General features: G+C 59.2%; 55 protein-coding genes and 1 tRNA gene (2 of these 56 running past the window's edge). 23 read left to right on the top strand and 33 right to left on the bottom strand.

Annotated features, from left to right (window positions below; translation table 11 throughout):
- Nucleotides 1-448, bottom strand: partial view of an endonuclease/exonuclease/phosphatase family protein gene (locus tag GGD50_RS04585; RefSeq protein WP_181316040.1) — the 5' portion only. It extends 362 nt beyond the left edge of the window; only the first 448 of its 810 coding nucleotides appear in the window; its start codon is at nt 446-448; its stop codon lies off the left edge, out of view.
- A 172-nt stretch (nt 449-620) separates the two neighbouring features.
- Between GGD50_RS04585 and GGD50_RS04580 the strand changes: the two genes are divergently transcribed.
- Together GGD50_RS04580 and GGD50_RS04575 are read left to right on the top strand one after the other, a co-directional pair.
- Nucleotides 621-980, top strand: a complete 360-nt coding sequence (locus GGD50_RS04580; protein ID WP_107107855.1) for a PilZ domain-containing protein — start codon at nt 621-623, stop codon at nt 978-980.
- 137 nt (nt 981-1,117) lie between these two features.
- Entirely contained in the window at nt 1,118-3,106 is a 1,989-nt protein-coding gene (locus GGD50_RS04575) for a bifunctional 2',3'-cyclic-nucleotide 2'-phosphodiesterase/3'-nucleotidase (protein ID WP_107107854.1), read from the top strand.
- Between the two features lie 57 nt (nt 3,107-3,163).
- Here GGD50_RS04575 and GGD50_RS04570 read toward each other — a convergent pair whose 3' ends face one another.
- Nucleotides 3,164-4,132, bottom strand: a complete 969-nt coding sequence (locus GGD50_RS04570) for a LysR family transcriptional regulator (RefSeq protein ID WP_107107853.1) — start codon at nt 4,130-4,132, stop codon at nt 3,164-3,166.
- A 140-nt stretch (nt 4,133-4,272) separates the two neighbouring features.
- Here GGD50_RS04570 and GGD50_RS04565 point away from each other — a divergent pair, with 140 nt between their 5' ends.
- Nucleotides 4,273-4,887, top strand: coding sequence for an FMN-dependent NADH-azoreductase (locus GGD50_RS04565; protein WP_107107852.1), 615 nt, complete (start codon nt 4,273-4,275; stop codon nt 4,885-4,887).
- Nucleotides 4,888-4,940: 53 nt separating this feature from the next.
- Here the strand turns inward: GGD50_RS04565 and GGD50_RS04560 are convergent, their stop codons facing one another.
- Nucleotides 4,941-5,528 (bottom strand): TetR/AcrR family transcriptional regulator, encoded by a 588-nt coding sequence (locus tag GGD50_RS04560; protein ID WP_107107851.1) that lies wholly within the window; start codon nt 5,526-5,528, stop codon nt 4,941-4,943.
- 106 nt (nt 5,529-5,634) lie between these two features.
- Between GGD50_RS04560 and GGD50_RS04555 the strand changes: the two genes are divergently transcribed.
- Nucleotides 5,635-6,411, top strand: a complete 777-nt coding sequence (locus tag GGD50_RS04555; protein ID WP_107107850.1) for an SDR family NAD(P)-dependent oxidoreductase — start codon at nt 5,635-5,637, stop codon at nt 6,409-6,411.
- A 75-nt stretch (nt 6,412-6,486) separates the two neighbouring features.
- Here the strand turns inward: GGD50_RS04555 and GGD50_RS04550 are convergent, their stop codons facing one another.
- From GGD50_RS04550 to GGD50_RS04540, 3 genes are all read right to left on the bottom strand, one after another.
- Nucleotides 6,487-6,828 (bottom strand): HlyU family transcriptional regulator, encoded by a 342-nt coding sequence (locus GGD50_RS04550; protein WP_107107849.1) that lies wholly within the window; start codon nt 6,826-6,828, stop codon nt 6,487-6,489.
- A gap of 37 nt (nt 6,829-6,865) precedes the next feature.
- Nucleotides 6,866-8,116 carry a threonine ammonia-lyase gene (ilvA, locus tag GGD50_RS04545; protein WP_107107848.1) on the bottom strand — a complete coding sequence of 417 codons (1,251 nt, stop codon included), beginning with the start codon at nt 8,114-8,116 and terminating at the stop codon, nt 6,866-6,868.
- Between the two features lie 433 nt (nt 8,117-8,549).
- Nucleotides 8,550-9,056, bottom strand: coding sequence for a hypothetical protein (locus GGD50_RS04540; RefSeq protein ID WP_107107847.1), 507 nt, complete (start codon nt 9,054-9,056; stop codon nt 8,550-8,552).
- A gap of 295 nt (nt 9,057-9,351) precedes the next feature.
- Here GGD50_RS04540 and GGD50_RS04535 point away from each other — a divergent pair.
- Nucleotides 9,352-9,437 (top strand) — tRNA-Leu (locus tag GGD50_RS04535).
- 80 nt (nt 9,438-9,517) lie between these two features.
- Here the strand turns inward: GGD50_RS04535 and wrbA are convergent.
- Entirely contained in the window at nt 9,518-10,117 is a 600-nt protein-coding gene (wrbA, locus tag GGD50_RS04530; protein ID WP_107107846.1) for an NAD(P)H:quinone oxidoreductase type IV, read from the bottom strand.
- Nucleotides 10,118-10,358: 241 nt separating this feature from the next.
- Here wrbA and GGD50_RS04525 point away from each other — a divergent pair, with 241 nt between their 5' ends.
- The 6 genes from GGD50_RS04525 (at nt 10,359) to GGD50_RS04500 (ending at nt 17,868) form a co-directional block, all read left to right on the top strand.
- The gene (locus GGD50_RS04525; protein ID WP_107107845.1) at nt 10,359-11,132 is read left to right on the top strand and encodes a competence/damage-inducible protein A; all 774 of its coding nucleotides are present in this window, start codon (nt 10,359-10,361) and stop codon (nt 11,130-11,132) included.
- 116 nt (nt 11,133-11,248) lie between these two features.
- Nucleotides 11,249-12,091, top strand: coding sequence for a universal stress protein (locus tag GGD50_RS04520; RefSeq protein WP_107107844.1), 843 nt, complete (start codon nt 11,249-11,251; stop codon nt 12,089-12,091).
- Between the two features lie 279 nt (nt 12,092-12,370).
- The gene (gene gpt, locus GGD50_RS04515; RefSeq protein WP_107107843.1) at nt 12,371-12,868 is read left to right on the top strand and encodes a xanthine phosphoribosyltransferase; all 498 of its coding nucleotides are present in this window, start codon (nt 12,371-12,373) and stop codon (nt 12,866-12,868) included.
- A gap of 505 nt (nt 12,869-13,373) precedes the next feature.
- A complete protein-coding gene (locus GGD50_RS04510) occupies nt 13,374-13,523 on the top strand; it encodes a hypothetical protein (protein ID WP_181316039.1) in 150 nt (49 codons plus the stop codon).
- A gap of 114 nt (nt 13,524-13,637) precedes the next feature.
- On the top strand, nt 13,638-17,447 hold the full coding sequence (locus GGD50_RS04505; protein WP_107107842.1) for a vitamin B12-dependent ribonucleotide reductase: 3,810 nt from the start codon (nt 13,638-13,640) through the stop codon (nt 17,445-17,447).
- 163 nt (nt 17,448-17,610) lie between these two features.
- A complete protein-coding gene (locus tag GGD50_RS04500; RefSeq protein ID WP_245407465.1) occupies nt 17,611-17,868 on the top strand; it encodes a caspase family protein in 258 nt (85 codons plus the stop codon).
- A gap of 989 nt (nt 17,869-18,857) precedes the next feature.
- Here GGD50_RS04500 and GGD50_RS04495 read toward each other — a convergent pair.
- The 6 genes from GGD50_RS04495 to GGD50_RS04470 all read right to left on the bottom strand — a co-directional run bounded on the left by GGD50_RS04495 (nt 18,858) and on the right by GGD50_RS04470 (nt 26,932).
- A complete protein-coding gene (locus tag GGD50_RS04495; protein WP_107107840.1) occupies nt 18,858-19,136 on the bottom strand; it encodes a hypothetical protein in 279 nt (92 codons plus the stop codon).
- Between the two features lie 12 nt (nt 19,137-19,148).
- Nucleotides 19,149-20,030 (bottom strand): alpha/beta fold hydrolase, encoded by an 882-nt coding sequence (locus GGD50_RS04490; protein WP_107107839.1) that lies wholly within the window; start codon nt 20,028-20,030, stop codon nt 19,149-19,151.
- 121 nt (nt 20,031-20,151) lie between these two features.
- Nucleotides 20,152-21,657 (bottom strand): bifunctional AfsR/SARP family transcriptional regulator/alpha/beta hydrolase, encoded by a 1,506-nt coding sequence (locus tag GGD50_RS32675; RefSeq protein ID WP_245407453.1) that lies wholly within the window; start codon nt 21,655-21,657, stop codon nt 20,152-20,154.
- Nucleotides 21,658-21,766: 109 nt separating this feature from the next.
- On the bottom strand, nt 21,767-23,959 hold the full coding sequence (locus GGD50_RS04480) for a S8/S53 family peptidase (protein WP_146143989.1): 2,193 nt from the start codon (nt 23,957-23,959) through the stop codon (nt 21,767-21,769).
- 39 nt (nt 23,960-23,998) lie between these two features.
- Nucleotides 23,999-25,141, bottom strand: coding sequence for a phosphatase PAP2 family protein (locus tag GGD50_RS04475; protein ID WP_107107836.1), 1,143 nt, complete (start codon nt 25,139-25,141; stop codon nt 23,999-24,001).
- A gap of 27 nt (nt 25,142-25,168) precedes the next feature.
- Nucleotides 25,169-26,932, bottom strand: coding sequence for an adenylate/guanylate cyclase domain-containing protein (locus GGD50_RS04470; protein WP_107107835.1), 1,764 nt, complete (start codon nt 26,930-26,932; stop codon nt 25,169-25,171).
- Between the two features lie 439 nt (nt 26,933-27,371).
- On the opposite strand from GGD50_RS04470, the gene GGD50_RS04465 reads away from it, so the two are divergent.
- Nucleotides 27,372-28,370 carry an acyltransferase family protein gene (locus tag GGD50_RS04465; RefSeq protein ID WP_245407452.1) on the top strand — a complete coding sequence of 333 codons (999 nt, stop codon included), beginning with the start codon at nt 27,372-27,374 and terminating at the stop codon, nt 28,368-28,370.
- Between the two features lie 63 nt (nt 28,371-28,433).
- Here GGD50_RS04465 and GGD50_RS04460 read toward each other — a convergent pair whose 3' ends face one another.
- On the bottom strand, nt 28,434-29,030 hold the full coding sequence (locus GGD50_RS04460) for a cation efflux transmembrane domain-containing protein (RefSeq protein ID WP_245407451.1): 597 nt from the start codon (nt 29,028-29,030) through the stop codon (nt 28,434-28,436).
- 198 nt (nt 29,031-29,228) lie between these two features.
- Between GGD50_RS04460 and GGD50_RS04455 the strand changes: the two genes are divergently transcribed.
- Nucleotides 29,229-30,851, top strand: a complete 1,623-nt coding sequence (locus tag GGD50_RS04455; protein ID WP_107107834.1) for an ABC-F family ATP-binding cassette domain-containing protein — start codon at nt 29,229-29,231, stop codon at nt 30,849-30,851.
- 3 nt (nt 30,852-30,854) lie between these two features.
- On the opposite strand, the gene GGD50_RS04450 is transcribed toward GGD50_RS04455, so the two are convergent.
- Genes GGD50_RS04450 through GGD50_RS04435 form a run of 4 tightly spaced genes read right to left on the bottom strand, consistent with a single transcriptional unit; the run spans nt 30,855 to nt 35,095 of the window.
- On the bottom strand, nt 30,855-31,868 hold the full coding sequence (locus tag GGD50_RS04450) for an OmpA family protein (protein WP_107107833.1): 1,014 nt from the start codon (nt 31,866-31,868) through the stop codon (nt 30,855-30,857).
- Nucleotides 31,862-32,851: a hypothetical protein gene (locus GGD50_RS04445; RefSeq protein WP_245407450.1), complete on the bottom strand. Its 990-nt coding sequence runs from the start codon at nt 32,849-32,851 to the stop codon at nt 31,862-31,864. The genes GGD50_RS04450 and GGD50_RS04445 overlap by 7 nt, the downstream gene beginning before the upstream one ends.
- Nucleotides 32,851-33,669, bottom strand: coding sequence for a hypothetical protein (locus GGD50_RS04440; protein ID WP_107107832.1), 819 nt, complete (start codon nt 33,667-33,669; stop codon nt 32,851-32,853). Before GGD50_RS04440 ends, GGD50_RS04445 begins: the two co-directional genes overlap by 1 nt.
- The gene (locus GGD50_RS04435; protein ID WP_107107831.1) at nt 33,647-35,095 is read right to left on the bottom strand and encodes a hypothetical protein; all 1,449 of its coding nucleotides are present in this window, start codon (nt 35,093-35,095) and stop codon (nt 33,647-33,649) included. The genes GGD50_RS04440 and GGD50_RS04435 overlap by 23 nt, the downstream gene beginning before the upstream one ends.
- 261 nt (nt 35,096-35,356) lie before the next feature.
- Here GGD50_RS04435 and GGD50_RS04430 point away from each other — a divergent pair, with 261 nt between their 5' ends.
- The 6 genes from GGD50_RS04430 (at nt 35,357) to GGD50_RS04405 (ending at nt 38,777) form a co-directional block, all read left to right on the top strand.
- Nucleotides 35,357-36,373 (top strand): ketopantoate reductase family protein, encoded by a 1,017-nt coding sequence (locus GGD50_RS04430; protein ID WP_107107830.1) that lies wholly within the window; start codon nt 35,357-35,359, stop codon nt 36,371-36,373.
- A 150-nt stretch (nt 36,374-36,523) separates the two neighbouring features.
- A complete protein-coding gene (locus GGD50_RS04425; RefSeq protein ID WP_146143988.1) occupies nt 36,524-36,751 on the top strand; it encodes a hypothetical protein in 228 nt (75 codons plus the stop codon).
- Nucleotides 36,752-36,765: 14 nt separating this feature from the next.
- Entirely contained in the window at nt 36,766-37,701 is a 936-nt protein-coding gene (gene dapA, locus GGD50_RS04420; protein WP_107107828.1) for a 4-hydroxy-tetrahydrodipicolinate synthase, read from the top strand.
- A 142-nt stretch (nt 37,702-37,843) separates the two neighbouring features.
- The gene (locus GGD50_RS04415; RefSeq protein WP_107108127.1) at nt 37,844-38,038 is read left to right on the top strand and encodes a hypothetical protein; all 195 of its coding nucleotides are present in this window, start codon (nt 37,844-37,846) and stop codon (nt 38,036-38,038) included.
- A gap of 31 nt (nt 38,039-38,069) precedes the next feature.
- Nucleotides 38,070-38,339, top strand: coding sequence for a hypothetical protein (locus tag GGD50_RS04410; protein WP_107107827.1), 270 nt, complete (start codon nt 38,070-38,072; stop codon nt 38,337-38,339).
- A gap of 108 nt (nt 38,340-38,447) precedes the next feature.
- Nucleotides 38,448-38,777: a DUF1883 domain-containing protein gene (locus tag GGD50_RS04405; protein WP_107107826.1), complete on the top strand. Its 330-nt coding sequence runs from the start codon at nt 38,448-38,450 to the stop codon at nt 38,775-38,777.
- An 8-nt stretch (nt 38,778-38,785) separates the two neighbouring features.
- On the opposite strand, the gene GGD50_RS04400 is transcribed toward GGD50_RS04405, so the two are convergent.
- Nucleotides 38,786-40,102 carry a replication-associated recombination protein A gene (locus GGD50_RS04400; protein ID WP_107107825.1) on the bottom strand — a complete coding sequence of 439 codons (1,317 nt, stop codon included), beginning with the start codon at nt 40,100-40,102 and terminating at the stop codon, nt 38,786-38,788.
- A complete protein-coding gene (locus tag GGD50_RS04395; protein ID WP_107107824.1) occupies nt 40,099-41,502 on the bottom strand; it encodes a DegQ family serine endoprotease in 1,404 nt (467 codons plus the stop codon). Before GGD50_RS04395 ends, GGD50_RS04400 begins: the two co-directional genes overlap by 4 nt.
- Nucleotides 41,503-41,677: 175 nt before the next feature.
- Between GGD50_RS04395 and GGD50_RS04390 the strand changes: the two genes are divergently transcribed.
- Nucleotides 41,678-42,025, top strand: a complete 348-nt coding sequence (locus GGD50_RS04390) for a lysozyme inhibitor LprI family protein (RefSeq protein WP_107108126.1) — start codon at nt 41,678-41,680, stop codon at nt 42,023-42,025.
- A 210-nt stretch (nt 42,026-42,235) separates the two neighbouring features.
- On the opposite strand, the gene ilvD is transcribed toward GGD50_RS04390, so the two are convergent.
- Nucleotides 42,236-44,074 carry a dihydroxy-acid dehydratase gene (gene ilvD / locus GGD50_RS04385; RefSeq protein ID WP_107107823.1) on the bottom strand — a complete coding sequence of 613 codons (1,839 nt, stop codon included), beginning with the start codon at nt 44,072-44,074 and terminating at the stop codon, nt 42,236-42,238.
- Nucleotides 44,075-44,418: 344 nt separating this feature from the next.
- Between ilvD and msrP the strand changes: the two genes are divergently transcribed.
- A complete protein-coding gene (gene msrP / locus GGD50_RS04380; RefSeq protein WP_107107822.1) occupies nt 44,419-45,366 on the top strand; it encodes a protein-methionine-sulfoxide reductase catalytic subunit MsrP in 948 nt (315 codons plus the stop codon).
- Nucleotides 45,366-46,019, top strand: coding sequence for a protein-methionine-sulfoxide reductase heme-binding subunit MsrQ (gene msrQ / locus GGD50_RS04375; protein ID WP_414124010.1), 654 nt, complete (start codon nt 45,366-45,368; stop codon nt 46,017-46,019). The genes msrP and msrQ overlap by 1 nt, the downstream gene beginning before the upstream one ends.
- A 39-nt stretch (nt 46,020-46,058) precedes the next feature.
- Here the strand turns inward: msrQ and GGD50_RS04370 are convergent, their stop codons facing one another.
- The 5 genes from GGD50_RS04370 to GGD50_RS04350 all read right to left on the bottom strand — a co-directional run bounded on the left by GGD50_RS04370 (nt 46,059) and on the right by GGD50_RS04350 (nt 50,397).
- Nucleotides 46,059-46,940: an efflux RND transporter periplasmic adaptor subunit gene (locus GGD50_RS04370; protein ID WP_107107821.1), complete on the bottom strand. Its 882-nt coding sequence runs from the start codon at nt 46,938-46,940 to the stop codon at nt 46,059-46,061.
- Entirely contained in the window at nt 46,937-47,146 is a 210-nt protein-coding gene (locus GGD50_RS04365; RefSeq protein ID WP_107107820.1) for a DUF1656 domain-containing protein, read from the bottom strand. The genes GGD50_RS04370 and GGD50_RS04365 overlap by 4 nt, the downstream gene beginning before the upstream one ends.
- A gap of 4 nt (nt 47,147-47,150) precedes the next feature.
- The gene (locus GGD50_RS04360) at nt 47,151-49,220 is read right to left on the bottom strand and encodes an FUSC family protein (RefSeq protein ID WP_107107819.1); all 2,070 of its coding nucleotides are present in this window, start codon (nt 49,218-49,220) and stop codon (nt 47,151-47,153) included.
- A complete protein-coding gene (locus tag GGD50_RS04355; RefSeq protein WP_183937665.1) occupies nt 49,217-49,693 on the bottom strand; it encodes a MarR family winged helix-turn-helix transcriptional regulator in 477 nt (158 codons plus the stop codon). The genes GGD50_RS04360 and GGD50_RS04355 overlap by 4 nt, the downstream gene beginning before the upstream one ends.
- A gap of 203 nt (nt 49,694-49,896) precedes the next feature.
- Nucleotides 49,897-50,397, bottom strand: coding sequence for a TetR/AcrR family transcriptional regulator (locus tag GGD50_RS04350; protein ID WP_343069875.1), 501 nt, complete (start codon nt 50,395-50,397; stop codon nt 49,897-49,899).
- Between the two features lie 143 nt (nt 50,398-50,540).
- On the opposite strand from GGD50_RS04350, the gene GGD50_RS04345 reads away from it, so the two are divergent.
- Nucleotides 50,541-51,059: a DinB family protein gene (locus tag GGD50_RS04345; protein ID WP_107107817.1), complete on the top strand. Its 519-nt coding sequence runs from the start codon at nt 50,541-50,543 to the stop codon at nt 51,057-51,059.
- Nucleotides 51,060-51,072: 13 nt separating this feature from the next.
- Here the strand turns inward: GGD50_RS04345 and GGD50_RS04340 are convergent, their stop codons facing one another.
- From GGD50_RS04340 to secY, 7 genes are all read right to left on the bottom strand, one after another.
- Nucleotides 51,073-51,483 (bottom strand): ribosomal maturation YjgA family protein, encoded by a 411-nt coding sequence (locus GGD50_RS04340; RefSeq protein ID WP_181316038.1) that lies wholly within the window; start codon nt 51,481-51,483, stop codon nt 51,073-51,075.
- A 175-nt stretch (nt 51,484-51,658) separates the two neighbouring features.
- Nucleotides 51,659-52,081 carry a 50S ribosomal protein L17 gene (rplQ, locus tag GGD50_RS04335; RefSeq protein WP_107107815.1) on the bottom strand — a complete coding sequence of 141 codons (423 nt, stop codon included), beginning with the start codon at nt 52,079-52,081 and terminating at the stop codon, nt 51,659-51,661.
- A 45-nt stretch (nt 52,082-52,126) separates the two neighbouring features.
- The gene (locus GGD50_RS04330) at nt 52,127-53,137 is read right to left on the bottom strand and encodes a DNA-directed RNA polymerase subunit alpha (protein ID WP_028753958.1); all 1,011 of its coding nucleotides are present in this window, start codon (nt 53,135-53,137) and stop codon (nt 52,127-52,129) included.
- Nucleotides 53,138-53,240: 103 nt separating this feature from the next.
- Nucleotides 53,241-53,630: a 30S ribosomal protein S11 gene (gene rpsK / locus GGD50_RS04325; RefSeq protein ID WP_004118426.1), complete on the bottom strand. Its 390-nt coding sequence runs from the start codon at nt 53,628-53,630 to the stop codon at nt 53,241-53,243.
- A 133-nt stretch (nt 53,631-53,763) separates the two neighbouring features.
- Complete coding sequence (gene rpsM, locus GGD50_RS04320) at nt 53,764-54,132, bottom strand: 30S ribosomal protein S13 (RefSeq protein ID WP_004118424.1); 369 nt, start codon at nt 54,130-54,132, stop codon at nt 53,764-53,766.
- 218 nt (nt 54,133-54,350) lie between these two features.
- Entirely contained in the window at nt 54,351-55,001 is a 651-nt protein-coding gene (locus tag GGD50_RS04315) for an adenylate kinase (protein WP_107107814.1), read from the bottom strand.
- Nucleotides 54,998-56,279 carry the 3' portion of a preprotein translocase subunit SecY gene (gene secY / locus GGD50_RS04310; RefSeq protein WP_107107813.1) on the bottom strand. 59 nt of this gene lie beyond the right edge of the window, so the window shows 1,282 of its 1,341 coding nt (coding positions 60-1,341); its start codon lies beyond the right edge, outside the window; its stop codon occupies nt 54,998-55,000. Before secY ends, GGD50_RS04315 begins: the two co-directional genes overlap by 4 nt.

Raw genomic sequence — 56,279 nt, 5'->3', positions numbered from 1 at the left:
TGGTGACGGGGAAACCACCTTCGTAATCGAAGATGCGAATGCAATGGGCATTGCGCGACCGCGGATGCGAACCCCAGCCGTCGGCCGAGAATTCCCCATGTACGAAACCCGAGGCTTGGCCGATGACCGGATAGGATTTGCGCACGAAGGTTGCGAGGCCGAATTCGGACGGGATCAGCCGATCGCCATCGAAGAGATCGCCCCGCGCCGTCGGGCTGAAGAAGGCATCATATGCTGGAAGGGCTGCGCTGATCTCATCGAAGAGATTAGCCCGCTGCGGAAGCTCGACGCCATGATCACGGTAAACCAGCCATTCGGATTGTGCATCTGCAGTGCGCCCGACTTCCTGCAGGCACAGGACATCCGCGTCGATATCGACGAGATATCGCATCAGCGGCTCATGCAGCAGTCCGCCCCAAACATTCAGCGAAACGATGCGCAACGTCATTTCCTCTTTCCCCAAACTCCCGCTCGTCCAGCATGAGAATGCCCGGAATTGCAACATTAAAAGCTGCCGGTCCCGATTCGGAACGGATCGCGTCAATTTTAGCGATCGTTCTAAACACCTTTCAACGCCTGCCTGCTATCGGTGTCATCAGATACAGGCATCGAGGTCAGTTATGCAGCCGATTTCAAAACCGCTCACGGAGAACAATCTGAAAATCAAAGCGAGGCGTTCGCCGCGCAAGCATGCCCGCCTGATGGGTCGGGTCCGATATTTCGCCAAGGCGGTGACCGGCCGCGTCGTCAATATTTCCACCGGCGGCATTGCGCTCGACCTGCAATCACCGATCCATGCCGCCGCCGGCAGCAAGGTCCGTGTCGAATGCGATGAGATCGGCATCCTGGACGGCATCGTGCGCTGGATCCATGGAGGCCGGATCGGCATCGAGTTCGATCCCTCCTCCAACGCGTCGGCTCAGGTTGCTTCCTATTTCCGCTTTTTCCACAAGGAGATACAGCCGGTTCTCAAACGCTGAGGGCTTCTTCGCTCTTTGGCGCCGGCACCACAATAAGCCTGTCATATTCGTGGTGCACACCTTCAAAATTCGTCTTAATCTCCCTCACCCCGAGAGGTGATCGAGGGCTGATAGATTCATTGTTGAAGGAGTGTTTCATGTCTTCCATTCTGGAATTGCCCAGCATGTCGCGCCGTTCGTTGCTGCAGGGCCTTAGCGCCACGGCCGCGCTCATTGTGCTGCATCCTTTTGCGGCCCGCGCCGCCAGCAATCAGGCGCACCTGCGCCTCATGGAAACGACAGACATTCACGTCAACGTCTTCCCTTACGACTACTATGCCGACAAGCCGAACGACACGATGGGCCTGTCGCGCACGGCAACGATCATAGACAACATCCGTGCCGAGGCCACCAACTCGCTGCTGATCGACAACGGCGACGTGCTGCAGGGCAATCCGATGGGCGACTACATGGCCTATCAGCACGGCATGAAGGACGGCGACGTCCATCCGGTGATCAAGGCGATGAATACGCTCGGCTATGAGGTCGGCACGCTCGGAAATCATGAGTTCAACTATGGCCTCGACTTCATGTTCAAGGTGCTCGGCGGGGCGAACTTCCCCTTCGTCTGCGCCAACCTGACCAAGGGTCAGCTCGCTTCCGACCCGAAGAAGGACGATCTGTTCTTCAAGCCGTATCTGATCCTCGAAAAGAAGATCAAGGACGGCGCCGGCAATGAGAATACGATCAAGATCGGCTTCATCGGCTTCGTGCCGCCGCAGATCATGCTCTGGGACATCAAGAATCTCGAAGGCAAGGCACAGACCCGCGACATCGTCGAGGCTGCCAAGGCCTGGGTTCCGGTGATGAAGGAAGAAGGCGCCGACATCGTGATTGCGCTTTCCCACTCCGGCATCGACGGCAGCGGCCCGTCCGACAAGATGGAAAACGCCTCGCTCTACGTCGCCGCCGTTCCCGGCATCGACGCGATCTTCACCGGTCACCAGCATCTCGTCTTCCCTGGTCCGAAGACCTGGGACGGCATCAAGGATGCCGATCCGGTCAAGGGCACACTGCATGGCAAGCCCGCCGTCATGGCCGGCTTCTGGGGTTCGCATCTCGGCCTGATCGACCTGCTACTGGAAAAAGACGGCAAGAGCTGGAAGATCGTAGACTTCACCTCCGAGGCTCGGCCGATCTATCACCGCGACGACAAGAAGAAGGTCATCGCGGATGTTGCCGACAAGAAGGAAGTCGTGGAAGCGGCCAAGGCCGAGCATGAGGCGACGCTGACCTATGTCCGCACGCCCGTCGGCAAGACCTCCGCGCCGCTCTACTCCTATTTCGCACTGGTCGCCGACGATCCGTCGGTGCAGGTCGTGAGCCAGGCGCAGCTCTGGTACATCAAGAATATGCTGAAGGAGACGCAGTATAAGGATCTGTCGGTGCTTTCGGCAGCAGCTCCCTTCAAATGCGGTGGCCGCAACGGCGCCGACTATTATACCGACGTTCCTGCGGGCGACATCGCCATCAAGAATGTTGCCGACCTCTATCTCTATCCGAACACGGTGCAGGCGGTCGTCATCAACGGCGCGCAGGTCAAGAACTGGCTGGAAATGTCGGCGGCGATGTTCAATCAGGTCCAGCCGGGCGCGAAGGATGCGGATCTGATTAACAACAGCTTCCCGTCCTATAACTTCGACGTTATCGACGGCGTCACCTATCAGATCGACCTCTCGCAGCCGCGCCGCTTCGGCGATGACGGCAAGGTTCTGAATGCCGATGCCAACCGCATCCAGAACCTGCAGTTCAACGGCAAGCCGATCGATGCGACTCAGAAGTTCGTGGTCGTCAGCAACAACTACCGCGCCGGCGGCGGCGGCAACTTCCCGGAAATCGCCTCGGATAAGGTCGTCTACCAGGCTCCGGATACTAACCGCGACGTCATCGTCCGCTATGTCCACGATCAGGGCACAATCAATCCGACCGCCGACGGCAACTGGACGTTCAAGCCGCTGCCGGGCACGACGGTCCTGTTCCAAAGCTCACCCAAGGCCAAGGATTTCCTGGCCCAGGTGAAGAGCGTGAAGATCGAAGACGCTGGCGAAGGTACCGACGGCTTCCATAACTTCCGGCTGGTTCTTTAGTCCCGGTCGTTCCCTCTCCCCGCCCCTTCGGCAAGCTCAGGAGCGGGGAGAGGGTTTTCACTCCGCCGCCAACTGCTTTTCGTCCAGATGAAACATGTCGACGGCAGCCTTGAAATCCGCCTGGTTCGGGCATTTTGAAAGGCGCTCGCTGAAGGCTTCGATCATCCAGGCAGCGGCGGGACCGGGAGGATTGTCGAGCTTGTGGACCGCGTAGATCGGATATTCGCTCTGATCGTAGGCATCGAGGGCCAGACGCACCAATCGTCCCTTCTGCAGGTCTTCCACGATGAGCGAAGCCGGCAGCCCACCCCAGCCGAGGCCACCACGCATCAATTGATGCTTGGTCGCGATGTCGCTGACATGCCAGATCTTGTACGACAGGACGTTGAAATCCTTCCCATTCGTGAGACCTGAGGCATCGGTCACGACCAATTGCACCTCGTCTCGCACATCGGCAAGCGTCAACGGCCTTTCGATCTGGGCGAGCGGATGATTGGGCGATGCTACCGGAAGCATGAAGGAGTGACCGATACGCTCGATCACCAGCGAATCGTCCTGATTCGGCACCGCACCACCAATGCCGATCGTCGACTTACCGCTGGCGACGAGTTCCATCATCGTGCCGAGTTCGCCGGTGTCGAGCCGTAGCGAGACGAGCGGGAAGCGATCGCGAAACTCGCTCAGCACGTCGACCGTCGCATTCGTCGGCACCATCACGCTGATGGCCACCGCCACTTCCGCTTCAAGTCCCGCCTTCAAACCTTTGACACGAGCACGCATCACTCCGAGATCGGAGAGAATACGGCGCGCATCCTCCAGCATGGCTCTGCCCGCATCCGTCAGCGTCGGCTGGCGGGAGCCGGAGCGCTCGAACAGCGGCATCTCAAGCTGGGCCTCAAGATTGGCGATCGTGTAGCTGATGACCGATTGCGCGCGATTGAGCGTGCGCGATGCAGCGGAAAAGCTGCCGGATTCGGCAACGGTCAAAAAGACCTGCAACTGGTCGAGGGTCGGATTGGGAAGCATTGGGTGGCCATCCATTCTATCGATAATTCCAATCCATATTATCACAGTTTTTTCGATGGCACTGCAGTCTTATTTCTCTTCTCGAACGATGGTCAGTCTCCCAGCCTGGCTCTCACAACCCTTTGAAAAGGAATAGAATCATGTCCTCCATTCTGCTTCTGACGTCCAGCCCGCGCTCCGACTCGCTTTCCACCAAGATCGCCAGCGAGCTTGCCGACAAGATCAAGGCCCAGAACCCGGGCAAGACGATCGTCCATCGCGACCTCGCCGCCACTGCCCTGCCGCATATCGACGAGCCCTTCACTGCCGCCATCCGCACGCCGGCCGACGCCCGCACGCCCGAGCAGCAGGAACTGATCAAGGTTTCCGACGCGCTCGTCGACGAGCTGCTCGCAGCCGACACGCTGGTCATCGGCACCGGCCTCATCAACTTCAACATCTATTCCTCGCTGAAGACCTGGATCGACAATATCGCCCGCGCCGGCCGCACCTTCACCTACACGGAAACCGGCCCGAAGGGTCTGGTGACCGGCAAGAAGGCTTATATCGTGCTCGCTTCCGGCGGCGTCTATTCCGAAGGCCCGGCCGCTCCGCTCAACCACGCCGTTCCCTACCTGAAGTCGGTTCTCGGCTTCATCGGCATCACCGACGTGGAAACCGTCTATATCGAAGGCGTCGCCTTCGGTCCGGAAGCCGCTGAAAAGGCAATCGGCGCTGCCCAGGCCCGCGCAACCGAGCTGGCGCTGGCCGCCTAAGCCTCCAGCACGATCAATTCTTTGTGAGCGGCCGGTCCCCACCGGCCGCTTTTTTATGTCTCGTTGCCTGCTGCCAGCTCTTTCACGAAGCTCCGCGCAGCCTCCAGAATTTCGCGGGAAAATTCGTCGTCGTTTGCAATACGCGCGAGGCCGACAGCGCCGGTCATCAGGCATGAGGCGATGATGGCGTTGCGCCGCGCTTCCGCTGTATCCGGCTGCGGCATGCGCGCCGTCATCGATGCGATGTTTCTCCGTATTCCTTCCGTCGCGATTGTGCGAACGGCTTCGCCGCTGCGCGCGATATCGGCCGTCAGCGCGGCATAGGCACAGCCTTCACCGCGTTGGTCGCGATGCCGCGTGCTGAGATAATCGTCGGCATAGCTCTCCAGAGAAATATCCGCCGGATCGATCCCCTTCTCTTCCAATTGCCGCCGCCATGACTCCACCGCCACCTGAACGGCTTCGGCCACGAGCTCGTCTCGGGAGGCAAAATGTTTATAGAAGCCGCCGACCGTCAGGCCCGCTTCCTTCATCAGATCGGCAACGCCGATACCCTCCAGCCCCTCCTCCCGCAGGCGCTTGGCGGCAAGCGTCACGATCCGCTCATGCGTCTTCTGCTTCTCCAACTGAGAATGGCCCATCGAAAAATCTCCTCAATCCGTCTTGACGAATTTGGATTATGATCATAATCCTTATAGCGAACGATCGTAATCCAGATCGCCATCAAAGCCAATAGGAGCTACGAACATGCGTCTCAAGAACAAGGTTGCCATCATCACCGGCGGAAACAGCGGCATTGGCCTCGCCACCGCCCGCCTCTTCCTCGCCGAGGGCGCCAAGGTCGCCATCACCGGCCGCAATCCAAAGACCCTTGCCGCTGCCGTTGAAGAGCTTGGCGGCGATGTCCTGGCATTGCAGGTCGACGTCACCGACGTTGCAGCAACTGAGAAAGCTTTCGCCGAAGCGGCTGAAAAGCTTGGTAATTTCGACATCGTCTTCGCCAATGCCGGGATTGCCGGCGAAACCGCCGTCGGAAAGACCACGCTGGAGCAGTTCGAGACGGTGGTGCGCACAAACTTCACCGCCGTCTTCTTCACGGTGCAGGCTGCGTTGCCGTATCTGAACGACGGTGGATCGGTGATCCTGAACGGCTCCGTGCACGCTGTTCTCGGTATCCCCGGCTATTCCGCCTATGCCGGCACCAAGGGCGCCGTCCGTGCCATGACCCGCAACCTGGCATCCGAACTCGCTCCGCGCGGCATCCGCGTCAACCAGGTCACGCCCGGCGCCACCAAGACGCCGATCTGGAATACGAGAGCAATGACGGAAGAGGCTAAGGACGCCCTGGAAGCACGCTTCGGCAGCCTGAGCCCCCTTGGCCGCATGAGCGAAGCCGAAGAGATCGCCAGGGCCGCCCTCTACTTCGCATCGGACGACTCCCGGAACGTCACGGCGATCGAAATCACCGTCGACGGCGGCGCGACCAGCGCTCCGTCAGGTGCCAAGCTTTTCCGTGCGGCGTAACCGCTCTTGGTGAACAGAAAAAGAGAAGGCCGCCATTCGGCGGCCGTTATCGTTCCGGGTTACTGGCCGTTCAGCTCAGACCTGGCGCACCTTTTCGCCATCTCCGAACAGAGACGGGCCGTTCTGATCGATGATCTGCTGCGCCTTGCGGAAGGCCGATTCCACAGCATCGTCCGATGAGGTAAAGACATCGGCGCGGATGAAATTGCGCACCAGCACCTCGCCGTTCACTTCCTTCTCGATCCGGCCCATCAGGCGGAACTGATTGCCTTCGCGCTGCGGCGTCGCGTAGATCGTGCAGCCGTTATGCACCTGCGGCTCAGCGGTGACAGAGGGGCCGCCGGTCTTTTCGGCGCTCGCTGTCGATGCGCTGCCGCCGGTGAAGATCGAGAGAATATTTGACAAGATCGAAGCCATGAATCGCCTTTAGCATGAAGGGCGTGAGGTGGCAAAGTTAAATGATCAGGCTAGCCAGAATGTCGTTCTCGGTGATGTCCTCGTAGCCCATTCCAGCACGTTCGAAATTCTCAACCAGTTTCTTGAAGTTGTCGGGATTCTTGGTCTCGATGCCGATCAGGATGGAGCCGAAATTGCGGGCGCTCTTCTTCAGATATTCGAAGCGGGCGATATCGTCATCCGGACCCAGCAAGTTGAGGAAATCGCGCAGCGCGCCGGGGCGCTGAGCCAGCCGCAGGATGAAGTATTTCTTCAGGCCGGCATAGCGCATGGCACGCTCCTTAACGTCGGGCAGACGCTCGAAATCAAAATTGCCGCCGGAGACGACGGCAACGATCGTCTTGCCGCGAATGCTCTCACGATCCATCGCCTCCAGCGCGGTGATCGCGAGCGCGCCGGCGGGTTCGAGCACGACGCCTTCGACATTCAGCATATCGGTGATCGTCACGCAGATCGCATTTTCCGCGATCAGCATGACCTGCTCGGCCGCAAAATCTTTCAGGGCGGCGAAATTCAGGTCACCGATGCGGCCGACCGCTGCGCCGTCGACGAAATTGTCGACCTTCGCCAGTGTCACCACCTGCCCCGCTTCCATGCTGCGCCTGAGGCTGGGCGCTCCCGCCGGCTCGGCAAAGAGGAATGCCTCCTTGGCGAGGCGATCGGCAAAATAACCGGTGATGCCGGCCGCCAATCCACCGCCGCCGACGGGCAGGATGATACGATCGGGCATGACTCCATCCGGCAGTTGCTCGGCGATTTCGGCCGCGACCGTCGCCTGCCCCTCGATGATATCGGCGTGATCGAAAGGCGGCACCATGACGCCGTCAATATGCTGCACATGTTCGCGCGCCGCCTGGTAGCACTGGTCGAAGAAATCGCCGAACAGCTTAATGGTGATGAACTCCCCGCCGAACATGCGGGTTTTGTCGATCTTCTGCTGTGGCGTCGTGACCGGCATGTAGACCACGCCCGGCACCCCGAAATGACGGCAGACGAAAGCGAAGCCCTGCGCATGATTGCCGGCCGAAGCGCAGACGAATGTCTTGCCGGTACCGCCCGCGGCAATCACCTTGCGGAAGAAATTGAAGGCGCCGCGGATCTTGTAGGAGCGCACCGGCGTCAGGTCCTCGCGCTTCAGCCAAATATCCGCACCGTAGCGAGCGGAAAGATGCTCGTTCAGTTGCAGAGGCGTTGCGAAAAAAAGGCCACGCATGGCCTCGGTGGCATCGAGAACATCCTGCTTGTCCACGGTCTTGGTCCGTTCTTGTTCAATCCGTCTTCGCTATGACACAGGAAAGATGAGTAAAGAAAGCCTGTTTAGCGCGGTTTCTGACCTGTCTGAACGATATTCCAGCAATCGCGGGATTGCGGCACCTGATCGCACATCCCCCAATTCTGCGAATTGACAGCGCCGCCTTGCCTGCCTCCAATGGAGACAGCCATCATGATGATGGTTAGAGGCCCGCTCTAGCCCCGTTCACCCGGTGCCAGCGGGCTTCGCCTGATTATACGGACCCCGTATAATCCACATGCACTTGTGAACCTTCTCAGAGGGCGACGAGTCGATCGAGCCAGAACCATCCGAACGTTGCAGGATAGCCATGCTCTCGACCCAGTAGGCAGCGGCCATCGCAAGAGCGTCCAGCCGGTCGTCATGGGCAAAGCCGGACTTGGCACACCACCTAGAGATATGGAAGGCTAGACGGCTCTTTTCTTTGGTTCGCGTCATGCACTTCAAGCTTCGCGTCTTGATCGAAGAGTATTTTTGCAAGCAGCTTCGTGATTTCGTCGGCATCGCCGCCAGAGTTAAGAAGCTCATCCCGAAGCTTGTTTGCCTTCCGGATGTTGTCGAGCTTCGCTGAAATCTCACTTTGCCTAGCTTTACCAGCCTCTGCTGTGCGTTTCGCAAATTCTGGCCGAAAATACAAAGTACGGTCAAGTACTGCCCTTCCGATCCCTACGGGAATGCTCTTCAAGACAGCCCAAATGTCGAATGGATTGGAGAACGTTATCTGATCAACGACGACTGACGTGCCGATATCTTTCATATATGGTATTTGAAGATTATGGGTTGCCTCGCAGGCATAATAAAAAAGCTCCAAAGCCAATATATTCAGCTCAATATCTTGAGGGAGTAACGCCCCTGCCGCTGATTTCTTGGTGTCCATACTAATGTGTACAACGGCCATCACTTTCCCCATTGAGGTAGTTTTCGCATATTCTTACCAACATGCCGGCGTACGGTCAAAATCCGTTGCGGCCGGAGAAGAAGATTTGCCCTTCTGCTCCAGCCTTAGATTTATCAAATGTTAATCCAGCCAGACGACTGCTGGATTGCTCCGGGAGCTTGCGCAGAGCTTCTTTCCTTATGGCCTCACGCCATTCCCCATCAGCCTTCGCCGCCCTTTGCCAAGCCGGTTGTGCCAGTTCGTTTTAAAACATTCCCTTGACTGAATCGTTCAAGTGCTTGAAGGGGAAAGGCACGCGGACGTGGCGAAACTGGTAGACGCAAGGGACTTAAAATCCCTCGGCCTTAGGCTATACGGGTTCGACCCCCGTCGTCCGCACCAAAGACAAAATTCCAATACGCTCCGACGAAAAAAGGCGCAGCTTTCACCGCGCCTCTCCCCAACGATAGACGAAGATCGAATTAGGCGACTAGCTTGGCCGCGATCTTGGCGACGTGGGCGCCCTGGTACTTTGCGGCTTCCAGTTCGATTTCCGAGGGCTGGCGGGAGCCGTCGCCGTTGGTGATCGTGGATGCGCCGTAGGGCGAGCCGCCCTTGACTTCTTCCGTGCCCATCTGGCCCTGGAAAGCATAGGGAAGGCCGACGACGGCCATGCCGTGGTGCAGAAGGGTCGGGATGAAGCCGAGGATGGTTGATTCCTGGCCGCCGTGCTGGGTCGCCGAAGAGGTGAATACCGAGCCGACTTTGCCAACCAGTTTGCCGGCAAACCACAGGCCGCCGGTCTGATCCCAGAAATTGCGCATCTGCGACGTAACCGTGCCGAACCGCGTGCCCGAGCCGACGATGATGGCGTCATATTCTGCCAGTTCTTCCGGCGATGCGATCGGCGCTTCCTGATTGAGCTTGAAGTAAGAAGCCTTGGCCACTTCTTCCGGTACCAGTTCCGCTACGCGCTTGACGGTCACCTCGGCGCCGGTGGATTTCGCGCCTTCAGCGACTGCATAGGCCATCTTCTCAATGTGACCATAGGATGAATAATAGAGAACCAGAACCTTAGTCATGAATATCTCCAATTGTTGGACGCGTTGATTTTCGGGGTGATTTGTACCAGCAGGCACACGAAGGCGCAGCCCCTGCAACTGGAACGCACTGTTCACGCGATGAAGACGAAAATTCACTTGCGGTTGCTTTTTCCATGGCGGCCAAGCAACGAAAACGTCAGTTTGCATTCGCCGCAAACGGCGCTACCTATTTGAAACGCTTTTTCGAACGCGCCACTGCGCAATTCCACGGATAATTTCGATGACCAATGAAACCATTGTCACCGCCGCCATGCTGGCCATCGGCGACGAACTGCTCTCCGGCCGGACGAAAGACAAGAATATCGGCCATCTCGCCGATGTCATGCTGCTGGCCGGCATCGATCTGAAGGAAGTCCGTATCGTCGCCGACGACGAAGACGCCATCGTCACCGCGCTGAACGCCCTGCGCGGCCAATATGATTACGTCTTCACCTCCGGCGGCATCGGCCCGACGCATGACGACATCACCGCCGATGCGATCGCCAAGGCCTTCGGCGTGCCCTGCGAACACGATGCAGAAGCGATGCGGCTGATGGCGGAGATGTATGCGCGGCGCGAGATGGAGTTCACCGAGGCCCGCCAGCGGATGGCGCGCATGCCGGTCGGCTCCAAGCATATTGCCAATCCTGTTTCGACCGCGCCGGGCTTCAACATCGGCAACGTCTATGTCATGGCCGGTGTGCCGCAGGTTTTTCAGGCGATGCTTGACAATGTCGTCCCGACCCTGCGCACCGGCACCCGCATGCTTTCGGCGGCGATTTCCTGCCCTTACGGCGAAGGCGAGATCGGCACGCCGCTCGGCGCCATCCAGAAAGCTCATCCGGATACCAGCATCGGATCCTACCCCCGCTATGTCGGCCAATTCTTCTCGACCGAAATCGTCGTGCGGGCTCGCACCGTCGAACTGGTTGAAAGTGTCGCGGCGGAGGTGCGCGCCATGATCGAAACGATAAGGCAGGCGAAAGCAAAGGAAAATCAGTCCGCTGAGGCATGACGTTCAGCAAGTGCTTTTAGCCCGTGAGGGAACCGTGGTCATATCGGCGCATTATTATCAGGCGGAACACTGATATAATGGAGCGATAAGGACCTTTCCTCATGGGAGATCACGTCATGCCCTATAAGACTATTCTGGTCATACTCGATACCCCCGACAATACGCGTGTGGCGGTCGATTTCGCCGCCGCGTTCGCTCAAGAACATGGCGCTCATATTGTGGGTCTGCATGCGGAAATCGTCTCGGCCGTGCCGCTGGTTGCGCCGATGGAAATCCCCGATCCGGTCGCCGTGCAGGCTCTGCAGGACATGGCGCACAGCCAGGCCGTCGAAGTCGAGCGGCTGTTCCGTGCCAAAATGGAGCGCGAAGGCCTCGCCTATGAATGGCGCAACTTCGCAAGCACTGTCGGCTATGGTTCGGAGCCGCTGATGGAAACTGCGCGCAGCGCGGATCTGCTGGTTGCCGTGCAACCCGATCCAGCCAGATCTTCGGACTCGCATGTCGATGTCGAAAGCTTCCTGTTCGAAAGCGGTCGTCCCGTGCTGCTCATTCCCTACATCTTTACCGAGCCGAAACCGATCCATCGCGTGTTGATTGCGTGGAATGGATCGAAAGAAGCGGCCCGCGCAACCTTCGATGCTCTGCCGTTTCTGAGGACTGCCGATTCCGTCGAGGTTTTTTCAGTCGACACGTCTGACAGTTCCACGCATTCGCCCAAGGAGACCGGCGTCGAGATCACGGCCACGCTCGTCCGGCATGGCATTCGCGCCAGACTGGAAACGGCGATGTGCGGCGGCAAGACGCCATCGCAGGTCATCGAAAACCGCCTCGCCGACGACAGCATCGATTTGCTCGTCATGGGTGCCTATACACATTCCTGGCTCTGGCAGTTGATCTTCGGCGGCACGACGCGGACGCTGTTGCAATCGATGACGGCGCTGACGCTGCTGGCGCGCTGACACGCAGCCTTGCGGGATAGGCGGCTCTTGCCTTTTGGCCGCAAATCCAGCAGAAAGCAGCGACCGATGAGAGAATTCCCGCCAGGGAACCCATTCGCGTGGTTCGTGAAGCATTGTCCCTAAAGTCCAAAGCTTTTTTTGGCGGGGCATGTTCGATCGGAGAGCCGGCGAATCGCGTTTCAGGATTTGGTCCATGGTCCGCGCCCGTCGCGGGGTCTGCTCAGGGTCGCCGGCTGCGCCGGTGCGTTGTTATCTTCTGCGTCCCGGAGCCTTTGAGCCATGTCCCTCCCCGATAAAGCCTTTCCCGTATCCTGGGATCAGTTCCATCGCGATGCCCGCGCCCTTGCCTGGCGACTTGCCGGACTCGACAGCGAGTTCAAGGCAATCGTCTGCATCACGCGCGGCGGCCTCGTCCCCGCTGCCATTATCTCGCGCGAACTCAATATTCGCCTGATCGATACCGTCTGCGTCGCCTCCTACCACGACTATGCCAACCAGGGCGAAATGAACCTGCTCAAAGGCATCACGCCGGAATTGACGGTCGATGGCGGCGAAGGTGTGCTTGTCGTCGACGACCTGACGGATACCGGCAAGACTGCCGCTGAAGTGCGCACCTTGCTGCCGAAGGCGCATTTCGCCTGTCTCTACGCCAAGCCGAAGGGCGTGCCGACCATCGACACCTTCATCACTGAGGTTAGCCAGGACACCTGGATCTATTTCCCCTGGGACATGGGCTTCACCTATCAGGAGCCGATCGCCAAGGGTCATCGCGGCTGACCCGTCATAGGGCTTCACGCGAATCAGTTGTGATTCTGCTGGGTGTGCCAAAACTGGACACAGGCATCAGCAATAGAGGTGGGCGCTCCGGCGCCCACTATATTTAGTAGTTGGCGAGATACCAAGATTTCGTGGGATTCAAGGCCTTCCGCGCGAATCATGAGGGGTTGCTGCATGCTTTTGCCCCTCTGCCAATGGCTTGGAAGTCACGGTCACAATATTGTCGTGTTTATTTCCGTTGCGGGTAGCGTTCGCCTCATAAGCGGTCGCGCGAAGAGCGAACAATTTCGGCCAAGCGCTTGAATCTTAGAGACTCCTGGCGTTTCCCCAATTTCCACAGGCAAGCCCACAAGATATTGTGGTTAAAAATCCGTCGCAAACCACCCCTTGACGGAATCGGGTCTTTCAAAGTTAATGACTGACGTTGCGGCGGCAACTGGACCGGGCAGAATTACGGGGGCTGGTCCTTAACTCGAAATCGGATTTGGATTCAGGGCGATGCATCATGATCGATGGCGCCATGGAGGCTTTTTGTGCCGATGTCGATGCTGCCAAAAAAAGACATGCGGGGACTGGCGGCAATAAGCTGTTAATACTATATTTAGTGTTTGCAGCCACCATCACCACAAGATACAGGCAAGACATCTCCGGATGACACCTCCTGTCAGAAGCGGATTGAACACTGGCTGCGCGCTGAAACCGCGAAGCCAGATCAGGATTTTTGCGCCTCGTTACGAGGACGGGCGCCAACGAATTGAGGTATGGGATCATGCGCATCGAACGTCGATTTACGAAGGCCGGCCAGTCACCCTATGCGGAGATCGAATTCCGCAAGGCGACGAGCGAGATCAAGAACCCTGACGGTTCGATCGTTTTCCGCCTCGAAAACATCGACGTGCCGGCGCAGTTCTCGCAGGTTGCCGCCGACATTCTGGCGCAGAAGTATTTCCGCAAGGCCGGCGTGCCTGCCAAGCTGAAGAAGGTCGAGGAAAACGACGTTCCTTCCTTCCTGTGGCGCTCCGTGCCCGATGATGCGGCCCTGAAGGATCTGCCGAAGGAAAGCCAGACCGGCTCCGAAACCGATGCGCGCCAGGTCTTCGATCGTCTCGCCGGTACCTGGACCTATTGGGGCTGGAAGGGTGGCTATTTCTCCTCCGAAGAAGACGCTTCCGCCTTCCGCGATGAGCTTGCCTACATGCTCGCCACCCAGCGCGTTGCTCCGAATTCGCCGCAGTGGTTCAACACCGGCATGCATTGGGCCTATGGCATCGACGGCCCCGGCCAGGGCCATTTCTATGTCGATCCCTTCACGGGCAAGATCACCAAGTCCAAGTCGGCCTACGAACATCCGCAGCCGCATGCCTGCTTCATCCAGTCCGTCGAAGACGATCTCGTCAACGAAGGCGGCATCATGGACCTCTGGGTACGTGAAGCGCGTCTCTTCAAATATGGCTCCGGTACGGGCTCCAACTTCTCGCTGCTGCGCGGCGAAGGCGAAAAGCTGTCCGGCGGCGGCCGTTCTTCCGGCCTGATGAGCTTCCTGAAGATCGGCGACCGCGCTGCCGGCGCCATCAAGTCGGGCGGCACGACGCGCCGCGCCGCCAAGATGGTTGTCGTCGACATCGACCATCCGGATATCGAGGAATATATCAACTGGAAGGTCAAGGAAGAGCAGAAGGTTGCTGCCCTCGTCACCGGTTCGAAGATCGTTGCCAAGCATCTGAAGGCAATCATGAAGGCCGCCGTCAATTGCGACGGCGACAATGACGATTGCTTTGACCCGGCTAAGAACCCTGCCCTGAAGCGCGAAATCCGCGCTGCCAAGAAGGATCAGGTTCCGGAAAACTACGTCCAGCGCGTCATCCAGTTCGCTCGCCAGGGCTACAAGGATCTCGAGTTCAAGACCTATGACACGGACTGGGACTCGGAAGCCTACCTCACCGTTTCCGGCCAGAACTCCAACAATTCCGTCTCCATCAAGGACGACTTCCTGCGCGCTGTCGAAAACGATGGCGACTGGAACCTGACCGCCCGCAAGGACGGCAAGGTCGTCAAGACCGTGAAGGCGCGCGAGCTGTGGGAATCCATCTCCTATGCCGCTTGGGCATCGGCCGATCCGGGCCTGCACTTCAACACGACGATGAACGACTGGCACACCAGCCCGGCCGCCGGCCCGATCCGCGCGTCCAATCCGTGCTCGGAATATATGTTCCTCGACGATACGGCCTGCAACCTCGCTTCGCTGAACCTGATGACCTTCAAGGATGCGGCGACGAAGCGCATCAACATCGGCGACTACGAGCATGCCGTCCGCCTTTGGACCGTCGTTCTCGAAATCTCGGTCATGATGGCGCAGTTCCCGTCGCGCCGCATCGCAGAACTCTCTTACGAATACCGTACGCTCGGCCTCGGCTATGCCAATATCGGCGGCCTGCTGATGTCCTCCGGCATCCCCTATGACAGCGACGAAGCCCGCGCCATCGCCGGCTCGCTGACCGCGATCATGACCGGCATCGCCTATGCGACCTCGGCCGAAATGGCATCCGAACTCGGGACCTTCCCGATGTTCAAGCCGAACCGCGAAAACATGCTGCGCGTCATCCGCAACCATCGTCGCGCTGCTTACGGCGAGACCTCGGGCTATGAGAGCCTGTCGGTCAATCCGGTGGCGCTGATCCATAGCCACAATCCGGACCAGGACCTCGTCGCCCACGCCAAGGCTGCCTGGGACCAGGCTCTGAGCCTCGGCGAACAGCACGGCTACCGCAATGCCCAGGCAACCGTTATCGCGCCGACCGGCACGATCGGCCTCGTCATGGATTGCGACACCACCGGCATCGAACCGGACTTCGCCCTGGTGAAGTTCAAGAAGCTCGCCGGCGGCGGCTACTTCAAGATCATCAACCGCGCCGTTCCGGAAGCACTGCGTGCACTCGGCTACTCCGAAAGCCAGATTGCCGAGATCGAGGCCTATGCCGTCGGTCACGGTAACCTGAACCAGGCGCCGGCCATCAATCCTTCGACGCTGAAGGCCAAGGGCTTCACCAATGAGAAGGTGGAGGCTGTCAACGCCGCGCTGAAAAGCGCCTTCGACATCAAGTTCGTCTTCAACCAGTGGACGCTCGGTGCCGACTTCCTGAAGGGCACGCTGAAGGTTTCCGACGAGCAACTGGCTGACATCAGCTTCAACCTGCTCGACCATCTCGGCTTCTCCAAGAAGGATATCGAAGCAGCCAACATCCATGTCTGCGGTGCGATGACGCTGGAAGGCGCGCCGTTCCTCAAGAACGAGCATCTCGCCGTCTTCGATTGCGCCAATCCCTGCGGCAAGATCGGCAAGCGCTACCTCTCGGTCGAAAGCCACATCCGCATGATGGCCGCCGCCCAGCCCTTCATCTCGGGCGCCATTTCCAAGACGATCAACATGGCCAACGAAGCAACCGTTGAGGATTGCAAGAACGCCTACATGCTCTCCTGGAAGCTCGGCCTGAAGGCGAATGCGCTTTATCGTGACGGCTCCAAGCTCAGCCAGCCGCTGAACGCCTCGCTGATCGACGACGACGATAACGAGGATGCAATCGAAGAACTGCTGCAGGCCCCGGCTGCTGCTCAGGCCGTCACCGTCACCGAAAAGATCATCGAACGCGTCATCGAAAAGGTTGTCCGCAGCCAGGAAAAGCTTCCGGGTCGCCGCAAGGGCTACACCCAGAAGGCCAAGATCGGCGGACACACCATCTTCCTGCGCACCGGCGAATATGATGATGGCCGTCTCGGCGAAATCTTCCTCGACATGAACAAGGAAGGTTCGGCGCTGCGCGCCTTCATCAACAACTTCGCCATCTCGGTCTCGCTCGGCCTGCAATACGGCGTGCCGCTCGAAGAGTATGTCGATGCCTTCACCTTCACCAAGTTCGAGCCGGCCGGCATCGTCACTGGCAACGACGCGATCAAGAACGCCACGTCGATCCTCGACTACGTGTTCCGTGAGCTTGCCATCTCCTATCTCGGCCGCCACGATCTTGCTCATGTCGACACCTCGGACTTCAGCAACACCGCCCTTGGACGCGGCGTATCGGAAGGCAAGGCGGATGTCGTCTCCAAGGGCCTGACCCGCGGCTACAAGCCGACGCTGGTGCCGACATCGGGCGAGCGCCAGGCAGGCGAAGTCAAGGGTTCGGCCACGGCCGCTCCTGCCCGCGCCTCTTCGGGTGCGACGATCACCTCCATCGCCGGCAATACCGCGCGCAAGCTCGAACCCGCCGGCGCCATCTCCACCTCGGAAGTCGTTGCCTTCAAGCGCGACTATGAGGAACGCGCCAAGGAGCTGGCCGAAGAGATCGCCGAGGAACTGGCAAACGAAACCGCCGAAGCCTCCACCGCCCTCTTCACCGACAAGGCGGCAGATGAAGCGGCAACGGCAAAGACGGAAGCCAAGAAACTGGAATCCGAACGCCGCGCCCGCTCCATCATGCAGGGCTACACCGGCAACATGTGCACGGAGTGCCAGAACTTCACGATGGTTCGGAATGGAACTTGCGAGAAGTGCGACACTTGCGGCGCGACGAGCGGGTGCAGCTAAGCATTCGCCTAAGCTGTAGTGACGTGAGAAACCGAACCAAGTATTGGCCAAAAGGCGTTAGAACTGGCCATTTTGGAACCTAAAACTGGCCAACACCACATTCGACTATTTCCGGGCGCTGAAAAGTGCCCGGAAAGGCTTTAAGGAACAAAAAGTGAATGCGATGGCTTTCAGGGGTTTGTTTGTTGGTGTCAACCGTTATCAGTCGCCCAAGATCCGTGACTTGTCATGCGCGGCCCGCGACGCGACCGCGCTCGAAGCGATGTTCGCCGATACCCTCGGCGGCCCGACCGTTCTCGTGACTGATCAGGAGGCCACCCTCTCCAGGATCGAGACAGAACTCGAAACGCTCTCCCAATGCGACGCGGACGACACGGTGGTGATCGCCTTCTCCGGTCATGGTTCGGAGAAGGCGGTGTGATGACGACCACGCATCTCATAGGCGTCGATACCGAATTTTGCGGGCCTTTCCGCTCGGCGAAAGTTTCTGTGAAATTGCTGCGTGGAGTAGCGGCATGGTCGAAGGCGCGTGGCGCTCGCCAAATCCTCGTTCATGTGAGTACTGGCTACGCTCTCAAGCAAACAGATCGGCTGATCCGCGCAGGCGGTGGGATATGTATTGGTGGGAGCTATTTGGTCAAATGCAGCTAAGGATGGTTGTCCTTCGCGTCAAACCCCGGAAAGTCCCAGCTCCCGATGGCCCAAAATCGGGGTGCATTTCAATTTTGCACCGCCACCAAGGATTGCGGATGAATTCGCTCAGTCTTCCTTGGATCGTCGGGCCGGTGCCGATTATGCTGACGGCATGGTCCGCCATTGTTTTCGGAAGAACTGTAAGCTCTAGGCGTGCGCTCAAGATCGGGAGCGGAAATATCGCCTCTTCATTCGTACTATCTTTGGGATTGTCTTCAATCATTTTCCAGAGGTTATATCCTGAAGGTGGGTTTATAGTATTCATACTTAGCCAGCTTTTCTCGTCAGTATTCTGCTGTATTATTACAAATACTGTAAATTATTTCAGCAACAATGACGCGGATTTTCCGCGAAAGGATTTATCATGGATGACGTCCATAAAGGTTATACTTGTTGGCGCTATTACTTTTTTTCTGTTTAACATAGTTTATTTTTTGCTGTCTGGTAATAAGTGTAACGGCCAAAGATGCTATGCGTTTGAGTACTTATTTGGAAGAAATGATAAGATATTTTCCTCACTGTACATAGGATACTTCGCTCCCACTGTATTTCTGACGATATCCATATTTGTATTTTGGGAAGCGGTGAAAAAATTTCACCTGTATTTACGCGCGCGATAGGCAGCCAATAATAAGAGGATATTATGGCTACGAACAATAGCGCCGCCACTCCGAGATGCTCGGCGGGTCGGCGACCGTAAATCGCCACCAAATCGACCTATACAATTAGGGACGGAGCATGCCCAAGGTTTAACAGGCAATCTATGGTTTCCTGATCCCAGCCTTCTTGCTTCAGCCACTCATTCAGTTCGTCTACGGTATCAAAAACAGGACTGATGGGGCTGCCCTCACTAACGTTTTCATAGACTTGATACGAGGTGAGAGAGGCAGGATCGGCATAATAGAGCGGCTCCAGGTGGCCACCGACCATCAACTCGCCATCCTCATCGACTGGGTGCCTAAATCCGGGTGGAACTCGAACGATTTGTGTCCCCATTTTACCTTCCATTCAGAACAATGATTTGTGCGTAACCTGACCAATAGACATACGTCTAATTGATAGTTCTACCGCGTCACATGCAAAACGATATAGCTCGCTGTTGAACCTACCAGGATACTCCAGAAAAGGTGCATGTCCCGTCGCGGCATACCACGATGCTGTCGCTTGAGGGTACAATGCCAGAAGGTGCCGCCCCATCGCCGGCAGGATCACGGTGTCTTCTTGGCCATGGGTTACAAGGACAGGCACGGCAAGTGCTGTCAGTACATCATCGGAATCGACCTCCCGGGCCAGCAGGGCAGCCCGAATCTTCGCTGGCACGGCCATGTTCCAGCAAATTGCCGTTTCGAAGACCTCGGAAGGCAGTTGCGAATAAGTGCACCCGCGCACGAAATTGCGGATTGCTTCGATATTGCCGGGCAGGTCTTCGCCGGTGGCACCGATGACGTGGTCGAGGAAGCCCGGGCCGATCAAGGTGCCGAGCGCCGCCTTATTCATCGTCGTTGCCGCGCCGACGAAGTTGATGCCCGCAACATGGGCAATACCGTGGGCGCGGAGATAGTCGCAAATAATGAAGCCGGCGTAGGACCAGCCCACAAGAACCGGACTGCCAAGGTCGAGTTGATCTATGACGGCGGCGATATCGTCTGCCCAAAGCTGCGGTTCAGTATAATGCTCGGCCTCAAGGGGAGCGTCCGACATGCCGTGACCGCGGAGGTCCAAGGCTACCAGGCGAAAATCCTCCGCAAGCGTACTTTCATACTGGTTTTTCCAGCAGAGATGGTTTTGTGACCACCCGTGGATGAAGAGGATCGACGGCGCATCTTCTTTTCCCCACTCGCGAACATGCAGTCGCAATCCGGCGCCGCCCGTTACATTGTGAACCTTCATCGTCGTCCCTCCTTGTCAGCATCGCAAACTGTCGGAAGCATTCTATTCTGCGCGCGTGAGAAAGAATGTGGAAGGAACCGTTGAAAATGCGGGGCCAATCGTTGAAAGCGCGCAGCAGCAGCTACGCTGTTTCGGCGACGAAGCGCGTTACCTCACGAATAAACTGCTCAAAGGCGGGTTCGTTGGCGAGGAGAATGTGATTGGCGCTGTCGAGATCGACAAATCGAGCTCCAGGGATGCCGGTTGCGAACTCCCTTCCGGACTGAAAGGGAACGACGGCGTCTTTTCTTGCGTGCAAGACGAGCGTCGGAATCGTCACCTGCGACAGGACATCCGAAACGTCGATCTCTCCGAATGCCTCGTGCAGGCGACCTGCGTTGATGGGCGACACCGAAATGCGCTGCAGTTCGTCAAACCAATCCATTTGCACCTGATCCGCCCCTGGAATGAACATTGCGGTGAACAGATGCCGGAAAACCGGATTATTCTGCCCCCATCCTTCCCGGATCAATGCTGTCATTGCCTCATGGGTGGCGACCTCATGGCTGTCACTTCGTTTGCGCCAGCCTTTTACAAATCCTCCGTATAGGATGAGCCCCGAAACTCGTTCAGGATGGCGGACGGCGTAGGCAACGGAGACAGCGCAGCTTTGCGATACACCGAGAAGCGTGAACCGGTCGAGGCCCGCCGCATCGACCACGCTCTCCAAGTCCGCAATCATCGCCTTGAACGAAATTTCCTCGGCAACCCAGTCCGAAAGACCGTTACCGCGTTCGTCATAGCGTATGAGCTTCGTTTTCTCCGAAAGGGCGTCGATCCAATGCCTCCACACCGGACTTTCCCAATCATATTGCAGATGTGACATCCAGTGTGCGGCTCGCACGATCGGCGATCCCTGCCCACACACCGCGTAGGCAATTGTTACCCCGTCGGTGGTTTTGCAGAAGCGAATTTCCTGCGATCTCTTGCTGGGGGTCACCGGTGGCGACGGGACAGCCGTTTCAAAAGTCGCAGAGACCGAAGGCTCTGACCACCGCCCAGGAAGACCGACGGCGGCAATCTCTTCGGTAAGGCGATCGAGCACCAGGGAATAAGCATTTGCTCGCTCGGGGCTGTCTTGAAGGCGTCGAATGAGGGCGCGCAGAATTGCCATGTGTGCCCGAAGCGCCCTATCTCGGTGGTACAGCCGCCACGCTTCAAAGTTTGGGCAATGCTGCAGGCAGAGGCCTTCGAGGAATTCACCGCGAAATGTCGTGGCAAGCGATTCCAATGTCTCCGTATCCAAGACGTCGAGGTCAGCGGGTCGAAGGCAAGCTAGGCCATTGAAGTCCACCTCGACCGTCTGGGGGCTGAGGAGAACGGAATTGTGGTCCGCATGCAGACGCACATGACCTTCCGTATTCACGATTGGCCTGAGTTTGTGGAGGCTCCACCTCAGCGAAGCACGAGGGTCGTCTGGAACTTCCCAGAACATCTTGCAAAGATGCTCGCGGCGCTGAGGTCTTCCGACAACGGCCAAATAGGCAAGAAGAGCGCGGGTTTTCTTCGACTGCGGCAGAGGCAGAAGCTGTCCCTGCCGCGTGACATTGAGTTCGCCCAATACCTTGATGGTGAGCTGGCCAACCATGATGCACTGACCCGACGGAGTGTTCAGCCGAGAGCTTAGAGCAATGCAGCTCAAGATGAAATCGGCTTACCGTTAGGTGAGCCTCGAGAGCTCTGAAACTGGTCTTTCGTCAGGTATCGACATCGTAGCGCTTTGGCCGACCTGGTCGCGGCCTTACGATCCGGCCGGCGCCGCATCGTTCTCTGCTAAAATGGCCTTGCTGGTTGTCATGCTCCCGCGACTCGCCAGTGTCTTCTGACGATTGCCTTCGGGCGTATTCTTCGGCCGCCGCAAATTGGGAAATCGCCTCGCGATTGCCAGGCCCGCCGTCTGCCAGCATGTCCGCTACCAATCTGACGATTTGCGGGACGGCAACGCTCGTTCCGCTCATGGCGACCGCAGACCCGCTTCTCGAGCCGGCCCCGAGAATGCCGTTGTGAACCCGTGAATCGTCGCTGACGCACGCCGCATCAGGCCCGACCCGATGAGTGTGCTTATGGCGGGTTGGTGCGACTGGACCGCCGGCTGCATATTTTGGCGGTCTGAGGTCCTTCTGCTGGACCCCGCCGACCACGATTGTTTCCTGTCCGGTAGCGATGGCGTTTATGAGGCCGCCTCGCCTGACGATACAGGGATTGCGCTCGTCATCCACGTCTACCACGTCGCCAGTGACAGGATTGAACCGACGATAGCAGTCTGCCTCGAAGTAGGATTGCCGACCACGGCGCGAATATCCGTAGATCACGTCGTCCCATTGAATCCATGCTTCCAGCTCCTGTCCCGGGCGCAGGCTGGAGTTCGTGATGATGACCTTCCAAGCCCCTGCCGGCGCCGTTGCGCCGCTTGTCGCGGGGTTGTCGAGGGGTCGCAAGCGCGCCGTGGGTTGCAGCGAGATAATAAAAACACCCCGTTCCGTGGGAGACGAACGAAAGGCGTAGTGCGCGCACCCGACGACCTCGCCGTTCGAGACTAGCTGGACTCCCGAGCCCACCTCTTCCTTGAGGGGCGGACTCCGCAGCCCAGACGGTGTTTCGACGGATATCGTCACCCGGCTCGGGTCCCGCTGCTTTCGTGGATCATGCGGCAACCAGATTTCCATCTGCGTTGGCGTACTATCATCGGGCTGAACGTGCCACTTGAGAGTCACCGGTTCGCGGGTTCCATTGAATTTAACCGCGACGTGGCATCGCGAAAGATTTGCATTGCCAGCGGGCAAAACAATGCGCAGCGGTGCGTCCCGCTTAGTAACAAAGTCGTCGAGAGCTTGCTCGAGATCGAGAGTACCGTCGTGCGGTCCCGCGAGCATGCCATAGCTGAAATTGATGACAACCGGCAACGGCCGCCATGAGCCGTCGGGCAACAGCCCCTTTCCTGCCAGGCGATCCGCTCGATCGAGGATGTATCTGATCGCGGCCGTCGCAAATGTTTTGAGGTTGGAACCGGAGGTATCCGCTGTCACCGAAACCGGAAGCTGAACGGCGATGATCGGGCGGTTCATGGGCGCGTCGACTGGGTCGTAGCCGGCCGCCTGATCGAGTACATGGGTGCCGTGCGACAATTGCCAGGCGGCAGCCTTGTGGTCGGGATCGCGAAAGTCGATTAGACCTGCCTCTCGATAGAGCCCCTCCTCGTCAACCAGCCCAGCTTGGTCGTAAGCCTCCAAGAGTTTGTCGATACCCCTGTGCGGCGGCCGATCGAGTTTACATATCTCGCTTCCGAAATCGACGGTTGAACCGTCATTGTCAAAAATGCCGTCCTGACGCCAGACATATTGAACACGCGAGCTGCCGTCAGCGAGGCGAAACCGCTCATGGGCAAAAGCGATCCCATCATCGATGATACCAATAACAACTGTGCCCTCCGGCCAGTGGCCAGGGGAGACGACCGGTAGACGAACAGGTTTCGATGCCGGAACGCGGCGCTTCCAATGATTGGGCAGCGATTTCCGATTGAGAGGCAGGCTAAAGTCGATCTGTTTCGCAGTCTTGCGAATTTGGCCGAATGGCCCCTCCCCCCGTGCTAGGTCTTCGAACACAGCTTTTCTCACGAACGCGACCATGTGTTGGTCCTCTTTCGCATCATGATAGAGAGACGGTACGAAGACTCCACTTTCCCACCCGCCTTGCTGAGCATCGACCCTATGAAAGGACTTCATCATTTCGACCATGGATGTGTCGAGCGGACCGATCGTACAGGGGATCAAGACGTTATCGTCGCCCCGCGAAAAATCACGGAAGCCAGGCCCGAGAACCCAATCGGCGCTGGGATCTATCCCTTCGATTCGGCAATAGCTGTGTTCAAGGTCAGTTTTTCGCCATTCCATGATCGCTTCTCCCTCACTGCTGGGTTGGGTCAAGGGCAATCAAGACCACTCGGCCAGCGCCTTTTCCCACAGCCAAGTGAGGATAGGAGAGACGGCACCAAGTTTGTGACGGCCCAGCTCCGCGGCGCATGGAGACCTCGCATCCGGAGCAATTTGCCGCTGCCGCTGAACGTCGTACCATCCCGCCCAATTGAAATCGGCATCTTCCGGATAGGCTTCGCCGTCGAAGGACCAGGCATAGAAGTCGGCCTCCCCGCTAAACCGGCGGCAGAAATATTCGCCTAAGGTCAAACCCAGGAGCGCACCCGCCGCACTGTCGACTGGAAAGTGCACGCCGGCTACCTGCCGATTAACAGCGACCCGTGCCGCCTGCCGAAGCAGTTGAACGGCATAAATGTCCTGCTCGTAGACGGGATTGGGCGAAGCCCGGAGAAGCTGCACCAGTACAATGGCCATTGCAAAGGACTCAGTTGAGTGGCCGCTGGGCAGACTGCCGTGTTCCGGCGTAAGAATCATTGGCTGTATCTGTGGCGAGTATTCCATTGGCCGTCGGCAAGCGAGTGCGTGCTTCATGCGAAATTCGACAAACTGAGCGAGCCGGAAGACGGCGCCTAGAAGTTCAAGCGTCCAACGCGCACGGTTTGGGGCCATATATGCGACGGAAGCCAGGAAGGCGGTCGGCCCATCGCGCTGCGCCAGAATTTCAGTAACCCGATCTGCCCGTAAATCGGCATAGTTCGCAACAAGCTGAAGTTGGCCAAGGAAAACTTTCTCAGTAGGTCGGACCATTCTGACGAGCGGGCGATAGCGAACGTTTGGCACGGCGTCGTCCGGGTCATGTGCAACCTCCAAATGCCAGACATTCATGCTTCCCGCAGGATCACCCATCCCTTGAGAGAAGCCAATGCGGGAATGAAGCTCGAAGTCGACGACCTGTTCTCGCCGTTCCTGAGCCCATCTGGTCATGTTGGCAACGTCATCAAGATCCAGTTCCTGGGGCACCGCTTCAGGCCGGCGAAAATTGCCGACAATTCCGTCGCGATTGTTTATCAGCGCGTCAGCGACCAGCGGCGCGTCCGTTCCAAAGAAGACATCGTCCTCTGTGCCGTGCCCGCCATGGCCACCATGACCGCCGTGCCCACCATGCCCCCCCTGCGATGCCTGCGGTGATATGTTGCTCATTTGCCTATCCCCCTATTGATGCATCCCCTATTGCGGCACTCCAGCTTTCAGCAGCACATCGGCGATCAACTTGCCGATTGAGAAAGCTGCGCTTGGCGTACGCCTCAGGTATCCGCCAACCGTAAAACCGGGCTCCAGAGTTAGGAGCTGTCGCGCGGATTCGCGCGCGTCCTCGTGCATGCCGAGCTGCCACTGTGCGACGATGAGAACCCGCCAAGTCGAGGTGTGCATCCGGTTCGCGCGCAGAGACCGCTGCGCAAGATTCAAGGCGCGAGCGTAATTGCCCGCCGTGAGATTCGCTGACGCGACCAGCGAATCGTAGAAAAACCGGTGCAGATCGAGAGGGGACAGCAGCAGCGCGAGCTCGGTATCCCTCACGGCTTGGTCTCCCTCGTCGCAAAAGGCGTGCATCATTCCTCTTAGCAAGAGGGCCAGCGAGTCACTCGGATTGGCCTGGATCGCAAGGTTGTAACGTTCCCGCGCAATATCGAAACGCCTAAGGAGATTCGTGTGCACAAAGCCATCGACCGCGAGGGCGAGCGAAAAATCGGGATCGGAATCGAGAGCCCGTTTTGTCAGCTCGAGCGCTCGGTGCGCATCATCCATGACGTTGTCGGACCAGCCTTGCTGCACGCGCAGCACATGCCACTTCGCCAACCATGCTTGCGCGAGTGGTTGATACGATCCACGTTCCAAGATCGCTTCCAGCATTTTGCGGGCATCGTTGAAGTCGCCAAACCTCAGGCGATGCATTGACACAATGGCGCCCATAAGAAGGGCGTAGCTCTCAAGCGTCGGAAGCGGCTGCGAGCGTGTACGCCGCAGTTCGCGTGCCATGATCGCATTGCTGATCTCGGCAACCGTGTGACCAACGATTTCCTGATCGCCCTCGAGAATTCCTATGATCCGCTCCGTCAGGCGGTTCTCCCAAACGATTTGCCCTGTCTTTGTGTCTGCCAGCTCTGCATCCAGGCATACGCTGTCGCCGGTCACCCGGCAGACGCCGGAGACGGCATAGTTGGCGTGCAGGTGCAGTCTCACCTCATCGAGATCCAGTTTGCGTCCGGCGAAAGCGGTCGTTGAGAGCCGTGAAATAACGTTGAGCTCTTGCATACGACACAACGCCCGGATGATCTCGTCGGCCAAGACCTCCCCCAGAATCCCGTGTTCCTCGGCTTCGCCCCGGACGGCGAAAGGGATGACAGCGAGGGTTGGGCGCAATTCGCCCAACGACCAATGGGACTGGACCACGGGATGGGCTCCCGGCTGTCCAATTCTAAAGGCGCGTACGGGGGCTTCGATGTTCTTGAGATAGCACTCGCCCAGGTCCTCAATGTCGGCATCGAGGAGAGGCGTCAATTGTCCCCGCGCACGCTCAGAGATGACGATTTCGCCCGGACCGGCGAGGCCCATGAGCCTGGCGGCGAGGTTCACGCCGCGCCCGTAGAGATCTTGGTGCGATATGATCACATCGCCGACGTCGATGCCGGCGCGCAGCAGTATCTGGGAATCGGGCGGCTGTTCGGCGTTGTCGCGAGCACTTGCGTTCTGGATCTCGAATGCTGCCGACGCTGCCGCCTGCATATTTTCGAATTCAAGAAGCATTCCGTCGCCGAGATGCTTGACGACGCGCCCCCCCGATCCAGGCAGAATGGAGTTCTCGATGCTGTCCACCATGCCGAGCCAACGCACGATGGTCCCTTCTTCATCATGTTCAATGAGACGAACGGAATCGACGACATCAATGAATAGAATCGCTCGGGACGCGTGCCCCAACTCGCCTATGTTCATGTCGCTGGCCTTTTCAGAAGGGTATATGCAAAATGCACATACTTGCTTTTCCGAGAATCCAGATACGGATGAGATTAAGAGCGCCGGACGCTGAGTACCCTAAAAAAGTGTACCCAACATGCCGTGGCATTGATATCACCCAAGACGTACCATCTTTGGGCTAGGTAATACCTGAGATGCGGCGTTACCTTCGAAGAGGTATGTACTTACCGAGGGGCGGCGGAAGCGACAGGCAGGCGTTCTGCGCCGAAATGCCCGATTTCCGTCACGAAACCGGCGGGAAATCATCCGTTTTCACTGAAATTGTTGCCACGGTGACATCAGGTCCGCCGTGCCCTCCAAGTTGTTCTGCGTGAGTGTCCGGCCTTTCGACTCATTCTCTCGCCAAACCGGCCGGCAGGCCTTGGCGATAGCAATCCAGTCGCGCGGGGGCACCGTCTTGAAAATCAGCAGCGACATCAAAAGCATTCAATATCTGCGCGCCATCGCAGCGATCTCCGTTCTCTGCTTCCATGTCAGCGACGCATATGGACTGGAATTCAGGGTCGGAGCGGCGGGGGTCGATATATTCTTCGTCATCAGCGGCTTTATCATGTGGGTCACGACCGAGGGAAAACCGGTCGGTCCGCAAGAGTTCATGGTGCGCCGGCTATTCAGAATAGTGCCGCTTTACTGGATTGCGACGGTGGCGACATTCGTCATGGCCGTGTTGAAACCGCAGTTCTTCTTCAACATGGACACGACGGTCGGGAATTTGATCGGCTCGCTGCTTTTCCTGCCCGTCATGAAGGGCGAAGCAATGCATCCGATCGTCGAGCAAGGATGGACCCTATCCTACGAGATGTTCTTCTATCTCATCTTTTCCATTTCGCTACTTCTGCCGGAGTTCAGGCGGCCATGGTTCCTCATGGCGGCTCTGGTGACCGTCGTCATGGCGCATTACCTGCTGCCGCTCGGCTATCTCAGTGTTTTCACAGAGCCGGTCATCCTCGAATTTGCGGCCGGCATCGTCATTGGGCGCCTGTGGAAGCAGGGCTTTCGCCTGTCTTTTCACGCCTCTATCGGCTTGATGGTCGTCGGATTCGTATTGCTGCTGGCAAGTGACCTGATGCCCCATGTCGACCGCGCGGTTCGCTGGGGCATACCGGCGGTGCTGCTGTTGTCGGGCGCTGTTTTCGCCGAACGGGAGCGCGGTGTTCCCAAACTTTCGTTCCTGCATTTCCTGGGGGACGCCTCTTATTCCATCTACATTTGGCACGTACTTACCGGCGTCCTGGTCACGGCGCTGCTGTTGCGCATCGGGGTGCGACACGCCGCACAGCCTGTATTCCTTGCATTGGGTTCGCTGGCCTTTGCGATCGTTTGCTACCTGTTCATAGAGCGTCCGATACTCCGAAAGATGCGACCGTCACGCCCGCAGCCGGCATATCGCGGCTGACGCATAGGGCCGGATCGGGGCTGTCTGAGGCGTATCAAGCGCGCGAAACATAGGAGTGAACGCTTATGGTTGGGCCGTGCGGTGCTCGTTGCGCGCGGCACTCCACACCTCGCGTGCAGCGTCCGCATTCATCGCGGCGATCGCCAACCCCACGATGAGGTCGGGCCAAGCCGAATGCCAGACGAAGGCGGTCATAAGACCGGCTGCGATGATGGCGATGTTTGCGAGAGCATCATTGCGGGCGGACAGAAACGCCGCGCGTGTAAGGCTGCCGCTATGGTGACGGTAGCGGGTGAGCATCAACGCGCAGGAAAGGTTGACGACAAGCGCACCCAGGCCCGTCAACGTCAGCGGCAGCGGATCGGGTGCGACAGGGGTCATGAACTTCTGCCAGGCAGTCCACACCGTGGCGAGACCGGGCACGAGCAATATGCCGGCCAGCGCCATGCCTACGCGAGCACGGTTGCGTGCACTCCAGCCGAGCGCAACGGCGATCAGCAGGTTGATGGAAGCGTCCTCAAGGAAGTCGACGCTGTCGGCAAACAGGGACACCGAACCGATCGACAGCGCGACCAGAAACTCAATCCCGAAATAACCGAGGTTCAGGAGGGCCACCTGCCTTACCACGCGCTTCACACCTTCGCCCATCAACACGGTCATCGTCACTCCTTCTGCTCTGTTGACCTGGAAGCGTTGCTCCGCATCTCCTCATGCACCTCGAACAGCGCGCAACTAGAATAGCCACTCTATGTTACATAGGCTTCTCAGAAATCGCTCATTCTCCCACCCGAAAAGCTGCGACAGAGCGCACGACCCGTGGCATAAGGCGCCAAAACTTTCTTCGGGCCTCGCGTAGACATGATTCGTATCGAGAATATCAGCAAGCAGAACAGCCATCGCATCCTCTTCATCGAGGCATCCGCTGCGCTCAACAGGGGCGACAGCGTCGGGCTCGTCGGCCCGAACGGCGCGGGCAAGACGACGCTGTTCCGGATGATCACGGGACAGGAGCAGCCCGATGAAGGGCAGGTTTCCGTCGATAAGGGCGTGACCATCGGCTACTTCAATCAGGATGTCGGCGAAATGGCTGGCCGCAGCGCCGTCTCCGAAGTGATGGAAGGCGCCGGCCCCGTCAGTGCGGTTGCCGCCGAGCTGCGCGAGCTGGAAGCCGCGATGATCGATCCAGATCAGGCCGATAAGATGGACGAGATTATCGAGCGCTATGGCGAAGTGCAGGCTCGTTATGAGGAACTGGACGGTTACGCCCTCGAAGGGCGTGCGCGCGAAGTGCTGGCGGGCCTGAGCTTCAGCCAGGAGATGATGGACGGCGACGTCGGCGCACTGTCGGGCGGCTGGAAAATGCGCGTGGCGCTTGCCCGCATTCTCCTCATGCGCCCCGATGTCATGCTCCTCGACGAGCCGAGCAACCATCTGGATCTGGAAAGCCTCATCTGGCTGGAAGAATTCCTGAAAGGTTATGAAGGCGCCTTGCTGATGACCTCGCACGACCGCGAGTTCATGAACCGCATCGTCACCAAGATCATCGAGATCGATGGCGGCTCGTTGAGCAGTTATTCCGGCGACTATGCATTCTACGAACAGCAGCGGGCGCAGAACGAAAAGCAACAGCAGGCCCAGTTCGAACGCCAGCAGGCAATGCTTGCCAAGGAAATCAAATTCATCGAACGCTTCAAGGCGCGTGCCTCGCATGCCTCGCAGGTGCAGAGCCGCGTGAAGAAGCTGGAGAAGATCGATCGGGTGGAGCCGCCGAAACGGCGCCAGACCGTCGCCTTCGAATTCCAGCCGGCGCCGCGCTCTGGCGAAGACGTGGTCAACCTGAAGAGCGTTCACAAGAAGTATGGCAGCCGCATCATTTATGAAGGACTGGACTTCATGGTGCGGCGAAGGGAGCGCTGGTGCATCATGGGCATCAACGGCGCCGGCAAGTCCACCTTGCTGAAGCTGGTGGCGGGCTCGACGCAGCCGGATGGCGGCAGCGTCGCTCTGGGCGCCAGCGTGCAGATGGGATATTTCGCTCAGCACGCCATGGACCTCCTTGACGGCGAGCGCACCGTCTTCCAGTCGCTGGAACACGAGTTTCCCCAGGCGGGACAGGGCTCATTGCGCGCACTGGCGGGATGTTTCGGTTTCTCCGGCGATGATGTCGAGAAGAAGTGCCGGGTACTGTCAGGCGGCGAGAAGGCGCGGCTCGTCATGGCGATGATGCTTTTCGATCCGCCAAATCTCCTCGTGCTGGACGAGCCGACGAACCATTTGGACCTCGACACCAAGGAAATGTTGATCAAGGCCCTGTCGCAATATGAGGGCACCATGCTGTTCGTTTCGCACGACCGGCATTTCCTGGCCGCTTTGTCCAACCGCGTGCTGGAATTGACGCCCGAGGGTATTCACCAATATGGCGGCGGCTACACCGAATATGTGGCACGCACCGGCCATGAGGCTCCGGGTCTTCGGAGCTGAGCCTCAGCGTACGCTGACGGGGGACGCCGTTGCATCGTTGATCACGGCAACGGGCGTGGTCCTGCCGCGGACCCGGATTTCGATGCGCCGGCGGGATTCTACGGCACCCGCCTGCCCTGCCGTGATCGTATCGCCCGGCAGGATCAGTTGGGCGGCCGACATCGGCAAGATGGTGACGTTCTTCAGCTTCGGATTGGCCTTGAGGACATTGGCGACCGCGACGGCGCGCGCCAACCCCAGCCCGGCATTATCAGCAGGCTCGACAGCCGATATCGGCAGTTTGCCATCCATTGCCCCGATCAGCGTATCGTCGAGGTTCGAGCTTGGCCGCGATACGCGCTGCTCGTCCGTGTGGCCGATCACCTCGACAATATCGGCATCGTAGAGGCTGAGATTGCTGGCAATCTCATTCGAGATTGTGGTGTCGAGCATGCGTTCAAAAGTCTTGGTCAATTCGGCGCTGCCCGACTGGAAATAATTCTTCTTGGCGTCGTCAAGATTGATGATCGGCGGCCAATCATGAGCGCCTTTTCCGCCGCCCTCTCCCGCCAGCAGCTTGCTCACCTCGTCGGGCGCCTTGGCGAGATCGACGCCATGCTGCTTCAGCACGTCAGCGATTTTGGCGAGCTCCTGCAGATCCTCCGGCTTCGTACCATCGGCGCTCATGCTGTCCAGCGTCTCGCGCGCCTGGACCAGTTCACGCCATTCCTTTTCTAGCGTCGCGCGGTCGTCCGCCGATAGGTCGCCGGAAATCAGCTTCAATTGCAGTTGCACGATGCGCGCCGCCTGCTCGGATTGTTTCTTTTCCAGGAGCACAAGCCGTTGCTCGGCATCTTTCAATTTCCGCTCGGCCTCATAACGATGGTTCCTCTCCGCGGAAATCATGGCGGCAGCGACCAGAAGCAGGCAGAAGACCAGCAGCAGCATGGATTCGGCCATGGTCAGGCCGAGAATGAGCCCGCGATTATAGCCCTTGTGTTCTAGCTTTGGCGCAGTGTCCGAGACGCGCATCACCATAGATGCCACCGTCGCTTACGCCTTGGCGGTTCGTTTTCATTGGCCGTGACCGCCGTTATCGCTCCGGAGAGCGTCTCATCGCCCATGGGTGCAACATGGGGATCGATCGGCTTGAGTTCCGGCGGAAACGATCGTCCCGGCAAATCCGCCATGCGGCTCAATGTCTGCTCGATATTCTTCAATGGCTGCAACTGCGCCTCGGCCATTTCCTTGATGGCGGCAATGGCCGGCGCCAGCTCGGCGCGGACGACGTCTTCGGGCGAGCGGATTTCCTCGAGCTTCTTGCCGACAGTTTCAACGGCCGTGCCGAATTTGCCGATGATGTCGGAAAGCTGCGATGTCGTTTCCGTCAGTTGCGCAGCCGCCTCGTTGATCGGCGTGACCGCCTGCTTCGCCAGGACTTCCAGGATCTTCTGAATTTCCTCGCCGCTGCGTTCCGCCTGGCGCCCGATCTCCTCGAAACCCTCCGACAGCATCTGGTTGCTGACGCGCCGGTAGTGGGAGAATTCGCGCGACGAAGAGTCGAGTTCCGAGCGCACGCGGCGTGTCATCTCCGCCAGCTCGTGGCGGACGCTGCGCTCGATATCGATCGGATCACGGCGCATCTGGTTGAAGAGAATGCGGAGCGTCACGCCGGCGATGGTGGAGGTGACGGCAATGCCGAAATTGCGGACGATCGTCTCGATCGAGGTCTCGCCGGCAAAGAGGTAGAGGGAGACGCCGAGGCTCGACAGGGTGAACAGAAATCCCATGTAGTAGAGATTGTCGCCCGCCTGCTCGTTGTGCAGGCGAAATCCGGCGAAAGCCACCGAGATCACGAAATAGACTGCCATCAGCAGCAGCGGCACGCCGGTCACGATCGGCAGCGGCCAACCGAGCAGCTTCGACGTCCAGATGAAAATCATGCCGCCGACGGTGACCAGCCCGAAGAGGACCATCGGCCCATAGTCGCGTATGGCCAGCCTCGCCTCAACATCGGCCATCAGCGTATCCCCTCCAATCGGACGAAGCCGTCGAAATAGCCATTATTGCTCTTGATCCACTGCGCCCAGAAATTTGCGAGCTCCTCCATAGTGAACTTCATGTTCGGCCTTTGAAAGGCGAGTATCCTGATCATGACACCATCCAGTGACGTCCGGAATTTATCACGCGCGGGGCTCTGCTGGAATTTCTGATAGGAGGCACCGTCGCGATAGTTCGAGAAGGCGTCGGTATGTTCAATCATGTCGGACGCGATGTAGAGATGTTTCGGTATGCCACCGGCAGTGCTCGCAAAGACTTCCAGATTGATCTTCTGGATGGCAGCCATGATCGGCGATTGCTTGCCCGCCTCCCCGACGCTCAGCTTACCGGCGATATCGGCAAGCGGCTTTGCGAAGCCTTTTTCCCAGCGCGCCTGCGCCAGGCGGGGATTGCTGGTCCATTCGTCGACACTGGCACCGCTTCCCGGATTGCAGCCATGGAAGGTCTGGATCAGTTCGCCCTCTTTCTCCGTCAAAGCATAGATGTCGATCGCGCCGCCGACGGGCACATCGGCGACGATTTTCTGGAACTGATTGCGCAGGTCGAGCGCCGTCGTGTCCGAGATCGGATCGGTGACATCGAGCAGGATCGCCGTTTCTGCCTTCGGGCCATCCACCGGGCAGAGCGAGGCCTGGTCGACCGCGACATTGCCGCTCGCCTTGTAGCGAAGCCAGCCATAGGCGCCGACAATACCGAGGGACAGAACGGCGAGGCAAACCGTCGCGATGATAAGGCCGGCCGAACTGCCGGCTCGGCTACGCCGCTTGCGTCGTGCCAATGATGCCCTCCGGGAAAAGATTATCGAGCTTGTGATATTTCTCGATGGCGCTTTCGAACTCGTCGCCGATCCGCTTGATCTGCTGGGTCAACTCGGCCTGCGCGCTCTGAATGCGCTCGCCGAGCACCTTGTCGTCCCATTCCTCATCGGTGTGCAGAACCGGCGTCAGACGCTCCAACTGATAGCGGGATGTGAAATAAGCTGGCTCCGGCTCCGTCCGCGCACCTCTGTTGGCCTCGCGATAGATGGTGAGAAGCGTATTGGCCGTGCGCTCGAGATGATTTTGATGTTCGAGGAAGAGGCCCGCCGTTCTGGCGCGATGGGCGATGATGGCGGCGGTCTCCTGCCGGCGCATGCTGAGATCGCGGATGATCTCTTCGATCTTGCCATTGTGTTCGTCGCGGATATCCCGGAGATCGTCGATCAGATCGAGCTTGCGGTCGATGTAGTTGCTTCGCGCCGCATCGAGGCGTTTCTGCACGCCGGCAAACCCCGGATAGGGATCGGTCAGATAACAGCCGTCGATGAAGGCGATGAGCGAGAACATCAGGCCGACGGCAAAAAGCATCCAGGAATTCAGCTCCTGCAGACCCAGCGGCGCAGTCTTCAGCCGCTGCATGACCTCCGTGCCGGCGCCGGAGAGAATGGTTGCCGACACTTCGCGGTAGTGCGCCAGCGCGATGTTGATCGCGAGCGCCACGGCGACATAGGCGACCAGGCCGAGCAGACCAAGCAGCTTCAGGAAGAACGACCTGTGCACAAGGAAGCGCACGCAGAAGAAGGAAAACATCAGCGCCGCGCCGATGTTCAGGAAGGCGAAGGCCGCCGCCTCCGTAACACCGCCGACCATGCCCTGCGCGCTCCCCTTGGCAAGGAAGCTGCCGTTCATCACCATCTCGATGAGGATGAGAAAGATGATCAGCGCAACCTTGAAGGCCCAGGCGGCCTTGCTGGAGACCTTCGCCGCGCGCTGCAGCCTGTGCCGGGACTTGAAGTCGACCATCTCGTCCTCGGCAGTCTTCAGATTGCGACGCAGGCCGTGCAGCTCGTCGACGCCGCTTGCAACCTCTGCCTTGAAATCCGAAACGCTGGACGCATTCGCCTGCCGTATCAGCCCGAACTGACCTTCGAAATCGAGATTGCGCAAGCGGCTGTCGAAAGTCTGGAACTGGTCTTCCAGCACCTGATAGGAGCTTTTCTTTTCCGCCTCGACCCAAGCGATGACACGCTGCTCGGTCTCATCGAAAGACTGAGCGCTTTGCCCTGGCCGGTTGAGCCCGCCGTTGGCGGCGCCCTTCTCCTTCAGGCTGAGCGTCGTACTCAGCTTCTCAATATCGACAACAGGAAACACGTCGGTAGAGGCCTGAAAATCATGGCTAGTCTCCCGAACGGTCTCCCAGAGGCGGTTTAAGGCTTCGAAACGCAAAGATCTTCCTCGGCGACACGATCAACTTTAAAAGGACCAGCGACAAACCGATACCGCACTGGTTGTTTCTGGTCCAGCACCGCCGCCGACGTTAAAATGTGATTGTGGTAAAGAATAGCCCGAGCGGACGATGCCGGTTCGAGTTCGACCATAGTTTCGATGAAACGGCGGAATTGCGCGCCAACTCTGCCCGCCGGGTCTCGCCAAATCATGGAGACGACCTAACTTCTTCCGATCGCTACGGACCTGGAGATCAAGGCTATGGCATCCCCCTCGCTCAAAACCATCTGCGTCTACGGCGCGGGCGCGCTCGGCGGCGCCATCGCGGCGAAACTGGCTTTGGGACTGAGGGAGCAAGCGACCGTTTCCGTCGTGGCGCGTGGCGGGCATCTGGAAGGCATTCGCGCGGATGGCTTGCGGGTCTGGGAGGCTCAAGCGGACAGCCCGCTCGTGGCGCAGGTGACTGCAACGGACAACACCGCGGAGCTTCCGCCACAGGACTTGGTAATCACGGGACTTAAGGGCCACCAGCTCGATGCGGCAGCCCCCGGCATCGCCAGGCTCCTGCATGATCGGACGCGTGTCATGATGGTCCTGAACGGCATACCCTGGTGGTATTTTCATCGGGATGAGCAAAGCGGCCATGCCGAGCGCCAGATGGAGGAGCTCGATCCGAACGGCAATCTGTGGCGGCTGATCGGGCCTCAGCGCGTTGTCGGCTGCGTCGCCTATCAGGGCGCCGAGGTCATCAATCCCGGCGAGATCAAGCTCAGCAACAACGGTCATTTCGTCCTCGGAGAACCCTCCGGCGAAACGACCGCCGACATCGAAGCGATCGCAGCTCTCTTGAAGCGCGGCGGGGTCAACGTCTCGATCTCACCGCGCATTCGCGACGAAATCTGGAGCAAGCTGATGGGCAATGCCGCCTTCAATCCGATCAGCGCCCTGACGCGAGCACTGATGTCCGACATCATGGACAACCCGGCCCTGTCGGCCATGGTCGGCCAGGTGATGAACGAGGTGAAGACCGTTGCGGAAGCCTTGGGTGCACGCCTGGCGATTTCCGTCGAAGAACGCCTCGAACGCTCCCTCCAGATCGGTCCGGTACGCACCTCGATGCTGCAGGATCTGCTAGCCGGCAAGGCGCTGGAAATCACGCCGCTGGTCGGCATGGTCGTCTCGCTCGGCAAGCTCGCCGGTGTCGCGACGCCGACTTCGGCGACAATCCTGGCGCTGGTGACGCAGTTGGACCGGGAGAACTTGCGGGTGGCGGGATAAGCCTGTCATCCGCCGACTTCCCCACCTGCCCCGCCCGGTTCGGTGAACCTCTGCATCTTTATATCTCCCCTATTTCTTTGCCCTCTGCCTCGAATGGATTTCCTATGCGGGTCGGCGCTACCGTGGGGATCAGATGCAGAGGTAGACGCCATGCTTGAGACACACTCCACCAACCTTGCAGAGTCCATCCGTTTTCTTGTGCGGGGCAGCGACGAAAGACGCCAACGCATTGTCGCTTCTACCCCCACGGCCAAAGCCCCACCGAAGCGACGGCTTCGCGACCGGCGTGTCCGCGAAAGACGTACCTTCTACGCCATGTTCGCCTTCGGGCTGCTGCTCGGCGGCCTTGAGCTTTTCATAGTGCTGCATGCTCTCTGAGCGGCCAGAAGATCATGATGAAACCGGCCTTGCGTGTGGGCGGTGCGATCACCTCGCTCGTCACGCCGTTTCGGGACGATACGATCGATACCGTCGGTCTGATGGCGCATGTGGAATGGCAATTGCTGAGCGGCATCGACGGCTTGCTCGCCTGCTCCTTGACCGGCGAAGGACCTGTGCTCACTGCGGCTGAGCGAGTGCGGATCATCGAGATCTGCGCCGAATTGGCGGAGGGCCGGGTCCCCGTTATCGTCGCTACCGGCACCAATAACACGGCAACGACGATCGAGGAGACACGGCAGGCCCAGGCACTCGGCGCCGATGCGGCCTTCGTTACGCTTCCCTATTATTCCAAGCCGAGCCAGAAAGGTCTTGTCCATCATTTCGAGCGGCTGGCCGCCAGCACCGATCTGCCGCTGATCATCCATAACCTGCCCGCCCATACCGCCATCGACCTGACGCCCGCGACGGTCGCGCGGCTGGCGGAAATCCCGACCATCATCGGCATCGCCGATGGCAGCGGCGATATCGGCCGCATCAGCACCTGGCGTCCTCTGCTGCCGGAAAGGATCGGGCTCTATTCGACCCATGATGCAACCGCGCTCGCCTTCACCATGGCTGGCGGACGGGGTTCGTTTTCAAGTGCGGCCAACATCGCACCGCGGCTTTTCCGCTCCATGCAGCTATCGGCGGCGTGCGACCATATGGCGACGGCGCTGCTGATCGACGATCGGCTGCGGCCGCTGCTCAAGGCGCTTGCGCGTGAACCCGAACCGGCAACGGTGAAGCATGCCTTGTCTCCGATAAGGGACATCAGCCCGGATGTACGCCTGCCGCTAACCGGCGTCGAAGCCGAGACGGATGCGGCGATCAGGACGGCGATGGCTTCGCTTCAACTCGCCTACCAAAGCGACGCATCCTCGCCGAGGACTTTCCGAACAGGATTATGAAAGCAACCTATCCCTATGAGATTTTTATATTTTAGCGTTTTCTGCCAAATGGAAAACATATCGGATCACTCATAGATTTATTTGCATGGCGCTTGCGTCGCCCAAAATCGACCGCAGCGCCGGTGACACTTGGAAAGGAACTATGATGTCACGTTACATGCAATATGGCGCTGCTGATCCGCTCCAACGCCCTCGCCCCACCGCTCTCGTGGGGACCAAGCGGCCGACCCCGTTTCATACACTGCTAAACGGACTTCGCGCCATAGCGCCACGCCTGGCGCTCGTCTTCCTCGGCGCCGGCATCATCCAGGCGCTGATGCACTGGGCTGGCAACTGAGTGTAGCGAAGCGATTTACGAGGGAAAACACATGGCAGATGCACAGCATATTCAGCGCCGCTCGGCTCACATTGCCGTCTCGCCGGCACCCGCCCGCTTCACGGTCGGCCGCGACCGCCGTGGCGCCTGGATCGTCTGGGATCGGCAGGGTCTTGTCGGCGGCCTGTTCGCCACCGAGAAGGCGGCGCTGCATTTTGCAGCGGAAGAGTGCAACTATAATCCGGCCGATATATGCCGCGCCCCAGAGGGCTCGGTGCTCGAACTCGACGGCTTCGCGATGCCGTCTCCAAATCTGCATTAGATGTAGCAATTCGAAACAGCTTCGATCGCCTCACGGCACCCGACCCAACTCTTCCTTAACCGGCACTTGCGTAAAATAGCGGCCGGGTGTCACCAGAGTAAAAGAGCAATGTCGAAGCCTGCCTTCCGTTACAGCCACTATGATCTCAACGAGCAGCGCGCCGGCACCGTGATCGAGATCACACTGTCGGCCATCGCCAATGTCCGGTTGATGAACAGCTCGAATTTCGAGCGCTTTACGGAAACTCTGAAGCACCAGTTCCTCGGCGGCGTCGCCAAGAAATCGCCGATCCGGCTGTCCATTCCGGAGACCGGCCATTGGCATCTGGTCGTGGATATGGAAGGCCACAACGGCATGGCGGAATCGAGCGTCAAGATGATCGACAAGGCTCCCGCACCGCGCATGCAAAAGGCAGCGGAAGTCGTCACCGCTAGGTGACGTCCAACCTATGGTTCGCCGCGCTCCTTGCGCAGCTTCGCCCACCAGTCCAGCCGTTTGCGGATTTCGCGCTCGAAACCACGCTCCGGCGGATCGTAGAAGGTCTGGCGGCCCATCTTTTCCGGAAAATAATTCTGGCCCGAAAACGCGTCGGGCTCGTCGTGATCATAACGGTAACCGTCGCCATATCCTTCCGTGCGCATCAGCTTCGTCGGCGCATTGAGGATATGCTTGGGCGGCAGCAGCGAGCCGTTCTGTTTGGCGGCCTGCGTGGCAGCCTTGAAGGCAGTATAGACGGCGTTCGACTTTGGAGCGGTAGCGAGATAGACACAGGCCTCGGCCAAGGCCAATTCACCTTCCGGTGACCCCAGATAATCATAAGCATCCTTGGCGGCGTTACAGATGACCAGCGCCTGCGGATCGGCAAGGCCGATATCCTCCACCGCCATGCGCACCAGCCGCCTTCCGAGATAAAGCGGGTCTTCGCCGGCATCGAACATGCGGGCGAGATAGTAGAGCGCCGCGTCAGGGTCGGAGCCGCGCACCGACTTATGCAGAGCCGAAATCAGATTGTAATGGCCGTCCTGAGCCTTGTCGTAGACCGGCGCCCGGCGCTGCACGATCTTGACCAGCGCATCAGGATCGAAAAGCTCGTCCTTGCGCGCGGCGCGCCAGGCTTCTTCGGCCAGAGTCAGCACTGAGCGGCCATCGCCATCGGCCATGCGGATCAGGCTGGCGCGGGCATCCTCGGTCAACGGCAACGGCCGGCCTTCAGCCGCCTCGGCGCGGCGCAGCAATTCCTCCAGGCTTTCCTCGTCATGCGAGCGAAACGTCAGGACACGCGCACGGGATAGGAGAGCGGCGTTGAGCTCGAAAGACGGGTTTTCAGTGGTGGCGCCGACCAGAATGACGGTGCCATCCTCCATGACCGGCAGGAAGCTATCCTGCTGGGCGCGGTTGAAGCGATGGATCTCGTCGACGAAAAGCAGCGTCTGGCGGCCATCCATGCGGCGCAGACGCGCGGCTTCGAACACCTTCTTCAGATCTGCGACGCCGGAGAAGATTGCCGAGATCTGCTCGAAGGCCAAGCCCGCCTCGCCCGACAGCAACCGTGCCACCGTCGTCTTGCCGGTGCCTGGCGGCCCCCAGAAGATCATGGAGCCGAGCGAGCCGGAGTCGATCATTCGCCGCAGCGCGCCATCCTCACCGGCCAGATGTGGCTGGCCGGTGACATCGCTCAAGGTTTGCGGCCGCAGACGATCGGCGAGAGGCCGCCTCTTGGCGACCTCCTCCGGTATCCGCGGTGCAAACAGATCGTCACTCATCGGAAGAACTGCCGGATGCGTTGACCGTCGCGCTCGATTTCGACGCGCCAGAAGCTTGGATTGCCCGTAACGGCCTGCTGCAGCACGTCCGTCGAGGTGATCGCGACGCCGTTGACGGAAACGACGATATCCTTCGGCGCAAAGCCAAGGCGCTCTGCCTGCGAATCCGCCTTCAGGTTCTCGACGACGACGCCGTTCGCATCTGGAGGCAGATGCAGTTCATCGGCGACGCGCGGCGAGAGGTTGGCAACGGTCGCACCTGAGAAGGGATTGTTGCCCTGGATCAGTTTCTCATCCCGCGGCGTGGATTCCGGCGCGGCGGCGAGCGTCATGCTGTCGTGCATTTCTTTGCCGTTGTCCAGAACGGTCAAATCAACGGTAGCACCGAGGCCAGCCGTCGTCAGACGATAACCAAGCGCGTCCGGATGCTCGACCGGGATATTGTTGATGGCCGTGACGACCTCGCCAGCCTTCAGACCAGCCTTCGCCGCCGGCCCGCCATCGATCACCTTGGTCACCAGCGCACCGCGCACCTTGTCAAGGCCCAGCGCCTCGGCAACATCAGATGTCACCGGTTCAAAGGAAGCGCCGATATAGGGGCGATCGAAGGTCTTGTCGCCGCGATCGGCCGCCGCGAGAAACACCTTGACCAGATTGGCGGGGATGGCGAAGCCAATGCCGTTCGAGCCGCCGCCCTGGGAAAAGATGGCCGTGTTGAGGCCGATCAGTTCGCCCGACATATTCGCCAAAGCACCGCCGGAATTGCCGGGATTGATCGAGGCATCGGTCTGGATGAAGAAGCCGACCTGGTTCTTCACCTGGTTGCGGGCCAGCGCCGATACGATGCCGCTCGTCACCGTCTGGCCAACGCCGAAGGGATTGCCGATCGCCAGCACGAGATCGCCAACTTCGACGGCATCAGAATTGCCAAGCGGCAGGATGGGGAAGCTCTGGTTCTTGGATTTGATCTTCAGAACGGCGAGATCGACCCGATCATCCTTCAGCACGACATCGCAGGGAAATTCGCGGCCGTCGGAGAGTGCGATCTTGATATCGTCGGCACCGTCGATGACATGGTTGTTGGTGATGACCGTGCCGTTGGCTTCGACAATGACGCCGGAGCCGAGCGAAGACTGCTTCTCGGTGCGATTCGGCATGCGCTGGCCGAAGAACTGTTCGAAGAAGGGATCGCCGGCAAAGGGCGACTGCCGTTGTACCATCCGCTCGGCATAGACATTGACCACGGCGCCGGCCGTCTGTTTGACCAGCGGCGCAAACGAAAGCTGCATTTGCATCTGGCTCTGCGGCACGGACTTTGCTGTCTGTGCCTCGGCGGAAAGCGGCATCGTCATGATGAGGGCGATCATCGAAACGGCGGTGCGCTTCAGCAGGACCTGCATGGAATTTTCCTTCTTTAATGCTCTTGAAACAACGTTGTAGCGTCCGACGCTAGAAAGGAAAGAGGGCGGAAGCATGAAGTATAATTGGTCGTTCACACACGGGAAGAACAGGTGTGATGAACAAAAACGCGTGATCGCGCATTTCGTTTCGGAAACCGGCAGATGGAGCAAAATCATGCGATCAACCAGCCTTGCAGCAGTCTTTCTCGTTACCCTCCTGACGACGGCCAACACATCGGAGGCTGCGAGCTTCAATTGCGATTCGCAGACCCTTCAGCCGGACGAGAAGATGATCTGCGACAACAGAGCGCTCAACGATGCCGACGTGAAAATGGTGACGACCTTCGACCTGCTCTCCGGCCTGCTCGCCATGGGCTCACGCGGGACGCTGCAAGACGAACAGACGGCCTGGCTGAAGAAGCGACAGGCCTGTGGCGCCGATGCCGCTTGCATCAAAGAGGCTTATGACGAACGGCTGAAAGCGTTGGATGAGACGTATAAGCGGATCAATCGGCCGTTGTGAGCAGGCCTCTTGCACGATCGTCCCCTCGCCCCGTGTAAACGGGGAGAGGGCTAGGGTGAGGGGCTACCGCGGGTCCGGCAAACTCTGCCGTCGCGGTTGATTTCCAGAAGGCCCCTCATCCGACCTGGTACAATTTCGCTGTGCTCAATTGTGCCAGCCCACGTTCTCCCCGCCCCTTCGACAAGCTCAGGACGGGGCGAAGGAATTTAGTCATTTACCACCCAAATCGCGGACCGCACCCCGGTCAGCACTCGTCGCAAAGGCCGCATAAGCCTTCAGCGCCGTCGTGACGTTGCGCTTGCGCTGTTCTGCCGGATGCCAACCGCTGGCGTTCTGAGCTTCGCGGCGGACGGCGAGTTCTTTTTCGTCAACGCGCAGGCTGATGGTGCGATTCGGGATGTCGATGTCGATCATGTCGCCTTCACGCACCAGGCCGATCGTGCCGCCATTGGCCGCTTCGGGCGAAACGTGGCCGATCGAGAGGCCCGAGGTGCCGCCGGAGAAACGGCCGTCGGTGATCAGCGCGCAGGCCTTGCCGAGGCCCTTCGACTTCAGATAGCTCGTCGGATAGAGCATTTCCTGCATGCCCGGGCCGCCCTTCGGGCCTTCATAGCGGATGACGACGACGTCGCCGGCCTTGATCTCGTTGCTGAGGATAGCCTTGACGGATGCGTCCTGGCTTTCGAAGACCCTGGCTGGGCCGGAGAATTTCAGGATCGATTCATCGACGCCGGCCGTCTTCACGATGCAGCCGTCCAACGCCAGATTGCCCTTGAGAACAGCGAGACCGCCATCCTTGGAGAAGGGATGCTCGACGGAGCGGATGACGCCGTTCTGGCGGTCGGTGTCGAGTTCTTCCCAACGGGCGTTCTGGCTGAAAGCGACCTGGGTCGGAATGCCGCCGGGAGCCGCACGGAAGAATTCGCGCACCGTCTCGCTGTTGGTGCGGGTAATGTCCCAGCGGTCGATGGCATCGCCAAGGGTTTCGGCATGAACGGTCGGGCAATCGCGGTTGATCAGGCCGCCCTTGTCGAGCTCGCCGAGGATCGACATGATGCCGCCGGCGCGATGCACGTCTTCCATATGCACATCGCTCTTGGCCGGCGCGACCTTCGACAGGCACGGCACGCGGCGCGAAAGGGCGTCGATATCAGCCATGGTGAAATCGACTTCGCCTTCATGGGCGGCAGCGAGAATATGCAGAACCGTGTTGGTGGAGCCGCCCATGGCAATATCGAGCGCCATGGCGTTCTCGAAAGCCTGCTTTGAAGCAACGGTGCGCGGCAGGACGGAGCCATCCTCCTGCTCGTAATAGCGGCGGGCGAGATCGACGATCAGATGGCCGGCTTCGACGAAGAGGCGCTTGCGGTCCGCATGGGTGGCGAGCGTAGAGCCATTGCCCGGCAGCGACAGGCCGAGAGCTTCGGTCAAGCAGTTCATCGAATTGGCCGTGAACATGCCCGAGCAGGAGCCGCAGGTCGGACAGGCCGAGCGTTCGATGACCTGAACGTCCTCGTCGCTGATCTTGTCGTCGGCAGCGGCAACCATGGCGTCGACCAGATCGAGTGCATGCTTCTTGCCGTGCAGGACAACCTTACCGGCCTCCATCGGGCCGCCGGATACGAAGACCGTCGGGATGTTCAGGCGCAGCGAGGCCATCAGCATGCCGGGGGTGATCTTGTCGCAGTTGGAGATGCAGACCATGGCGTCTGCGCAATGGGCATTGACCATGTATTCAACGCTGTCGGCGATCAGCTCGCGCGAGGGCAGCGAATAGAGCATGCCGTCATGGCCCATGGCGATACCGTCATCGACGGCGATGGTGTTGAATTCCTTGGCGACGCCGCCGGCGGCTTCGATTTCGCGCGCTACGAGCTGGCCGAGATCCTTGAGGTGAACGTGGCCCGGCACGAACTGGGTGAAGGAGTTGACCACTGCGATGATGGGCTTGCCGAAATCGCTATCCTTCATACCCGTCGCGCGCCAAAGGCCGCGCGCGCCCGCCATGTTGCGGCCATGGGTCGTGGTTCTGGAACGATAAGCTGGCATGGTGTCTTCCTCGTCGTCTTGGAAATTGTGAGGCGCCGGCCGGCCAAGGCTTTGCGCCGAAGGGAGCGCCGACAATCCTGCTTTTTGGAATTGTCCTAATCCAATCGCACCGGACTGTCACTGTCAACTAGACCGAATCCGGTACGCCGCAAGGGCAAAGCAAGTCTCGGGCTCAGTCATCGGCCAAATGACATGGACACCGCAGAAGACGATTTATTCCCTCACGGAAGCACACAAAAAGTTGGTTTCCGTTGAAAAGAAATAACGTCGTAAGACGGTAACAAATCGTGCTTCTCCTCCGTAGAGGCCGTATCATCTCTACGATCGTAGAAAGGAATATTGTAATGCCTTCCTATCGCCCGCCGAAGATCGCTTCTTCCGAGATCACGCCGCGCTCGGTCTATCTGAGGCGCCGGGAATTCCTGACGGCTGCGGCCGGCGCCGGCCTCGCGATTGCTAGCGGGAAAAGCGCTTTTGCCGATACGTTGAACGCGACGAAGAGCAACTATACGGTCGACGAGAAACTGACGCCGCTCAAGGACGTCACCACTTACAACAATTTCTATGAATTCGGTCTCGACAAGGCCGATCCGGCGAAGCTTTCGGGCAATTTCAAGCCGCGGCCCTGGACCGTCAAGGTCGATGGCATGGTCGGCAAACCCGGCACATTCGACATCGATGCGCTGATCAAGGACTTTCCGCCGGAAGAGCGCGTCTATCGCATGCGCTGCGTCGAGGCATGGTCGATGGTCATTCCCTGGGACGGCTTTCCGCTCTCTGCCCTGCTCGACAAGGTCGAGCCGCTTGGCAGCGCCAAATTCGTCGCCTTCGAAACGGTCGTACGGCCGGAGGAGATGCCCGGGCAGTCAGGCGTTTTCCAGTCGCTGAACTGGCCCTATGTCGAAGGCCTGCGGCTCGATGAAGCGCGCAATCCGCTGACACTTTTGGCCGTCGGTCTCTATGGCGAGATGTTGCCGAATGCGAACGGCGCGCCGATCCGCCTTGTCGTGCCTTGGAAATATGGCTTCAAGGGCATCAAGTCGATTGTCCGCATCACGCTCACCGACAAGCAGCCAGTGAACACCTGGCAAGCGACCAACAGCCAGGAATACGGCTTCTATGCCAACGTCAATCCCGCGGTCGATCACCCGCGCTGGAGCCAGGCGACCGAGCGCCGCATCGGCGAAGGCGGCTTCTTCGGCGCCAATCGTCACCCCACCCTACCCTTCAACGGCTATGCCGATCAGGTCGCAAGTCTTTATGCCGGCATGGACCTGCGGGCGAATTTCTGATGACTCTTTCCCTCGCCCTGCCCAAACGCTGGCAGCCTGCTTCCGTCTGGACGCTTTACGTCGTCGGCCTGATACCGGCCGCATGGGAATTCTATCTCGGCACCACGGACCAGCTCGGCGCCGATGCGGTGAAGACCTTCGAGCTATTCCTCGGGCTCTGGGCGATCCGCTTCCTGCTCTTGACGCTCGCCGTCACCCCGGCGCGCGATCTCTTTGGCTGGAACTACCTGCGCTACCGCCGGGCGCTTGGCCTGCTCTGCTTCTACTACGCGCTGATGCATCTGGCAGTCTATATGATCCTCGACCAGGCGCTGGACGTGCAGGCCCTCATCGGCGATGTGCTGAAGCGGCCCTTCATCATGTTCGGCATGGCGGGGCTTGTGATGCTGCTCGCGCTGGCCGTGACCTCCAACAATTTTTCGATCAAACGTCTCGGCAAGAAATGGATCTGGCTGCATCGGCTGGTCTACATCATCGCCGCCTGCGGCGCGCTGCATTTCGCGCTGTCGACCAAGGTGCTGTCGCTGGAGCAATTCATCTATATCGGCCTGCTGATGGCCATGATCCTTTATCGATCGTACCGTCCGATCATGATGGAGAAACGCAGGGCGGTGCGGAAACCGGCTGCGGTTTCCCGCTCCAAAGCCGCTTAGGATCGGAACTGAAGCCCGTCGTTCTCGGGCTTCAGTTCGTCATTGGAGAGCGACTTTGCTTTGCTGCTGCGAAACCTCCACGGTCGCGGTCAGGCCGGCGATCAGCTTGGTGTCGTCAGGCACCTTGTCGAGAGCAATACGCACGGGAACACGCTGCGCCAGACGAACCCAACTGAAGGTTGGCGTGATATTGGCGAGCAAGCTGCCCGAGGTGCGCTCGCGGTCCTCTATGCCGGTGGCGATGCTCTCCACATGGCCCGTCAGCTTCTCCGTCTGGCCCATCAGATGGATCGATACCTCATCGCCGATCTGGATACGCGGCAGCTTGGTTTCCTCGAAATAGCCTTCCACGCGTAGGGAGTCGGCGTCGATCAGCGCAACCTTCGCCTTGCCCGCGGTGACGTAATCGCCCGGACGGAGACTAAGATTGGAAACGCTGCCGTTCACCGTCGCCTTGACCTCGGAGCGGTCGAGGTTGAGCTGGGCGAGAGCGCGATTGGCCGTGGCCTGGCCAAGAGCGGCCTGAGCCTGTTCTTCCGCGGTTTGCGCCTGCTCCTTCTGCTGGACCGAGGCGGCATCGCCGAGGCGCTGCTGTCGCGCGCTTTCGCGCTGCGCCTGATCGAGTGTCGCTTTGGCCCCTTCGAGCGCGGCGTCGGCTTGAGCCAGCGCAATGCTGAAGCGGTCGCGATCGACACGGAAGAGGACATCGCCTTTCTTGACGATCTGATTGTCCTTTACCAGGACTTCACTCACCAGGCCGGAAACATCGGGCGCAATGCCGACGACATCGGCGCGCAGCCGCGCGTCTCGCGTCCACGGCTCGTCCATATAGTGGCCCCAAAGCTGACGGCCGACAAAAACGGCTGCGGCGACGAAGACGAGGGTGACGGCGATCCGGCCGATAAGTTTGAACGCGTTCATATGAAGTACCAACGGGTGAAAGAGGAAACGGCCCCAAGAAACAGCACATAGAGGGCAAGGTCGAAGAGCCCGCGGTGCCAGACGAGGGAGTAGGCACCGAGCCGGGCCAGGACACGGCGGAAGACGATGCTCAGCCCGAGGCTCAGAAGCATCAGAACGAGGAGGCGCGGCACATAGACGCCGTAAAGATCGAATTCTGCGGGCATGGCTTTATTCTGCGGCAAGGGAAAGAGGTAAGAAGACGGATTGCTTTGATCGCCAGCTTTCTGGAGGCGGCGCCTGGGGATAAAGTGCGCGGCGCAGGCCAACCAAAGCATCGAGGCTGTCGCGGCCGCTGCCGGCATTCTCCTCGGCGATCACTCGCAGGCTTTCGTCGATCGACTGACGAAGATCGTCGGGAGCGTCGAGCGCCTGGCCGGCCTTCAGCCTTGTACGGTAGAAATGCGAAATGCCGGATAGAACGGCCCCGATAGAGGATGCGCTCGACGCGCCGAGACGCGCCCGCTCCTTCTGCAGCATCAGCACATTGAAGCCGAGGCGAACCTCTGCAAACCCGTCAACCTTCTTGAGCTCGCGATCCTCGACCGCGGCAAGACGCGGCACGAGCTGGCCCAAACGATCGAGAATACGGCCAGACAGTCGCTCGTAGTCGGCACTGCGGGCGCCGGCGGCCGTCTCCGCCAGATCCGCCCAGCCGGCATGCACCAGTCGCCGGGCTGCAATTTCGGCACCGAAGGGGCGAGCAATCAGCGTCCAGAGGAGCGCGAAACCGATGCCCGCCAAGGCGGCGATGGCTTCGTTGGTGAAGGTGGTGAAATCCGACGTATAGCGGTCCTGCAATGCGATGAAAGAGGCGCTGTTCACCGTCAGCAGCATGGCCAGCATATTGGACTGCGGCCTCGGAATGAGCAGGCCGAGCAACAGGAACGGAGGCGCGAAGGCGACGACCAGCATCTCATAGCTGTTGATGGCGGGCAGGATGGCGAAGATGTAGGTGAAGGCAATGACCAGGCTGACGGCGCACCAGATGAACATGGATGTGATGAAGGGTGCGGGGCGATCGAGCGCGGCAAAGAAGGAACAGGCGACCGCCGCCATGGTGACGAAGCCGGCGCCATTCTGCCAACCGGTGAAAATCCAGAAGAAGCAAGCGATCGCCGTTCCGACGACTACGGAGCCGGCGGAAAAGGCGAGCAGCGCATAGTCATAATGCCGGTTAGGTCCGACGACGTTGCGGTGCCGGAAAGTCGGCCGCCACACGCCGCCCTTACCGCCGGCGATGATCTGATCGCGCAGCGTCAGGCAATCCTGCCAGAGATCGACGATTTCCTTCAGCCGCGCGAGAGCACTCGACAGAACGAGATCATTCCAGCCGAAATCGGGATCGCTTTGCTGCAAGTCCTCAATCTTTCGCGACAGAATGTCGACGGTATCGCCGGCCTTGCTGCCGCCGCCTTGCCCCAACCAATCCGCCACGTCGTTCAAGACCGCGACGAGGCTCTGAGGCAAGGGGTTCTCCCCTGCCTTCAAGGCGTGTAGACGATCGGCAAGGGAAGAGAAGAGCGGCAGCAGCATCAACAGGCGGCCGCGCAGTTCACGCGAATGACGGACGATGTCCCGGCTGCCGGCATCATAGCCGAGCTGGCTGATGATGAGATCAAGCCCCGTGACATCGGCCGCGAGTTTCTGCCGTTTCAGCGGTGTCGCGGGTGACGCGCCCTCCCCGCGCAGAATTTCATCCGCCCAACTGCCGGCGTCATCGAGCCATGTCGTGATGCGTTGACCGAGAACGGTGCTGACGCTGGTCGGAAAAACGGTGGCGCTGACAATGCTGGCGCAAACGATGCCGATGATGATCTCTTCCGAGCGGGCGAGTGCGACGTCGAAGATCGTTTGAGGCGAGCCGACGGTCGGCAAGGCGATCAATGGCAGCGAATAGCCAGCGAGCATGAAAACGTAGCTGCGCGACGTCCGGTCGAGCATCGAAATGAACAGCAGCGTCCCAGTCCATAGCGCGACGACAATGGAAAGAAGTTCGGGAGCATCGACGAAGAGCGGAACGAAGAAGACCGCGGCGGAGGCTCCCAGGAGAGTTCCGAGCGCGCGATAAAGCGCTTTCGAACTCGTTGCCCCTGCGAGCGGATTGGCTACGACATAAACGGCCGCCATGGCCCAATAGGGCCGCGGGAGATCCAGCGACAGCGCGATGAACAGCGCAAGCATGGATGCGAGAAAGGCCTTGGCCGAAAACAGCCAGTCGCGCCAGGACGGAAGGTTCATGACACGGCTTCGCGCTGCGGATTGGATTCGGAAGGCTTCGGCTCCTCGAAATCATCGAAGGCCTGCAACACACGGATCGCGGCTTCGAGATCGGCCTTGTCGACATTGGCAAGGATCCTGCCGCGCAATTCGTCAAGCGTCTCTTCCATGCGGGCGGCGAGCATCTCGCCCTTGGCCGTCAGCCATAGGCCCTTTGCCCGGCGATCCGTCGGATCGTCCTTGCGCAGGACAAGCCCCAGAGCTTCAAGCTGGTCGAGCAACCTCACCAGCGACGGCCCTTCGATGCCGACATAATTGGCAAGGGCCACCTGCCGCACACCGCCGCCAAGACGGCCGATCCATATGAGCGGCGCGGCGGCAGCCTCCGAGATGCCATGGGAGCTAAGCGCAAGATCGACGGCCCGGCGCCATTGGCGGCCGGTCGAAAGGAGATTGGCAGTGAATATGCGTTGCAGGGCGCCAAAAGATTTCATAGCAATCTATTAGCATTAAATTAGTTAGTATTCAAATTATTTTAGCCCTAAGCTCTATCGAAAATGTGAAATGCAGCTATGCGCTCGGGGGTGGGAGGCGCGACAAGCCGACTGAGGCCGCAAAGCCGAGCTCGCTGCTCACATCATCTCTTGTCTATCGACGCTGCCAAGATAGGAGCAGATCATTCTCACCAGTTCCTGCTTCAGCTCTGGCGAATCCAGGGTGCCCTTTCGAGCCCCGTTATGGATGACGCCTTCCACCACGCCGGAGATGAGTTGAGCGAGAATGTCGTTCGAAGGACCAGCGTTGCCGCTCCGATTCGCAGCCACAAAACGCCTGTAATGATTTTGATAGTCTGCCAAAAACGCATCATGGCAGATCTCGAACCTTCAAGCCCAGGCACCTCGTCCAGAAGCACCCTGTGAAGCTCCGGGTTCACACTGTGAGCATCGATCATCCCTTGTACAAGGGCCTCGACACTCCGTTGCAGCGGCAAGTCGGATGCAGTCGCCTGACGCAGGACGGTTAGGACTTCGTCGAAATGGCGGCGTCTTATGGCTTCGACCAGAGAGAGCTTGTCTGGAAAATACTGATAGAGCGAACCGATACTTATGCCAGCTACGGCCGCGACGGTATTCGTCGTGAAGCAGGCCCATCCGTGGTCGCCCAAAATGCGAGCACCGGCCTCGATGATCGCGTCCACCGTTGCCCGCGAACGCGCCTGGCTCGGCTCTTTCCGCATCGGCGACCGCGGCTTTTTAATGCGAGTAGACATGCGCTCCCCGCTTCGTAAAAATGTGAACACTCTACTCGCATTTTTCCGGCCGCCGAAAGGGCAATATCATCATGAGCGAATTGTCATTGCTGCAGACTCTTTTCAACTATCAGGCCTGGGCGAATAAGGAACTGCTCGACAGCATCGGCCACCTCGATCCGACACAGCATGGCAAGGAGCGCCATCTCTCGATACGCCTGATGAATCATTCGCTGGTCGTCGCCCGGATATTTGCGGCGCATCTGACCGGGCAGGAGCATGGCTACGCAGACGACAACACACCCGAGACGCCTTCCCTTCTGGATCTTCATGCGGCGCTGACCGCCTCGGATCAATGGTACCTGAAATACCTCGAAACCATCAGCCCCGAGCTTCTATCCGAAGCTTTGCCATTTGTCTTCACGGACGGAGACAGAGGCTGCATGACGCGCCAGGAAATGCTCCTCCACGTCGTCACGCATGGAGGCTATCACAGGGGCGAGATTGGCCGCCTCCTGACACAACTCTCCATCACGCCGCCCTGGGACACGCTTGCGGTTCATCTTCACCGCAGCGAACCCTCGCGCCGGCTGACTGCCGCCGCCGAATGAGGCGTGCCGGCATTCAGACAGAAGGTTTGGGCCCCGACAGCGCACGATCAAGGACCAGCGCCATCGCGATACCGGTGGCGTAGGCCAAGATATTCCAAGGGGAAAACACCCGGCCCAGCAACAGAGCCCCGGCGGTGGTCAATCGAAATGCATCCAGCGCCGGCGTATGCCAAAGCCTGAAAAGTTCGACGAACACAGCGACAATCGCCGCCGCCGAAGCGACCCTGAAACGCCTTGTCGAAACGAAGATCGTCGCGAGGAGCCAATAGACCATCGCTCCCCACAATAGTGAGCCGCCATATTTGACGGCCACAAAGGGCAGATGCATCGCATAGCCATATCGGCGCAGCGCCAGACCGCCGACTATGGTCAGCAGCAGCGCCGAGAATAGGAACACTCTTCTGCGTGTCATTTTTCGCTGCATGTCCAGCGGCGCTCCTCACAGGTAAATGCGCGTAGGCCAGTGTGCGACTCAGCAATGCAGCGTCGCTATTCCATAGCGATCAGTCGGATGAAAGTCCGCCCCGGCGGATCGTAAACGCAAAGAGGCCGGATGATCGATCATCCGGCCTCTTAATCTTGTATTCGAAGCGAGCCGATTAAGCGGCTGCGGCTTCTTCTTCGGCAGCAACGCGAGCCTTGTCGGCTGCGCCCTTGGCGAGGGTGTCGCGATCGACGAACTCAACAACAGCGAGAGCGGCATTGTCGCCCTGGCGGAAGCCGGCCTTCATGATGCGCAGGTAGCCGCCGTTGCGGGTGGCGTAGCGCGAAGCGATCGTGTCGAACAGCTTCGAAACGACGGCTGCGTCGCGGATCTGCGAGATGGCCTGACGACGAGCGTGCAGGTCGCCGCGCTTGCCGAGGGTGACCAGCTTCTCGACGATCGGACGAATTTCCTTCGCCTTCGGGAGCGTGGTGACGATCTGCTCATGGGTGATGAGCGAAGCCGCCATGTTGGCGAACATCGCCTTGCGGTGGCTAGCGGTTCTATTCAGCTTGCGGCCGGCTTTACCGTGGCGCATGGCTATTCTCCTTCACTTGCAGACATTCGCCCGCAGTTTGATTGGTTAGTATTGGTCTTCGTAACGCTTGGCGAGATCTTCGATGTTCTCGGGCGGCCATGCCGGCACTTCCATGCCGAGGTGCAGGCCCATGGAAGCGAGAACTTCCTTGATTTCGTTCAGCGACTTGCGACCAAAATTCGGCGTGCGGAGCATTTCTGCTTCGGTCTTCTGAATGAGGTCGCCGATATAGACGATGTTGTCGTTCTTCAGGCAGTTTGCCGAGCGAACAGACAGTTCCAGTTCGTCCACCTTCTTGAGGAGCGCCGGGTTGAAAGCAAGTTCGGTAACTGCTTCTTCTTCGGCTTCCTTCTGCGGCTCGTCGAAGTTGACGAAGACGCCAAGCTGATCCTGGAGGATGCGAGCCGCGAAAGCGACGGCATCTTCGCCGGTGATCGAGCCATCGGTTTCGATCGACATGCTCAGCTTGTCGTAGTCGAGAACCTGTCCTTCGCGGGTGTTTTCAACCTTGTAGGACACCTTCTTGACCGGCGAATAGAGGCTGTCGACCGGGATAAGGCCGATCGGAGCATCTTCCGCACGATTGCGCTCGGCCGGGACATAGCCCTTGCCGTTGTTGACGGTGAATTCCATGCGGATTTCGGCGCCCTCGTCGAGCGTGCAGATGACATGCTCGGGGTTGAGGATTTCGATATCGCCGACCGTCTGGATGTCGCCAGCCGTTACTACGCCTGGGCCCTGCTTACGCACGACCATGCGCTTGCTGTCATCGCCGTCCATCTTGATGGCGATTTCCTTGATGTTCAGCACGATGTCCGTCACGTCTTCCCGCACACCCGGGATAGAGGAGAACTCATGCAGCACGCCGTCGATCTGCACGGCCGTCACAGCGGCGCCGCGCAGAGAGGACAGCAGAACGCGACGCAGCGCGTTGCCGAGGGTGAGACCGAAGCCACGCTCCAGCGGTTCGGCCACGAGCGTTGCCTTGGTGCGGCCGCTCGAGGAGAACTCGACCTTGTTCGGCTTGATCAGTTCCTGCCAGTTTTTCTGAATCATGTTCTTGCCTTCCGTTCGTTGCCACCATCCAATCGTGGCAACCGAGCTTGAGAAGCACCGAGCCGGACACAAACGCGCCGGCTGGTGTCGTGAGTGGCGATGATCAGACGCGGCGCTTCTTGCGCGGGCGGCAACCATTGTGCGGGATCGGGGTCACGTCGCGGATGGACGTGATCATGAAACCGGCAGCCTGGAGCGCGCGCAGAGCAGATTCACGGCCGGAGCCCGGACCGCAAACTTCAACTTCCAGCGACTTCATGCCATGTTCCTGGGCCTTCTTGGCGCAGTCTTCAGCAGCGATCTGAGCAGCGAACGGGGTCGACTTGCGCGAACCCTTGAAGCCCTTGGCACCAGCGGACGACCAGGCAATAGCGTTGCCCTGTGCGTCGGTGATGGTGATCATCGTGTTGTTGAAGGTCGAATTGACGTGCGCAACGCCCGAAGTGATATTCTTGCGCTCGCGACGGCGAACGCGGACGGCTTCCTTGGCCATGGTAGTCCTTTCTTGGATCTCTTCACCGCCGTAATGCCAGCGGCTACACCGGAGCGACGCCTATGCGGCCTCGCTCCAAACTCAAAAGAGGCCGGCGCAGACCGCCAGCCTCCCACATCCGGCTTCCCGGAAATTACTTCTTCTTACCAGCAATAGCCTTTGCCGGACCCTTGCGGGTGCGAGCATTGGTATGGGTGCGCTGACCGCGAACCGGTAGGCCGCGACGATGACGCAGGCCGCGGTAGCTGCCGAGGTCCATCAGACGCTTGATGTTCATCGCGGTTTCGCGACGAAGGTCACCTTCGACCTGATAGTCACGGTCGATGGTTTCGCGGATCTGCAGAACTTCAGCATCCGTCAACTGATTGACGCGACGCTCGGCCGGAATACCGACCTTCTCGCAGATTTCCTGTGCAAACTTCGGTCCGATCCCGTGAATGTAACGAAGCGCAATTACTACGCGCTTTGCAGTCGGGATGTTGACGCCAGCGATACGAGCCACGCCTGTTCTCCTTGCATTCCCCCCGCCTGAGCGAAGGTCTTTGTTATGCAGCCCTGGAGCTGCTTGTTCAAACTTGGGTCCGCAACACGTCAAAACGACCGTACCCGGACTTCCCTACGGAAATCCGCGCCGATCGCATGGCATGTCGCGAGTTGGCGCGGTGTTTAGCGGAATCAGCGCAAAAAAGCAACCGCTCCGGCAAGTTTATTTTAGACCACCTAGAGCTTGGACAGGATGGCCTCGATATTGGCCGTCACATGCTCGATATCGGCCATGCCGTCTACCGACTGCAGCTTGCCCTTGGCGTAGTAGTAGCCGATGAGCGGTGACGTTTCCTTGTAGTAGACCTGCAGGCGCTCGACGACCGTCTCTCTGTTATCGTCGGCGCGGCGCTTGAAATGCGTGGAACCGCAACGGTCACACACCCCCTCCACCTTCGGCTTCAGGTTTTCGTCGTGATAGCCGGCGCCGCAGTTGGCGCAGGTATAACGGCCCGAAATACGATCGGCGAGCACGGCATCATCGACCTTGATCTCGATGACGACGGAAAGGTTGATACCCTTCGCCTTCAACATCTCCTCGGTCGCATCGGCCTGAACGAGCGTGCGCGGATAGCCGTCAAGAATGAAACCCCTGGCGCAATCCGGTTGATCGATTCGCTCCGATACGATGGCGTTGACGATTTCGTCTGAAACAAGCTTGCCGGAGTCCATGACTGCCTTTGCGCGCTTGCCTACTTCAGTCCCGGCCGCCACCGCAGCTCTCAGCATATCGCCCGTGGAAAGCTGGGGAATACCGTACTTTTCCACGATACGCTGGGCCTGGGTCCCCTTACCTGCTCCCGGCGGCCCCAAAAGTATCAATCTCATCGCCCCCTCTTTCCTCCACGCAACTTCGATTTCTTGATCAGGCCTTCATATTGCTGTGCAATCAGGTGACCCTGAATCTGCGCCACCGTATCCAGCGTTACGCTAACCACGATCAGAAGCGAAGTGCCACCCAGGGACAACGGAATACCGGTCTGGGACACAAGAATTTCGGGGAGAATGCAGACGAAGACGAGATAGATCGCGCCAATCACCGTGATTCGGGTCAGCACATAATCGATATATTCGGCAGTGCGCTCACCCGGACGGATGCCCGGAATGAAGCCGCCATGCTTCTTCAGATTGTCGGCCGTATCCTTCGGATTGAAGACCAGCGCGGTGTAGAAGAAGGCGAAGAAGGCGATCAAGGCGGCGTAGAGCACCATGTAGATCGGCTGGCCATGACCAAGGGCCGCGATGATCGAGGTGACCCATGTCGGCAGGGCGGTGTTGTTGCCAAGGCCGGCGACTGTCGCCGGCAGCAGCAGCAGCGACGATGCGAAGATGGCCGGAATAACACCAGAGGTGTTGAGCTTCAGCGGCAGGTGCGAGGTGTCGCCCTGGAACATCCGCGTGCCAACCTGGCGCTTCGGATACTGGATCAACAGGCGGCGCTGAGCGCGCTCCACGAAGACGATAAGCCCGATGACCAGGACAGCCACGACCAGTACGGCCAGAATGAGGCCGGTCGACAAAGCGCCCGTGCGGCCAAGTTCCAGCGTACCGCCAACTGCGGTCGGGAGACCGGCTGCAATACCTGCGAAGATGATCAGCGAAATACCGTTGCCGATGCCGCGCGACGTAACCTGTTCACCAAGCCACATCAGGAACATCGTGCCGCCGAGCAGCGTAACGACCGTCGAAAGGCGGAAGAACCAGCCTGGGTCGAGGACCACGCCATTCCCGTGCTCTAGGCCGATCGCAATGCCGTAGGCCTGCAAGGCGCCGAGCAGCACCGTGCCGTAGCGGGTGTACTGGTTGATGATCTTGCGGCCCTGCTCGCCTTCCTTCTTCAGGTTTTCGAGCGCCGGCACGACCGAGGTCATGAGCTGCACGATGATCGAAGCGGAAATATAGGGCATGATTCCGAGGGCGAAGATCGCCATGCGCTGCACGGCGCCGCCGGAAAACATGTTGAAAAGGCCGAGGATGCCGCCGGACTGATTGTGAAAGGCTTGGGCATAGGCACCCGGATTGAGGCCCGGAATCGGGATGTGGGTACCCAGACGGTAGACGAGGAGAGCGCCGAGCGTGAACCACAGTCGCTTCTTGAGATCCTCG

The organism is Martinezella paranaensis (genome assembly GCF_014200235.1).
In the GTDB taxonomy this organism is placed as follows: domain Bacteria; phylum Pseudomonadota; class Alphaproteobacteria; order Rhizobiales; family Rhizobiaceae; genus Rhizobium; species Rhizobium paranaense.
This window is presented reverse-complemented; position numbering and strand designations above follow the sequence as displayed.

Bases quoted from the DNA above. Each gene is read 5' to 3' on its own strand.
- GGD50_RS04580 (WP_107107855.1), top strand. From the start codon at position 621: ATGCAGCCGATTTCAAAACCGCTCACGGAGAACAATCTGAAAATCAAA.
- GGD50_RS04575 (WP_107107854.1), top strand. From the start codon at position 1,118: ATGTCTTCCATTCTGGAATTGCCCAGCATGTCGCGCCGTTCGTTGCTG.
- GGD50_RS04570 (WP_107107853.1), bottom strand. From the start codon at position 4,132: ATGCTTCCCAATCCGACCCTCGACCAGTTGCAGGTCTTTTTGACCGTT.
- GGD50_RS04565 (WP_107107852.1), top strand. From the start codon at position 4,273: ATGTCCTCCATTCTGCTTCTGACGTCCAGCCCGCGCTCCGACTCGCTT.
- GGD50_RS04560 (WP_107107851.1), bottom strand. From the start codon at position 5,528: ATGGGCCATTCTCAGTTGGAGAAGCAGAAGACGCATGAGCGGATCGTG.
- GGD50_RS04555 (WP_107107850.1), top strand. From the start codon at position 5,635: ATGCGTCTCAAGAACAAGGTTGCCATCATCACCGGCGGAAACAGCGGC.
- GGD50_RS04550 (WP_107107849.1), bottom strand. From the start codon at position 6,828: ATGGCTTCGATCTTGTCAAATATTCTCTCGATCTTCACCGGCGGCAGC.
- GGD50_RS04540 (WP_107107847.1), bottom strand. From the start codon at position 9,056: ATGGCCGTTGTACACATTAGTATGGACACCAAGAAATCAGCGGCAGGG.
- wrbA (WP_107107846.1), bottom strand. From the start codon at position 10,117: ATGACTAAGGTTCTGGTTCTCTATTATTCATCCTATGGTCACATTGAG.
- GGD50_RS04525 (WP_107107845.1), top strand. From the start codon at position 10,359: ATGACCAATGAAACCATTGTCACCGCCGCCATGCTGGCCATCGGCGAC.
- GGD50_RS04520 (WP_107107844.1), top strand. From the start codon at position 11,249: ATGCCCTATAAGACTATTCTGGTCATACTCGATACCCCCGACAATACG.
- gpt (WP_107107843.1), top strand. From the start codon at position 12,371: ATGTCCCTCCCCGATAAAGCCTTTCCCGTATCCTGGGATCAGTTCCAT.
- GGD50_RS04510 (WP_181316039.1), top strand. From the start codon at position 13,374: ATGATCGATGGCGCCATGGAGGCTTTTTGTGCCGATGTCGATGCTGCC.
- GGD50_RS04505 (WP_107107842.1), top strand. From the start codon at position 13,638: ATGCGCATCGAACGTCGATTTACGAAGGCCGGCCAGTCACCCTATGCG.
- GGD50_RS04500 (WP_245407465.1), top strand. From the start codon at position 17,611: ATGGCTTTCAGGGGTTTGTTTGTTGGTGTCAACCGTTATCAGTCGCCC.
- GGD50_RS04495 (WP_107107840.1), bottom strand. From the start codon at position 19,136: ATGGGGACACAAATCGTTCGAGTTCCACCCGGATTTAGGCACCCAGTC.
- GGD50_RS04490 (WP_107107839.1), bottom strand. From the start codon at position 20,030: ATGAAGGTTCACAATGTAACGGGCGGCGCCGGATTGCGACTGCATGTT.
- GGD50_RS32675 (WP_245407453.1), bottom strand. From the start codon at position 21,657: ATGGTTGGCCAGCTCACCATCAAGGTATTGGGCGAACTCAATGTCACG.
- GGD50_RS04480 (WP_146143989.1), bottom strand. From the start codon at position 23,959: ATGGAATGGCGAAAAACTGACCTTGAACACAGCTATTGCCGAATCGAA.
- GGD50_RS04475 (WP_107107836.1), bottom strand. From the start codon at position 25,141: ATGAGCAACATATCACCGCAGGCATCGCAGGGGGGGCATGGTGGGCAC.
- GGD50_RS04470 (WP_107107835.1), bottom strand. From the start codon at position 26,932: ATGAACATAGGCGAGTTGGGGCACGCGTCCCGAGCGATTCTATTCATT.
- GGD50_RS04460 (WP_245407451.1), bottom strand. From the start codon at position 29,030: ATGACCGTGTTGATGGGCGAAGGTGTGAAGCGCGTGGTAAGGCAGGTG.
- GGD50_RS04455 (WP_107107834.1), top strand. From the start codon at position 29,229: ATGATTCGTATCGAGAATATCAGCAAGCAGAACAGCCATCGCATCCTC.
- GGD50_RS04450 (WP_107107833.1), bottom strand. From the start codon at position 31,868: ATGGTGATGCGCGTCTCGGACACTGCGCCAAAGCTAGAACACAAGGGC.
- GGD50_RS04445 (WP_245407450.1), bottom strand. From the start codon at position 32,851: ATGGCCGATGTTGAGGCGAGGCTGGCCATACGCGACTATGGGCCGATG.
- GGD50_RS04430 (WP_107107830.1), top strand. From the start codon at position 35,357: ATGGCATCCCCCTCGCTCAAAACCATCTGCGTCTACGGCGCGGGCGCG.
- GGD50_RS04425 (WP_146143988.1), top strand. From the start codon at position 36,524: ATGCTTGAGACACACTCCACCAACCTTGCAGAGTCCATCCGTTTTCTT.
- dapA (WP_107107828.1), top strand. From the start codon at position 36,766: ATGATGAAACCGGCCTTGCGTGTGGGCGGTGCGATCACCTCGCTCGTC.
- GGD50_RS04415 (WP_107108127.1), top strand. From the start codon at position 37,844: ATGATGTCACGTTACATGCAATATGGCGCTGCTGATCCGCTCCAACGC.
- GGD50_RS04410 (WP_107107827.1), top strand. From the start codon at position 38,070: ATGGCAGATGCACAGCATATTCAGCGCCGCTCGGCTCACATTGCCGTC.
- GGD50_RS04405 (WP_107107826.1), top strand. From the start codon at position 38,448: ATGTCGAAGCCTGCCTTCCGTTACAGCCACTATGATCTCAACGAGCAG.
- GGD50_RS04400 (WP_107107825.1), bottom strand. From the start codon at position 40,102: ATGAGTGACGATCTGTTTGCACCGCGGATACCGGAGGAGGTCGCCAAG.
- GGD50_RS04395 (WP_107107824.1), bottom strand. From the start codon at position 41,502: ATGCAGGTCCTGCTGAAGCGCACCGCCGTTTCGATGATCGCCCTCATC.
- GGD50_RS04390 (WP_107108126.1), top strand. From the start codon at position 41,678: ATGCGATCAACCAGCCTTGCAGCAGTCTTTCTCGTTACCCTCCTGACG.
- ilvD (WP_107107823.1), bottom strand. From the start codon at position 44,074: ATGCCAGCTTATCGTTCCAGAACCACGACCCATGGCCGCAACATGGCG.
- msrP (WP_107107822.1), top strand. From the start codon at position 44,419: ATGCCTTCCTATCGCCCGCCGAAGATCGCTTCTTCCGAGATCACGCCG.
- msrQ (WP_414124010.1), top strand. From the start codon at position 45,366: ATGACTCTTTCCCTCGCCCTGCCCAAACGCTGGCAGCCTGCTTCCGTC.
- GGD50_RS04370 (WP_107107821.1), bottom strand. From the start codon at position 46,940: ATGAACGCGTTCAAACTTATCGGCCGGATCGCCGTCACCCTCGTCTTC.
- GGD50_RS04365 (WP_107107820.1), bottom strand. From the start codon at position 47,146: ATGCCCGCAGAATTCGATCTTTACGGCGTCTATGTGCCGCGCCTCCTC.
- GGD50_RS04360 (WP_107107819.1), bottom strand. From the start codon at position 49,220: ATGAACCTTCCGTCCTGGCGCGACTGGCTGTTTTCGGCCAAGGCCTTT.
- GGD50_RS04355 (WP_183937665.1), bottom strand. From the start codon at position 49,693: ATGAAATCTTTTGGCGCCCTGCAACGCATATTCACTGCCAATCTCCTT.
- GGD50_RS04345 (WP_107107817.1), top strand. From the start codon at position 50,541: ATGAGCGAATTGTCATTGCTGCAGACTCTTTTCAACTATCAGGCCTGG.
- GGD50_RS04340 (WP_181316038.1), bottom strand. From the start codon at position 51,483: ATGCAGCGAAAAATGACACGCAGAAGAGTGTTCCTATTCTCGGCGCTG.
- rplQ (WP_107107815.1), bottom strand. From the start codon at position 52,081: ATGCGCCACGGTAAAGCCGGCCGCAAGCTGAATAGAACCGCTAGCCAC.
- GGD50_RS04330 (WP_028753958.1), bottom strand. From the start codon at position 53,137: ATGATTCAGAAAAACTGGCAGGAACTGATCAAGCCGAACAAGGTCGAG.
- rpsK (WP_004118426.1), bottom strand. From the start codon at position 53,630: ATGGCCAAGGAAGCCGTCCGCGTTCGCCGTCGCGAGCGCAAGAATATC.
- GGD50_RS04315 (WP_107107814.1), bottom strand. From the start codon at position 55,001: ATGAGATTGATACTTTTGGGGCCGCCGGGAGCAGGTAAGGGGACCCAG.